A 57,671-nucleotide genomic window follows, 5' to 3' on the forward strand; every position below is an offset into this window, starting at 1 on the left:
TTGGCGCGGGTGCCTGCCAGCGCACCGGGTTGCCTTTGGCGATGGCTCTGAGTGCGGTCTCGATTTCGTCGTGCAACTGGTTTTTCTGAATGACCGCCAGCACACCCAGTTCCTGCAGGCGCGTGAGGATCAACGGATTGGAAATCATCGTCAGTACCAGTACCCGAACCTTGGGAAAGTGCCTTATCAAGTACTCCACCAGTTTCAGGCCGTCACCGTAAGGCGAAGCGGCGGGCATGTTGAAGTCGGTGATCAACAGATCTACAGGCTTGGTCTCCAGCAGCTTGATCAGCTCATCGGAGCCAACGGCTTCGCCCACCACGCGAAAGCGTTGGTCACGCTCGACCAGTTCCCGCACCCCCAGCAGCACGATGGGGTGATCATCGGCAATGACAACGTTGAAGGTTTCCATGAGTGATTTATCCAGAGTGAAGTTATTCGAGGGAGTCGAGCAGATCTTGCAGCCGCGTCAGATTCTGTCGCACCGCCACGGCCAGAGCGGGCGTCACGGCCATGCCGGTCAAACGACATTCCAGCTCGACAAACGCGCTGGCCAGCGCATTGATCTGCACCGCCCCCAGCGCCCCTGCCATGCTGTGCAGTTGCTGCGCCACGCTGTTGGCGTCTGCCGCATCCAGTGCCGCCAGGGTGGTCTGAATATCTTGGCGCAGGGTGGTGACAAACAACTCGCGCATTTTTGCAGATAGCGGCGGCGGGGCATCGATAACGGGGGGCACAGCGATTTTGCAATGTTGCTCAAGTTGCGTACGCAGGGTGGCAAGGTTAAGCGGCTTGACCATCCACGCGTTCATGCCGACGGCGGCGCAGCGCTCGCCTTCTTCGCGCAGGGCGTTGGCGGTGACGCCGATGATCGGCAGTGTCGAGTCCTGCTGGCGTACTGCTTCAGCTAACCGGTAGCCGTTCATGACCGGCATGTTGACATCGGTCAGCAGCAGATCGAAGCGGCCGGGCGCCCACTGCGCCAGGGCCTGTTCGCCATTCGCAGCGACGATCACCGAGCAGCCGAGGGCTTCCAGTTGTTCCTTGATGATCGCCGCGTTGATCACGTTGTCTTCGGCCACCAGCACCTGCAGATTCAGTGGGCGAGTCTTTGCCTGCAACGCGGCGGGGCGCTGCGCATTGGCGCCGTGTTGTGCCAGATAAATCGCCCAGGCAATCGCGCGTACATCGTCGGCATCGACCGCCCAGTCTGCATCGCTTGGCTGCGCCGGATTGGGGCCGCCCGCAATGGCAACGATCCTTGGCCCGCTCCAGTGCGGGGCGTTGTCGAGCGGGGTGAGGTCCACCAGCAGCGCCGAGGATGGCGGCATCTCGGTCGTCACCAAGCGGCAATCCAGACCAAAACGCTTGAGCCAGGCCATCAGGTGCAGCGCCAGTTCGCTGATCGGTGCACGTACATAAACGGCGGGGCTGCTGGCCACGAAAGCGGGGCAGTCGGCCAAACTGCCCGGCCTGTTCTCCAGCGTGAGTTGCAGGGTAAAACTGCTGCCCAGTCCCGGTTCGCTGACCACGCTCAACTGGCCGTGCATCAACTCGCACAGCCATTTGCAAATGGCCAGGCCCAGACCCGCACCGGCCTGACTGTCGGCGTCGTTGACCTGATAGAACGGGTCGAACAATTGCTGTTGCTGCGCTTGGGAAATCCCCACCCCCGAATCGCTGACCTGCCACTGTACTTCGGCGTTATCGGCGGCGTTTTGCAACACGCGTACGCGCAGCACCACGCGACCGTTGTCGGTAAACTTGATCGCGTTGCTCAGCAGGTTGTTGAGGATCTGGCGGATGCGCAACGGGTCACCGCGCAGTCGATCCGGCAACGTCGAATCGATGCACGCATACAGTTGCAGGCCTTTGGCGCGGGCAAAGGCGCTGTAAGTGCGCACTACGTCTTCAGTCAGCTCTAGCGGACAGAAGTCCTGAAGCTCAAGGGTCATTTGCCCGGCTTCGATCTTCGACACGTCCAGCACATCGCTGATCAGCTTGAACAGGCTGGCGGAGGAGCGCTGGATGGTGTCCAGATAATCCTGCTGGCGCGGCGCGAGCGGCGTCAGGCCGAGCAATTCGAGGGTGCCCAGCACGCCATAGAGAGGGGTGCGAATCTCATGGCTCATGGTGGCGAGGAAGCGGCTCTTGGCCTGGTTGGCCGAGTCGGCGGCCTGACGGGCTTCTTCAAGAGCGGCGGCGTCTTCGATATGCCGAGTCACGTCATGCAACGCACACAACCAGGCATCCTGGCCTTGATAGCGCGTCGAGACGAAGGCCAGATGCAGATGACGCCCGTCGATCTCGAGATCGGCATGCCCGGACTCGCTGTGCGCCTTGAGCAGGCTCATCAAACGGCTGCTGTCGTGCCATTGCTGGGCGCGCTGGTTTTCCAGGAGCACTTGGTGATCGCTGCGGCGGATCACACAGAGGCCGGTCGGCGCGGTGTCGATCACCGCACGGCTGAACGCCTCGCTTTCGGCAATGCTCGCGTGCGCACTTTGCGCGGGGATGATCACGCGCGCGGTGTACCAGCGATTGATGACGCGACCGCAACCAAGCAACGCCAGCACCACCGCCACGAGGCACAGCAATGGCCACAGCGCGTAACTGAGAAAACTGCGCAGGCTGATGACGTAGATTGCGGTCCAGTGCTGTGCGCCGGGGCTGCTCAGTTTGAACACCAGGCCGTCACGGTCGAAATTTATCCCCTCATCCAGTACCTGGTCGGATCTCTGTGCGCCGGTCAGGACCACGCCGGCCGGGGTGATCAAGGTGAAGTCATCGTAAATCGACCACTCCATCAATCGCTCGATGTTGTTGACCTGAGACAGTTTCAGCAGCGTCCCGACCACCACCCAGGAATCGGCGCCCTCGATGGTCAGCGTTGGCTGCAGCAGATTGATCCTGACGTAGGCCAGCAACGTCGGTGTTGCCTCGTGGTCCTGAGTGGGCGGGTAGGGTGCCCAATGCACTTGATGATCGGCCGCTGATGAAGGCTGTTCGCGTGTGTGCTGGTTCACCTGGCTCATGACTTGGGCAAACGCGCCGATCTGCATCGGGCCAGCACCGCGCAAGCGCCCGGCGGAGGGCACGGCCACGTCGAAATTGTCGGGGCCATTGAGCAGGATCACTTGCGGCGACTGATAGTGCGATGCCGCCCAGAACGCGCTGTAGTAGGCGGCCAGATAACTTCCCAGCGCGAAAACCTTGGGGTATTGGTCGGCGGCGATTCTGTTCGGATCGATCTTGACACTGAACGGCAGTGAAAACGGCAAGCCGCGACCTTCATAGATATTCGGACCTTCATCGGGCAGCAGCTTTTGCGAATAGGTGGGCAACACCACCAAAGGGAAATATCGACCCTTGGCACTGGCCTGGGAGATATCGCGCAGAAACACTTCCTGCTCGTGGATGTTCTCCATCAATCGGGCGAAGTGAAACTGCAGGGTGTCGCGCTGCTCTTCGAGCATGCGCAGCACCCCCACATAGCTGATGCCCAACAGCAGCAACACCAGTGCGCCGAGCAGCAGCAGCGTTTTGTTCAAACGCAGCGAACTGCTGGCCAGTTTGTCCAGAAATGCATTGGTATGCGGCATTACAGCGCCTGACCAGCGGTGATGGGGCAGTCTTGGGACACAGTGACCTCGGTAGCAAGCGACGTTCAACAATAGCCACGTGCCGCTCACCAGGCGTTCGCTGGCCCGTCGTGGGTCAGCAACTGCTGGAACTGATCTGCAGAGACGGCGTGGGAGATCAGGAAACCCTGAACCTGAGTGCAGTCGATTTTACGCAACAGAGCAAGTTCTTGTGCGGTTTCTACACCTTCGGCCACCACCGTCAGGCCCAATTGCCGACCGAGGCTGACAATACTGGTCAACGCCTGCGCGAGTTCGGCGTTGGCATGGCAACCCTGGACCAGTGCGCGGTCGATTTTCAGTTCGGTGAACGGCGCCGACACCAGGTTCATATACGAGCTGTAGCCCTTGCCAAAATCATCCTGCGACAGACCGAAACCTTTGATCCGCAAGCGGCAGGCGCCGGCGTAGAAATTGCTGATGTCATCGGGCACCGAGCACTCCATCAATTCGAAACAGATCCGCGCGGGCAAGCCTTGATGGGCAAGCACGAAGGCGAGAATGCGATCAGGCAGGTCATGGCTGTTGAGCAGGTGCGTGGGCAGGTTGACCGAGACCGGAATGTCATAACCCTGCTCGCGCCACGTAGCCTGGGCGGCGATCGCCTGTTTCAGCACGCACCAGAGCAACGGCTCTTCGAGACCAAAAGCAATCAACGCCGGCAAAAATACCCCGGGCAACAGCGTGCCATGTTCAGGATGATTCCAGCGTATCAGCGCTTCGGCGGCGACGATCCGGCCATTGTTCAAAGCCTTCTTCGGTTGAAACCACGCTTGCAGCTCACCGTTGTCGAGGGCATTGCAAATACTCTGGCGATCAATGCCGGGATGCGTCGCCGCCGGGACGCTCTGGCGCAGCGCCTGCAATTGATCGATCAGGCAGCGCAGGGCGGCCGCATTCACCGGTTTCGAAATCAGTCCGATGACTTTCACTTGCAGGTTGCTCGCGACCAGACTGGCGCCCATCAACATGCGTCGCGAGGCGGCGCTCATGATCGCCAGTGCCGGGCGCGAACGCTGCGCGGCGAGGCCCTGAATAAACTGCACGCCGTCCATGCCCGGCATCAGCAAATCGGTGAGCACCAGATCGAAGTCGCGGTGTTTCAGGCAGTCCAATGCTTCTTCGCCGTCCCTGGCGCACGCCAGATCGAAGTCGCCCAACTCGCTGAACAGGTTCTGCAAATACAGGTGCTGGAAGGGGTGGTCTTCGACAATCAGAATGCTACAGGGCTTCATGGGCGACTCGTTCGTAGGGAGCCAGGACAGCGAACAAGGCTCGAAGCGTAAAAGGTTTGACCAGGCAGTGATTCATGCCGGCAGCCAGGCACAGCGCGTCCTCACCGCGCAGGGCGTTGGCGGTCGCGCCGATGATCGGAATGCTGCAACCGAGGCGCCGCAGGGCTTTGGCCAACTCGTAACCGTTGAGACGGGGCATGTTGACGTCGGTCAGAACCAGGTCGAACGCAGCGTCGGGCCACAGCGCCAAGGCCTCTTCACCATCGCTGGCCAGCGCCACCGTGCAGCCGAGTTCTTCGAGCTGATCGCGCAGGATCAGTTGATTGATGACGTTGTCTTCGACCACCAGGATGTGCAGGTGCAACGCGCTCATCGCGTGGGGTTCACTGTCTTGCGGGCGGTGAACGATCTGGCCGCTCTGGGCCTGGCGAACGGCCCGTTGAATCGCCAGCAGATCATTCAGATTGACCTGCCAGCCGTCGCCGCTGAACTGCGGCTCGTGGGCGCCGTCACCGCTGGCCAGTACGCGCGGCCCACGCCATGTCAGGTTCGGGCGCTGTCCGAAGGCCGCGGGATACAGTTCCAGCAACACTGCCGTTGTATCAGGCTCGATGTCGTCCGGTGCGCCGATATGCGCGCGGGCGCCCCAACGACGCAACCAGCCACTGACGCTGTCGGCCAGTTCGCGCACGGGCGAAACGACATAGACAATGTCCGCTGCCAAGGGCGGCAAAGCTGCGGATGGTGTGTTGCTGCAGCGTTGCTCCAGCGGCACGCTGAGGGAAAAACTGCTGCCAAGGCCCGGCTCGCTGACCATGCGCAGGGTGCCATTCATCAAGTGGGTCAGACGCTGGCAGATCGGCAACCCCAGGCCGGTGCCGGCAACCACATTGGTGTTGCCGGCGGTCTGGTAGAACGGTTCGAAAATAAACGCCTGATCGTCATGGGCGATGCCTTTGCCGGTGTCCGAAACCTGCCATTGCAGACACACGCGTTCGCCTTCGCGAGCGAGCAGTCTGACCCGCAACACCACGCGCCCGGAATCGGTGAACTTGACCGCGTTGCTCAGCAGGTTGTTGAGGATCTGTCGCACCCGGCTGACATCGCCGATCAAGCGCTCAGGCAGTTGCGGGTCCAGGCAGGCATAGAGTTGCAGGCCTTTGCTTTGCGCGGCAGCGGCGTAACCCTGCACCACCTCGTGCACCAGGTCCGGGACGGAAAATTCGCTCAGCTCCAGCGCCAGTTGCCCGGCCTCGATCTTCGATACATCGAGCACGTCGCAAATCAACTGCAGCAACGTCGCCGATGATCCCTCGATCGCCCGCAGGTAACTTTTTTGCTGAGTGTCCAGATGCGTGCGCGCCAGCAATTCCAGGGTGCCCAATACACCATAGAGCGGGGTGCGGATTTCGTGGCTCATGGTCGCCAGAAACAAGGTCTTCGCTTCGTTGGCGGCATCCGCCGATTGGCGCGCCTGTTCCAGTGCTGCTTCGATTTGCCGTCGTGCGCTGATGTCACTGAACGCACAAAGCAGCACGTCTTCACCTTTGTAGCGGGTTGGCGCACAGCTCAGGTACAGGTGACGACCGTCGGCGGTCTCGAAGTAATCGGTCAGGCATGGCGTGGTTTCGTCAAACGCATCCCGGATCCAGCCCGCGCCCAGTTGCTCGCTGCACTGGCCCAGCCATTGCCGGGCGAGGGTGTTATCCAGCACCACTTGGCCGTCACTGCGGCGCAGCACGCACAGCGCCACCGGCGCGGTCTGAATCACGTCGCGGCTGAACAGTTCGCTTTCCACCAGCGCCTGTATGCGCTGGATCGCCGGGGTAATGACGCGATGCTCCAGACGACGAACCAACAGGCACACCAGGCTGATACTCAACACGCAGAACAGCAGCGCACCGAGCATTTGTGGCCACAACGCACGGAGCACTGACAGCAAATCAATGGAGTAAGTCAGCTGCCAATCCGACGATTTCAGCTGTTTGCGCAACACCAACTGCTCGGGCAGCCAGCCATCGCCGACGAAGCCGAAGAAATCCTGTTGCCTTAGGAGCGGCAGGTTCTGTTCCGGCGGAGGTCTATGGCTGTTGCTGAACAGCGGTTTGCCTTGTGAGTTGAACATGGTGAACTCGCCGGCACTGTGGTCGTTCAAGGCTCTGGACACTTCACGGTCGTCCATTTCCAGACCAAGCCAGCCGGAGTGGACATCACGTTCATCCAAGCGAATGAAGATGTACAACTGCGAGTGCCCGTCTGCGGCATGGGTCAGCCACAGTTCCGACAAAGTCGCCGTGAGCTTGAGCGCTTCCAACTGATCCAGCGTGGCCTGTGGCAAACCGACGACCAGCGGTGTCGCGTTGTATAGCCGCAATACATGACCGCCGTTGCTGACATATAGCAGGTTGAGCTGCTTGGCTTTCAGGTAATCGCGCATGCGCTGGGTCAACCAGATGCTCCACTGTTTGCCCGGCGTTTGCCCCAGCAGCAGACGGATTTCTTCTTCGGACACCGGCACGTTTATTTTCGCCTTGCGTGTGGCCGACAAGCTCAGGCTCTCCAGCAGCGCTTCACGGGTGGTGAAAAAGGTGTGCGCTTCGGCGATGGCGCTGCTCATGTAGCTGCGCCGTTGGGAAATCTCATTATTGAAGGTAAACAGCAGGAAGCTGTAGACGCCGCCAAGGATGCCCACCAGCAGCACCAGGGCAAAAATGCGCAGCAGGCGCCGCGCCGCATCGGGCGAGGACAGCAGCGGGCTGATCTGATGGAGGTAGTTCTTCAATCTCATCGCGGCACTCTATGGAGGGCCGGCAGCGAGGAAAATCAGACGATCCTTAGAGTGCTACAAGTAATTGACGATGAAGGTGACTTCGGTGTTGGCGCTGCCGGCCTTGAGTTCGCCCGTGGGCAGACGGTAGTACGCGGCGGTTAACGGGATCTTGAAATCGGTACCGGTGGTGGTGAAGGCGTTGAACGGGTAGGTGGTGTCGAATACGATCGGTTGCCCGACATCGTTCATCAATTGCAGGCCGATGCCGCTGGCGGTGGAGGTGCTATTGAGTGCAACGATGCCCTTGGTCGCGTCGATGACGGGCGTGGTGGCCTTGAGCGAATAGGTGACTTTCTTGATGCCGGTCTGGCACTGATTCAAGGCGATGTCGAAGCGCACGGTGCGGGGTTTGGCGCCCGCTTCGCTAAACTCCTGGAGTTGATAGTCATCGCCCATGGCGACCGGCACGGCAGGGGTCTGGCAGGAGGCTGCATTCAACACCAGCGCATTGGCCAGATTGAAGTTATTCAGAATCAGCTCGCCGGCTTTCAGGCTGCCGAGGTTGCCGGCCGGTATCGTGATCTGCGCCGCCAACGGGCCTGACTTGACGATTTCCAGGCGGATCGAGCCTGACATCACGCCGTAGCCTTTTGGGGCGACCGAAAAGAGCGAGGGCTCATAGCGATCCAGTATACCCATCCAGATACGGAACGACAGCCCGGTCTTGCCCAGGGGGAAGGTCGTGACGCTACTGGTCGGGGAGCCAAATGCGGGATTGACCGCTATTCCGTAGAACGAGCTCGCATTGCACGACCAACTGTGCGAGCTCGATTGCTGCGCGGTTTCCTGATAAACCACCGTGCCATCCGGTGTGTCGGCGGGGATGGTCAGGCCGCCATTGGCCAGGCTGGCGCCGCAACTGAGCGTTTGCGGGGAAGGGGAACTGTTGAAGCTACACGTCGCCATTGCGTCCGTTGCGCATGCCAGCAACGTCGCTGCGGCAAGAGTGAGCAGGGGGCGCTGCAGAGTTATTCGCTTCATGAAAAGGGCTATACGTGTCGGCCAAAGAGCGCCGTACGTTAAACACGCCATCTGCCAATGGACATCAGGCGATTCTTAGAACACGTTCCCGCGAATGCGCAAACGCGGCGATGTATTAGACTCAGCAAAGCCTGAAAACCGTGCAGGTTGTGCGGCCCCCGGTTCATAAGAGAGGTCATATGGTCCGCTTGAGTATGGTCTTGCTCGGTCACGAATTCGTCCGCAAGCGTTGGTCTGCGCTGGCGCTGACGGGCATCGCCTGGGGCGCGGCCGGTGTGGGCATCTTCATCGATGCGCTGGACGGCGTACTGTATTTCCCGCTGCATTTCTTTGGCTATCTGTTGCTGCTCGAAGCGCTGATCCTGCTGCTGGTGCCGGCACCGCAAGCCGGCACCGCTGCGGCCCTGCGCAGAGCGCGAGGTCTGGCGTTTCTCTTGCTGGGACTGCTGATCGTCGACCGGCAACACGCCGCCGGGCTGATTCTGGCGGTGCTGTCTGGTGGGGCTTTTCTGCTTGATGGCGGCTTTCGGTTGGCGGCGGCGCTGGTGGTGCGCTTTGCCGGTTGGCAAGTGTCGCTGCTGGCGGGGTTATTCGAAATCGGTTTTGGCGTATTTATCCTCGAACCGTACCCGACGCTGTATAAGGGCACGGTGCCGTTCTGCATTGGCATGAGCCTGTTTCTCTCGGGCTGCGCGTTGTTGCGGCAAGCGGTGCGCTTCAAACACCAGCCGCCGCTGACCAGCCCTTTGTCGGTCAGTGTGCCGGCCAGCAGCAACGCGTTGGTGATTCACGTCTGGACCCCCAGCGGCACCGTGGATGACACTTTGGTGCGCAATCGGCTGCTCAACCGCTACATCGCGGCGGTCGACATCAATGGCGTTATCTCCGCCGGTCACGCGGCACTGGAATGCGGCTCGGACATTTACATCAGTCATTACCCGCAGGATGACATTGATCGTTCGGCCGGGGATTTCGTGCGCTTGCTGCGGGCGACGCCGAACAATGATGTTGCCGGCCGATTTCTGCCTGACTATGCCGGCGAGGTGGCGGACTGGTGCCCGTCTTCGGTGCAGGTCAGTTTTGCCCGCTATGACGCCCGGCGCCTGCATGCGTTCTGGACGGAGTATCGGCAGAACAGCACGTACAACCTGACCAGTCGCAATTGTTCCAGCGCCGTCGCCCATAGCCTCGAAGCGGCCCTGGAAGGGGCGATGAACCGCGGCCATTCGAGCATGCTCGATTTCGCCCGAATCATGTTCAGCCCCGAGTTCTGGGTCGCCGCGCAAGTGCGCAAGCGCGCCGAAGTGATGGCCTGGACGCCCGGGCTGGTGCTCGACTATGCGCGGGCGCTGCATGCGGCCATCGAGCCGGCACCGCCGGGCTGGCACAGCATTTATGCGGTGAGCAAGCGGGCGTTTGGGTATGTGGGCACTGCGTTGCGCGGGCGTGAGGTGCATCCTGTGCAACCGCCATCTGTGCATCCTTCTGACGAATCCTGATCAATCCTGCACCGAGTCGCGGCCTTCGCGAGCAGGCTCGCTCCCACATTGGATCTCTGATCGGCACAGAACGTGTGCCTGATGGAGATCCCCTGTGGGAGTGAGCCTGCTCGCGAAGGCGTCCGCCTATGCGACACAAAACCCACTCCACTGGTCAACTAATTGCAAAGCAACCTAACTATTGCGTTGACATTCGCTGCCTAGGCAGTAACATCTCGACATACATTCACTGCCTAGGCAGTTATTAGGTGAGCAAATGAAGCATTTCACCCCGGACGAATTCAAACACTGCCATCTCGGCCTGTTGCTTGGCCGTGCTGCGCTGCTCAAGGACCGGATCATCGACACCCACATGGAACCCCACGGCATCACCGCCGCGCAGTTCAAGGTGTTGATCATCATGGCTCAGTTCGGCGTCGATACCCCGGCCGAACTGTGCCGGCACCTGTCGCTCGACAGCGGTTCGATGACGCGCATGCTCGATCGTCTGGAACAGAAAGGCTTTCTGGCTCGCCACCGCAGCGAAGGCGATCGCCGTCAGGTGCAACTGAAACTGACCGAGCAAGGCCAGCAACTGGCCGACCGCCTGCCGCACATCGGCGCCGACGCAATGAATGAACTGGCCGGTGCCGTCACTTCGGACGAGTTAAAGACCCTGGAATACATCCTCAAGAAAATCCTGCTGGCAGCCGGTGACCCGATCACCATCCAGCGCTTAGGTGAACACAATGAGCGGTAAAACCTTGCGCAGCAGCCTCACTTTGGTGCTGTCGGCGATGATCCTCGCCGGTTGCGCCAACTACAGTGGCCTCGACACGTCGGGCGCGAGCCTCGATGCGAAAAGCCTGAAAGTCGGCCAGTCCCTCAACGGCGTGACCCTGTCGCCGGCCGCGTGGCCGAAGAGCGACTGGTGGGCCAGCCTTGGCGATCCGCAGCTCGACGGTCTGATCCGCGAAGCGTTGCACGACAGCCCGGACATGCAGATCGCCGAAGCGCGCGCCCATCAGGCCAGCGCCGCTGCCTATGCTGCCGACGCCGAACGCTATCCGACCCTCGACGCCAGCGCTGGCATCAGCCGTTCGCGCCTGGCTCGCGATCAGGATCCGCTGGGGCAGGGCGGTGCTTATTCGACGGTGCGCAATGTCAGCGCCGGTTTCAATTACAACTTCGACCTGTGGGGCGGCCAGCGTGATGCCTGGGAAGCCGCACTCGGTCAGGCTCGCGCCGCTGAAGTCGATCGTCAGGCTGCACAGCTGACGCTGGCCGCTGATGTTGCTCGCGCTTACAGCGATCTCGGTCAGGCGCACATCGTTTATGACCTGGCCAACGAAGACCTCAAACGCACCAAGCAGATGCTCGACCTGAGCCAGCGTCGCCTGAGTTCCGGCATCGACAGCCAGTACCAGTTCCAGCAAACGCAAAGTCTGGAAGCCAGTTCCGAGGCCAGCCTGATCGACGCGGAAAAACGCCTGAACAGCGCCAAAATCGCCCTGGCCGTGCTGCTCGGCAAAGGCCCTGATCGCGGCAACGAAATCGCCCGGCCGAAAGTCCTGCAAGCCAGCGTGGTCGCCGTGCCTTCAGTACTGCCGGCAGAACTGCTCGGTCGTCGCCCGGATCTGGTCGCCGCGCGCTGGCGCGTAGAAGCGGCAAGCAAAGACATTGATTCGGCCAAGACCCAGTTCTATCCGAACTTGAACCTCACGGCCTCGGCCGGCGCCGAATCGTTGTTGGGTGACGCGATGTTCGGTTCGGCCAGTCGCTTCTTCAACATTGCCCCGACCATCTCGGTGCCGATCTTCGACGGCGGACGCTTGCGCGCCAACCTCGATGCGCGCGACGCCGATTACGATCTGGCGGTGGCGCAGTACAACAAAAGTCTGGTGAAAGCACTGGGCGATGTCAGCGACACGATCAATCAATTGCGTGACATCGGTCGGCAGATCGGTGCGCAGCAGCACGCCACCGACATTGCCCAGGATTCTTACAACACCGTCGTCCAGCGTTACGGTTCCGGCATCGGCAACTACCTGGACGTGCTCAGCATCGAGCAGCAATTGCTCCAGGCCCAGCGTCAACTGGCCAACCTCAATGCCGAGCAGATCGACCTGTCGATTCAACTGATGCAAGCGCTGGGCGGCGGCTTCCAGGGTGACACCCTGACCGCAGCCAACGCCAGCCCAGCCACGCCGCACAACTAATTCAAGGTAATTGTCATGGCCACTGCCGAAAACACCCAAGCTCAAGGCAACACCCCGGACACCGGCAACCCGCGCAAACGCAAGGTCATGCTGTTGGTGCTGGCCGTTGTGGTTGCACTCGCCTGCGCCGGCGTCTGGGCGTATCACGAGTTCATCGGGCGCTTCAATGAAAGCACCGATGACGCCTACGTCAACGGCAACGTTGTCGAAATCACTCCGCTGGTGACCGGCACCGTGGTCAGCATCGGTGCTGACGATGGTGATCTGGTTCACGAAGGTCAGGTGCTGATCAACTTCGACCCGAACGACGCTGAAGTCGGTCTGCAAAGTGCGCAGGCGAAACTGGCGCGCACCGTGCGTCAGGTGCGCGGTCTGTACAGCAACGTTGACGGCATGAAAGCCCAGGTCAACGCGCAACAGGCCGAAGTGCAGAAGGCCCAGGACAACTACAACCGCCGGAAAAACCTGGCGCAGGGCGGGGCGATTTCCCAGGAAGAACTGTCCCACGCTCGCGACGACCTGACCTCGGCGCAAAATGCCTTGGCCAACGCCAAACAGCAACTGAAAACCACCAGCGCGCTGGTCGATGACACCGTGGTGTCGTCGCACCCGGACGTAATGTCGGCCGCCGCCGATCTGCGTCAGGCTTACCTGACCAATGCCCGCAGCACCTTGATCGCACCGGTCACCGGTTACGTGGCCAAGCGCACCGTGCAACTCGGCCAGCGCGTGCAACCGGGCACAGCGTTGATGGCGGTGATTCCGCTGGATCAACTGTGGATCGACGCCAACTTCAAGGAAACCCAACTGCGTGACATGCGCATCGGTCAGCCGGTCGATATCGAATCCGACATCTACGGCAGCGACGTGAAATACAGCGGCACCGTTGACAGCCTCGGCGCCGGTACCGGTAGCGCGTTCGCTCTGCTGCCAGCGCAGAACGCCACCGGTAACTGGATCAAGATCGTGCAGCGTGTGCCGGTGCGGATTCACATCAACGCCGAAGAACTGGCCAAGCATCCGCTGCGCGTCGGTCTGTCGACCAATGTTGAAGTGAACCTGCACGACCAGAGCGGCCCGGTGCTGGCGCAGCAGCCGCCGCAAAAAGCCTCGTTCAGCACCAGCGTCTACGACCGCCAACTGGCCGAAGCCGACGCGATGATTGCGCAGCTGATCCACGACAACAGCGCTGCGCTCAGCAAAACCGCGCAACGCTGATACCGACGCCGACCCTGTGGGAGCGAGCCTGCTCGCGAAAGCGGTGGGTCATTCAGCATTTAACTGTCTGAAAGGCCGCCTTCGCGAGCAGGCTCGCTCCCACAAGGGCATGGCGCCAACCCGGTTTCATAGGATTCACAATGAGCAATAACGCCTCTTTCACGCCGCCCAGCCTGTTGCTCAGCACCATCGGCCTGTCGCTGGCGACGTTCATGCAAGTGCTCGACACCACCATCGCCAACGTGGCGCTGCCGACGATTTCCGGCAACCTCGGGGTGAGTTCGGAGCAGGGCACCTGGGTGATCACTTCGTTCGCCGTGAGCAACGCAATTGCGCTGCCGCTGACCGGTTGGCTCAGTCGCCGTTTCGGCGAGGTGAAACTGTTTTTGTGGGCCACCATTCTGTTTGTGCTGGCCTCGTTTCTCTGCGGTATCTCCACGTCGATGCCGGAACTGATCGGTTTCCGCGTGCTGCAAGGTCTGGTCGCCGGGCCGCTGTACCCGATGACGCAAACCCTGTTGATCGCGGTTTATCCGCCGGCGAAGCGAGGCATGGCCCTGGCGTTACTGGCGATGGTCACGGTGGTTGCGCCAATTGCAGGGCCGATTCTCGGCGGCTGGATTACTGACAGTTACAGCTGGCCGTGGATCTTCTTCATCAACGTGCCGATCGGCATCTTTGCGGTGATGGTGGTGCGTTCGCAACTGGCCAAACGTCCGGTGGAAACCAGCCGTCAGCCGATGGATTACGTCGGACTGATCACGCTGATCATTGGTGTCGGCGCGTTGCAGGTGATCCTCGACAAGGGCAATGATCTGGATTGGTTCGAGTCTAACTTCATCATTATCGGTGCGGCGATTTCGGTGATCGCGCTGGCGGTGTTCGTTATCTGGGAAATGACCGATCAGCACCCGGTGGTGAATCTGCGGCTGTTCGCCCACCGCAACTTCCGCATCGGCACGTTGGTGTTGGTGCTGGGTTATGCCGGGTTCTTCGGCATCAACCTGATCCTGCCGCAGTGGTTGCAGACGCAGATGGGATACACCGCGACCTGGGCCGGTCTGGCCGTGGCGCCGATCGGCATTCTGCCGGTGCTGCTGTCGCCGTTTGTCGGCAAGTACGCGAACAAGTTCGACCTGCGTCTGTTGGCCGGGCTGGCGTTTCTGGCGATTGGGCTGAGTTGCTTTATGCGGGCTGGGTTCACCAATGAAGTGGACTTCCAGCACATCGCGCTGGTGCAGTTGTTCATGGGTATTGGCGTGGCGCTGTTCTTTATGCCGACCTTGAGCATTTTGATGTCGGACTTGCCGCCGAGCCAGATTGCAGATGGTGCCGGTCTTGCGACTTTTCTGCGGACGTTGGGCGGTAGCTTTGCGGCATCGCTGACCACGTGGATCTGGATTCGTCGGGCGGATCAGCATCATGCGTATATGAGCGAAAGCATCAGCACCTTTGAACCGGCGACGCGCGAGACCTTGAATCATTTGGGCGGGGCAAGCCAATCGGCTTATGCGCAGATGGATCAGATTTTGACGAGCCAGGCGTACATGCTCTCTACCGTGGATTACTTCACGTTGTTGGGCTGGGGCTTTATGGGCTTGATTCTGATTGTGTGGCTGGCCAAACCGCCGTTTGCCGCCAAGGCAGGGCCTGCTGCTTCCGGGCACTGATCCCGCAAGATCGTTCCCACGCTCTGCGTGGGAATGCCTCAACGGACGCTCTGCGTTCGGCTCTGGATGGGACGCGGAGCGTCCCGGGCTGCATTCCCACGCGGAGCGTGGGAACGATCATGCGCTCGGGGCGGGCAGGGCTGGCGGCGGGGCGAAGTCGAATGGCGCGAGGGCGTACCCGCTCTCATCCACCTGCAACGCCCAACCCTGGCGATCCCAATCCCCCAGCACAATCCGCTTCGCCGCTTCATCACCAATCTGCAACTTGTGGATCGCCGGGCGATGGGTGTGGCCGTGAATCAGGGTTTTCACCCCGTATTCCTGCATGATCCGCGGAATTTCCTCAGGCGTGACATCGACAATGTCATTGGCCTTCATCCGCGTCTGCGCCTTGCTCTCGCTGCGCAATTTGCGCGCCAGTTTATGGCGGCTGCTCAGTGGCAGGTTGCGCAGGATAAACAGCGTGATCGGGTTGCGCAGATAACGCCGCAGCTTCATATAGCCGACGTCGCGGGTGCACAGGCTGTCGCCGTGCATCAACAGCACCGGCTCGCCATAGAACTGCACGACACTCGGGTCCTTCAACAACGTACAGCCGGCCTGCTTGCAGAAGGCCTTGCCGAGCATGAAGTCGCGATTGCCGTGCATCAGAAAAATCGCCGTGCCGCTGTCGCTCAATTGGCGCAGGGCCTGGCAGATGGAACGCTGGAAGGGCGTCATGGCGTCGTCGCCAATCCACGCTTCGAAGAAGTCGCCAAGAATGTACAACGCACTCGCCGAGCGGGCGCGTCCGGCGAGCAAATCCAGAAACGCCCGGGTAATGTCCGGGCGCTCCTCTTCCAGATGCAAGTCTGAAATCAGCAATATCACGCTTCGATGATCTCGGCTTTCTCGATGATCACGTCGTCTGCTGGTACGTCCTGGTGGCCGGCCTTGGAAGTGGTCGAAACACCTTTGATCTTGTCGACAACTTCAGTACCGGCGGTCACTTTACCGAATACTGCGTAGCCCCAGCCTTGAGCGTTCTTGCCGCTGTGGTTGAGGAAGGTGTTATCGGCAACGTTGATGAAGAACTGTGCGGAAGCCGAATGCGGCTCCATGGTGCGGGCCATGGCAACGGTGTACTTCTCGTTGGAAAGACCGTTGTCAGCTTCGTTCTGGATGCTTGGACGCTTGTCTTTCTTTTCCTTCATGCCTGGCTCGAAACCGCCGCCCTGGATCATGAAGTTACCGATGACACGGTGGAAAACGGTGTTGGTGTAGTGACCGGCGTTGACGTACTCGATGAAGTTGGCGACGGTGATCGGCGCCTTTTCAGCGTTCAGTTCGATGACGATGTCGCCATGATTGGTGGTCAATTTAACTTGAGTCATGATCGCTACTCTTTAGAGGAATTCGTGGTTTTGGGACATCGAGCCCCCAAACCGGTTCAGCCAGCGTGGGCCAAGGTGCGCAGTTTAGCGTGACAGGCGCGAATTTCGAGGTTGTTTTTCAATTCCCGGCGATAAAAAGCACACCTTTATAGGGCCTGCTCTGTCAGCCCCTTGACAGCATCGGCTATGATAGCGGCTTTGTTTTGTCTGGCCCCCTCTGCGGCCGCGCACACGTAAGTCAAGGATCCTATGAGCAAGCCCACTGTCGACCCTACCTCGAATGCCAAGTCCGGCCCTGCCGTGCCGGTCAATTTCCTGCGGCCGATCATCCAGGCAGACCTGGACTCGGGCAAGCACACGCAGATCGTCACCCGTTTCCCGCCTGAGCCCAACGGCTACCTGCACATCGGCCACGCCAAGTCGATCTGCGTGAACTTCGGCCTGGCCCAGGAGTTCGGCGGCGTCACGCACCTGCGTTTCGACGACACCAACCCGGCCAAGGAAGATCAGGAATACATCGACGCAATCGAAAGCGACGTCAAATGGCTGGGCTTCGAATGGTCCGGCGAAGTGCGCTACGCCTCGCAGTATTTCGACCAGTTGCACGATTGGGCCGTCGAGCTGATCAAGGCCGGCAAAGCCTACGTCGACGACCTGACCCCGGAGCAGGCCAAGGAATACCGTGGCAGCCTGACCGAGCCAGGCAAGAACAGCCCGTTCCGCGACCGCTCCGTCGAAGAGAACCTCGACTGGTTCGCCCGCATGCGCGCCGGTGAGTTCCCGGACGGCGCCCGCGTGCTGCGTGCGAAGATCGACATGGCCTCGCCGAACATGAACCTGCGCGACCCGATCATGTACCGCATCCGCCACGCCCATCACCACCAGACCGGCGACAAGTGGTGCATCTACCCGAACTACGACTTCACCCACGGTCAGTCGGACGCCATCGAAGGCATCACCCACTCGATCTGCACCCTGGAATTCGAAAGCCATCGCCCGCTGTACGAGTGGTTCCTCGACGCCCTGCCAGTGCCGGCGCACCCGCGTCAGTACGAGTTCAGCCGCCTGAACCTCAACTACACCATCACCAGCAAGCGCAAGCTCAAGCAACTGGTCGATGAAAAGCACGTGCATGGCTGGGACGACCCGCGCATGTCCACGCTGTCGGGCTTCCGCCGCCGTGGCTACACGCCGAAATCGATCCGCAACTTCTGCGAAATGGTCGGCACCAACCGTTCCGACGGCGTGGTTGACTTCGGCATGCTCGAATTCAGCATCCGTGACGACCTCGATCACACCGCGCCGCGCGCCATGTGCGTGCTGCGTCCGCTGAAAGTGGTTATCACCAATTACCCGGAAGGCCAGGTCGAGAACCTCGAACTGCCGCGCCACCCGAAAGAAGACATGGGCGTGCGCGCGCTGCCATTCGCCCGGGAAATCTACATCGACCGTGACGATTTCATGGAAGAGCCGCCGAAGGGCTACAAGCGCCTGGAGCCGGCCGGTGAAGTGCGTCGGCGCGGGAGCTACGTGATCCGTGCCGACGAAGCGATCAAGGACGCCGACGGCAACATCGTCGAACTGCGTTGCTCGTACGACCCGGAAACACTCGGCAAGAACCCTGAAGGCCGCAAGGTCAAAGGCGTAATCCACTGGGTACCGGCTGCGGCCAGCGTCGAGTGCGAAGTGCGTCTGTACGATCGCCTGTTCCGTTCGGCCAACCCTGAGAAGGCTGAAGACAGCGCGAGTTTCCTCGACAACATCAACCCTGATTCGCTGCAGGTACTCACCGGTTGTCGTGCGGAGCCATCGCTTGGCAATGCACAGCCGGAAGACCGTTTCCAGTTCGAGCGCGAAGGTTACTTCGTCGCTGATTTGAAGGACTCGAAACCAGGTCAGCCGGTATTCAACCGTACCGTGACCCTGCGTGATTCGTGGGGCCAGTGATTTCGCGTCAAGGAAATATAAAGTGCTGACGATTTACAACACGCTCACCAAGAGCAAAGAAGTCTTCAAGCCGCTCGATGGCAACAATGTGCGCATGTACGTCTGCGGGATGACCGTGTACGACTACTGCCACATTGGCCACGGCCGCAGCATGGTCGCGTTCGACCTGGTGACCCGCTGGTTGCGGTTCAGCGGTTACAACCTGACCTACGTGCGCAACATCACCGATATTGAAGACAAGATCATCAATCGTGCCCGCGAAAACGGCGAGCCGTACGACGCGCTGACCGAGCGCATGATCACCGCGATGCACGAGGACGAGGCGCGCCTCAACATCCTCAAGCCGGACATGGAACCGCGTGCCACCGATCATATTCCGGGCATGCTGAGCATGATCCAGACCTTGATCGACAAGGGTTACGCCTACGCCCCGGGCAACGGTGACGTGTACTACCGCGTCGCCAAATTCATGGGCTACGGCAAGCTGTCGCGCAAGAAGATCGAAGACCTGCGCATCGGCGCGCGCATCGAAGTCGATGAAGCCAAGCAGGATCCGCTGGACTTCGTCCTGTGGAAAGCCACCAAGCCGGGCGAGCCAAGCTGGGAATCGCCGTGGGGCGCCGGGCGTCCGGGCTGGCACATCGAGTGCTCGGTGATGTCCACCTGCTGCCTCGGCGAGACCTTCGACATTCATGGCGGCGGCAGCGACCTCGAGTTCCCGCACCACGAAAACGAAATCGCCCAGAGCGAAGCGGCCACCGGCAAGACCTACGCCAACGCGTGGATGCATTGCGGCATGATTCGCATCAATGGCGAGAAGATGTCCAAGTCCTTGAACAACTTCTTCACCATTCGCGACGTGCTGGAAAAGTACCACCCGGAAGTCGTGCGCTACCTGCTGGTGTCGAGCCACTACCGCAGCGCCATCAACTACTCGGAAGACAACCTCAAGGACGCCAAAGGCGCTCTGGAGCGTTTCTACCACGCGTTGAAAGGCCTGCCGACCGTGGCGCCTGCTGGCGGCGAAGCGTTTGTTGAACGTTTCACTGCGGTGATGAACGACGACTTCGGTACGCCGGAAGCCTGTGCCGTGCTGTTCGAGATGGTGCGTGAGATCAACCGTCTGCGTGAGAGCGATCTTGATGCGGCGGCGGGTCTGGCGGCGCGTCTGAAAGAACTGGCGAGTGTGCTGGGTGTGTTGCAGCTTGAAGCCGATGACTTCCTGCAGGCGGGCGCTGAAGGGCGTGTTGATGCGGCTGAGGTTGATGCGCTGATTGCGGCGCGTCTGGCGGCACGTGCGGGTAAGGATTGGGCTGAGTCCGATCGGATTCGTGATCAGCTGACGGCGATGGGTGTTTTGCTGGAAGACGGCAAGGGTGGGACTACCTGGCGTCTGGCTGACTGATAGCTGTGTTTAGCTTCAAAACAAAACCCGCCTTGTGCGGGTTTTGTTTTGATCGTTCCCACGCTCTGCGTGGGAACGATCAAGATCGCAGCCTTCGGCAGCTCCTACAGTGATTGCATTTCCATGTAGGAGCTGCCGAAGGCTGCGATCTTTTGATCTGTGCTTTTAGCCGAGGTTGCTTTTGCTCTGCGCGTAGGTCTTGATGTCTGACGCAGCCGGATGCTGCGTCGATGACGATTCTGCAACGGAGGAATCATGGCCAATCACTACCGCGAACTGTTCGCGACCCCCGGCGCCACCGGGCTAGTGCTCGCGAGTTCCATCGCCCGATTGCCTCAGGCAATGATCGGCATTGGCATCATCACCATGCTCGTGCAGCAAACGGGTGTTTATTGGCTGGCCGGTACCGTCGCCGGTACCTTCACCCTGTGCAACGCGCTGCTCGGCCCGCACATCTCGAAACTGGTAGACCAGCATGGCCAGAGCCGCGTGCTGCCCATCGTCACGGCGTTCAGCATTGTCATGTTGCTGGCACTGATCATCGCCGTTTATTTGCGCGCGCCAGCCGCACTGCTGTTTGTGCTGGCGGCACTGGCGGGGACGATGCCGAGCATGCCGTCGATGATCCGCGCGCGATGGTCGCAATTGTTCCGGGGCAAGCCGCAGCTGCACACGGCGTTTTCGCTGGACACGGTCCTCACCGAAATGGCCTACATCGTCGGCCCGCCCCTGGCGATTGGCCTGAGCGTGAGCTTTTTCGCCGAAGCCGGGCCCATTGTTGCGGTCGGGTTGCTGGCCGCCGGGGTGACGGCGTTTCTCTTGCAACGCCAGACTGAACCCAAGGTTGTCGTGGGCCACGCTAGCCATAGTGGCTCGACCTTGCTGATCCCCGGCGTTCGTACCATTTTTCTGGCGCTGTTGGCGATGGGGGTCATTGGCGGAGCAATCGATGTTGCCGTTGTGGCCTTCGCCAATGCGCAGGGCTGGCCAGCCTCCGCAACCTTCATCCTCGCAGCCTATGCGTTTGGTTCATTGGTGGCGGGCCTGACGTTTGGTGCGATGAGGGTTTCGCTGGCGATCGAAAAACAGTTTCTGATCGGGATATTGGTCACAGCGTTCACCGGTGTGCTGCCCATTTTTGCAACGGATGTTTATGTGCTGACCGTGGCGCTGTTTATCGCCGGCATCTCGTTTGCGCCGACGATGGTCGTGGTCATGAAAATGGGCACGATCATTATTCCGCCGTCGCGGATGACCGAAGGGCTGACGTGGATGACTACCGGTATCAGCGTGGGTGTTGCACTCGGCGGCATGCTGACGGGGATAGTTATTGATGCCTTTGGCGCGCGCGCGGGATTTGCGGTGGCTATTGGTGCAGGTTTGATGATGGTGGTGGTTGTGCTGGTGGGGTTGCGCACATTGGAGGCGGCTTCGGCTGTGCATGTTGAGCCAGAGTTTTCGCCCTCACCCTAACCCTCTCCCGCAGGAGAGGGGACTGAATGGGGGATGTTCGAGAGATACGCCGACCTGAGCGATTTGCGCCGAATCCATAATTGCCACGATGTTTCAGGTCGATGTCCAACGCCATCTCGGTCCCGCAGGAGAGGGGACCGATTGGGGGATGTTCACGCGAAACGCCGACCTGAACGTGCTGTGCCGAATCCATAATCAACCCGGTCTCTCAGGTCGATGTACAACGCCAGACACCTCGGTCGGCTCCCTCTCCTGGGGGAGAGGGCTGGGGTGAGGGGAAGGGCGGTTCACTCAACCTTCAATCTGACGCAACCGCTTGTAAAGGGTGTTGCGGCTAACACCCAACCGTCGCGCCAGGTGCGAAATATTGCCCCCAGCCGCCTTCAACTCCCGGTTCAACGCTTCAACATCATTCAAATCCAGCCCCAACGGCACCGCGCCCTCAACCGGCTCCATCTCCAGATCAACAAAAAAATCATCAGGCAAATGCTCCAGCCTCACCGGCTGCTCCTCAGCCATCGCCAACGCCACCTGCATCACGCTACTGACCTGACGCAAATTCCCCGGCCACGGATGCCGATCGAACAATTCCAACACTTCCTGACTCAATCCCGCCCACTGCGTCGGCTCACGATGCTGTTCCCACAGTCGTTTAAACAACGCCTCCTTATCACTGCGCTCGCGCAGCGGCGGCAGCTCCAGGGTCAAACCGCCAATGCGGTAGTACAAATCCTCACGAAACCGCCCCAACTGCACTTGTTCTCGCAGAGATCGGTTAGTCGCCGAAATGATCCGCAAATCCACAGGAAACAATTCGCTACTGCCCACCGGTTGCACGCAACGTTCCTGCAACACCCGCAACAATCGCGCCTGCGTCGGCAGCGGCATGTCGCCGATTTCATCAAGGAACAGCGTGCCTTTATCCGCCTTGCGAATCAGGCCGATGCTGCCTTTCTGGTTGGCGCCGGTGAACGCGCCTTTCTCGTAGCCAAATAACTCGGACTCAACCAGTTCGGCGGGGATCGCTGCGCAGTTGACGGCAATAAATGCCTGTTTGCTGCGTGAGCTGGCCTGGTGCAGAGCTTTGACGAAGACTTCTTTGCCGACCCCGGTTTCGCCATGAATCAGCAACGGAATGTCTTTCTCCAGCAGCCGCTCAGCCTGCCGCACGGCTTTTTCCACGCGGCTGTCGCCGAAGTGCAGGGTGTTGAGACTGATGGCGGTGGGCGCGGCGGTTTTCGGTTCAGCAGCAAAAACGCGCGGTTGAACCGACGCCTGTTTCGGCCGCTTCAACAAGCATTGAAAACGGTTGCGACCAGAGGTCTGCAAGGCAAACGGCAAGCCGTCCGGCTGGTTGATCAACTCCAGCAGCGAGACCTTGAACAGACTTTCAACGCTCACTCGCGACAAGCGCACACCGAGCAGATTGTCGGCCCGACGATTGGCCGACAATACCTGTCCACTCTCATCAAAGATCAACAATCCGGCCCACTGACTGTCGAGGTTGTTCAATCCGGTGTTGAAAGTCAGTTGAAAGTGCTGGCCATGGAACAGGTTGAGGATCAGCCGGTTCTCCACGGTCTGGCTCATCATCTTGACCATGCCCAGGGTGTGCGAGGGTGGCAGGTAGCTGTCGCTGGACACGTCGAGCACCGCAATCACCTTGCGCTCGGCGTCGAAAATCGGCGCGGCGGAACCGGTCATGAAGCGGTTGGCTTTCAAAAAATGTTCATCGTGTTCGATATGCACCGCTTGCTCGCAGGCCAGCGCCGTGCCGATCGCGTTGGTGCCACTGGTGCGCTCCACCCAACTCGCCCCGGCCTGAAAACCCCGCGCCAGATTCGGCTCGATAAAGCGTTGCGTGCCCCACGAGGTCAGAACCTGGCCCTGATTGTCGGCGAGCATGATCAGGCAGTTGGAATTACTGAGGATGTTTTCGTAATAGGGCAGGACTTCCTGATGCGTGGTCTGCACCAGCGAGTGATGGCTGTCGAGCAACTGCGCGATGCCGGCGGCAGGCAGTTGATCGAAGGCCGGCGTGCTTTGGTGGTCGAGACCGAACGCGCGGCAACGTTGCCAGGAAGTCTGGACGATCGCGTCGTGGGACAGCGGCGGGGCAGGTGCGGCCATGGCAGTGGGCCTCTGATGCAGCGATTTTTATTGTTGTTATGAACCCGATCTTCGAAACCTGCACAGATCCCTGTAGGAGTGAGCCTGCTCGCGATAGCGGTCTATCAGACGGATTTGCATTGACTGACACACCGCTATCGCGAGCAGGCTCACTCCTACAGGGATCTTCCGTGTTTACGAGATCGGGCAAAAAGCGTTCATAGAGTGTTGTTCACTATTGTTCATTGTCAATCGCCCAACTGTTCAAATGTGTTCAGCAATGAATGCTCAATCCCCACGCTTTCAACGATTTTCACACCAAATCAACCACTTGCCATTTCTGGCACGAAACTCGCTCCCGTGCACAGGTCGCTTGACTCCAATAATAAAAAGGCCGAGCCATGTCACTCACCCTGGAGCACGTCAGCCGTACCGTCGAGGGCCAGACCTGGATCGACGATGCGTGCCTGAAATTCGAAGCCGGTTCGTTCAACGTTTTGCTCGGCCGCACGCTGTCCGGCAAGACCAGCCTCATGCGTTTAATGGCCGGGCTCGATAAGCCTGACAGCGGCCGCATCCTGATGAACGGCGTCGACGTCACCCAGCGCCCGGTGCGTTTGCGCAACGTGTCGATGGTTTATCAGCAGTTCATCAATTACCCGACCATGACCGTGTTCGAGAACATCGCCTCGCCGCTGCGCCAGGCCGGTGTGTCCAAAGAGATCATCCACAGCAAAGTGCAGGAAACCGCGAAGATGCTGCGCATCGAGAAGTTTCTGCAGCGCTATCCGCTGGAGCTGTCCGGCGGCCAACAGCAGCGCACGGCCATGGCCCGTGCGCTGGTCAAGGACGCCGAGCTGATCCTCTTCGATGAGCCGCTGGTCAACCTCGACTACAAACTGCGCGAAGAACTGCGTCAGGAAATGCGCGAGCTGTTCAAGGCGCGCCACACCATTGCGATTTACGCCACCACCGAGCCCAACGAAGCGCTGGCGCTGGGCGGCACTACGACGATTCTTCACGAAGGCCGGGTGATTCAGAGCGGCCCGTCGACCTCGGTGTATCACCAGCCGCAAACCGTACTCGCTGCCGAATTGTTTTCCGAACCACCGATCAATTTGATGCCCGGCCGGATCGCCGGCAACGAAGTGAGTTTTGCCAACTTCGTACACTTCCCGTTGAACGTCGATCTGCGCCCGGTGGGCGAGGGCGAGTTCCGTTTTGGCGTGCGGCCCAGCCACATCTCGCTGGTGCCGAGCAACGATGACGACCTCGAACTGGCGGTCACCGTCGAAGTCGCCGAGATCAGCGGTTCGGAAACCTTCCTGCACGTGCGCAACGAACATTTCCTGCTGGTGCTGCACCTGCCCGGCGTTCACGAATACGACGTCGATGCGCCAATCCGCATCTACATCCCGACCCACAAACTGTTCGTTTTCGATGCGCAGGGCCGTCTGGTGCAAGCACCGGGCCGGCGTGTCGCGAGGGTTGCCTGATGGCCGAAATCCGTTTGCAGCACCTCGCCCACAGCTACAGCAAAACCCCGAGCGGCGCCGAGGATTACGCGATCCGCGAGATGGATCACGTCTGGGAGCAGGGCGGCGCCTACGCGTTGCTCGGGCCGTCGGGTTGCGGCAAGTCGACCTTGCTCAACATCATTTCCGGCCTGCTCAGCCCCTCGCAGGGCCACGTATTGTTCGACGGCAAAGCGGTCAACGACCTGACGCCGGAGAAGCGCAACATCGCCCAGGTTTTCCAGTTTCCGGTGGTCTACGACACCATGACCGTGTTCGACAACCTGGCTTTTCCCCTGCGCAATCAGGGCATGGCCGAGGCGAAAGTGCACAGCAAGGTGCAGGAAATTGCCGAAGTCCTCGACCTGCAAAACCTCCTCAGCAAAAAGGCGCGCAACCTCACCGCCGACGAAAAACAGAAAGTCTCCATGGGCCGTGGTCTGGTGCGTGATGACGTCTCGGCGATCCTCTTCGATGAGCCGCTGACGGTGATCGACCCGCATCTGAAGTGGAAGCTGCGGCGCAAGCTCAAGCAGATCCACGAGCAGTTCAACATCACCATGGTCTACGTCACCCACGATCAACTTGAAGCCTCGACCTTCGCCGACAAGATCGCGGTGATGTACGGCGGCCAGATTGTGCAGTTCGGCACGCCACGGGAATTGTTCGAACGGCCGAGCCACACCTTTGTCGGCTATTTCATCGGCAGCCCGGGAATGAACCTGATCGAAGTGCAGCCGCAACCCGGCGGCGTCGGTTTTGCCTCGACGCACCTGCCGTTGTCCGACGCCATGCAGCGCCATATCGAACACGGTCAGTGGAAAAATCTGAAGGTCGGCATCCGCCCGGAGTTTATTCATGTCTGGGACGAGCCGTTTGATGACGCGATGCAGGCCAGGGTCGTACACGTCGAAGACCTCGGCACCTACAAGATCATGACCCTAGACCTCGACGGCGCACCGCTGAAAGTGCGTCTGGCCGAAGACAAACCGGTGCCGCAGGGCACGGCGTACATCAGTTTTCCGGCACAGTGGCTGATGGTCTATGCCGATGAGTTTCTGCTCGAAGCCGATGAAGAGGTGCAGCCATGAACAAGGTGCAGAACAACAAAGCCTGGTGGCTGGTGTTGCCGGTGTTCCTGCTGGTGGCGTTCAGTGCGGTGATCCCGATGATGACCGTGGTCAACTATTCGGTGCAGGACATCTTCGACCAGTCCAGCCGCTACTTCGTCGGCGCTGACTGGTACAAACAAGTGCTGCTCGATCCGCGTCTGCACGACTCGTTGCTGCGCCAGTTCATCTACTCCGCGTGTGTGTTGCTGATCGAAATTCCGCTGGGCATTGCCGTTGCGCTGACCATGCCGACCAAGGGTCGCTGGTCATCAGTCGTGCTGATCATTCTGGCGATTCCGCTGCTGATCCCGTGGAACGTGGTCGGCACCATCTGGCAGATCTTCGGCCGTGCCGACATCGGTCTGCTCGGTTCCAGCCTCAACGCGATGGGCATCAGCTACAACTACGCCGCCAACACCATGGACGCCTGGGTGACGGTGCTGGTGATGGACGTCTGGCACTGGACTTCATTGGTGGCGCTGCTGTGTTTCTCCGGATTGCGCGCAATTCCCGACGTGTATTACCAGGCCGCGCGGATCGACCGCGCTTCGGCCTGGGCGGTGTTCCGCCATATCCAATTGCCCAAACTGAAGAGCGTGCTGCTGATCGCGGTGATGCTGCGCTTCATGGACAGTTTCATGATCTACACCGAGCCGTTCGTGCTCACCGGCGGCGGGCCGGGTAACGCCACGACCTTCTTGAGTCAGACGTTGACCCAGATGGCCGTAGGGCAATTCGACCTCGGTCCGGCAGCGGCGTTTTCGCTGGTGTACTTCCTGATCATCCTGTTGGTGTCGTGGCTGTTCTACACCGCCATGACGCACTCCGACGCCAACCGCTGAGGCCCGGCCATGAGCAAAAGAAAGCTTATTCCGTTGCTGGTGTACATCCTGTTCCTGCTGGTGCCGATCTACTGGCTGCTGAACATGTCCTTCAAGAGCAACACCGAAATCCTCGGCGGCCTGACGCTTTTCCCACAGGCGTTCACGCTGGCGAACTACAAAGTGATCTTCACCGACCCGAGCTGGTACACCGGTTATCTCAACTCGCTGTATTACGTCAGCCTGAACACGGTGATCTCGCTGAGTGTGGCACTGCCAGCGGCGTATGCGTTTTCGCGCTACCGTTTTCTCGGCGACAAGCATCTGTTTTTCTGGCTGCTGACCAACCGCATGGCGCCACCGGCGGTGTTTTTGCTGCCGTTCTTCCAGTTGTATTCGTCGATTGGCCTGTTCGATACGCACATCGCCGTGGCCTTGGCGCATTGCCTGTTTAACGTGCCTTTGGCGGTGTGGATTCTCGAAGGGTTCATGTCTGGGGTTCCCAAAGAAATCGACGAAACCGCCTACATCGACGGCTACAGTTTCCCCAAGTTCTTCGTGAAGCTTTTCATCCCGCTGATCGGTTCCGGCATCGGTGTCACGGCGTTTTTCTGCTTCATGTTTTCCTGGGTCGAACTGCTGCTCGCACGCACGTTGACCTCGGTCAACGCCAAGCCGATTGCGGCGGTGATGACGCGCACGGTGTCCGCTTCGGGTATCGACTGGGGCGTGCTGGCAGCGGCGGGGGTGTTGACCATTCTGCCGGGCATGCTGGTGATCTGGTTTGTGCGCAACCACGTGGCCAAGGGCTTTGCCCTCGGTCGGGTCTGAGGAGCTGATGATGGAATGGATGAGCTGGACGACACCTACCGCAGCATTCTTCATCGTCATCGGCCTGATTCTGGTCGGCATGACCACGTGGGAACTGCGCTCGCCGAGCATCTTGCGGCGAGGTTTTCTGCCGATTGCCACCACCCGTGGCGATCGCTTGTTTATCGGTCTTCTCGGCAGCGCCTACCTGCATTTGCTGGTGATCGGCGCCACCGACTGGAGCATCTGGGTAGCGTCCGCGTTGTCCCTGGTGTGGCTGTTGGCTGTGATGCGTTGGGGCTAGTCGAGTCGTTCGGCAACGCGGCTCCACAACTTAAACAGGAGGTCTCTATGTTCGACAAAAACAATAAGCTGCGACATAGCATTTCATTGGCAGCCATGCTGGCACTCAGCGGTTTGAGCGCATCCGCCTGGGCCGATGCCTACGAGGACGCGGCGAAAAAATGGATCGGCAGTGAATTCAAACCGTCGACCCTGACGGCCGAGCAGCAACTCGAAGAACTGAAGTGGTTCATCAAGGCGGCCGAGCCGTTTCGCGGCATGGACATCAAGGTCGTCTCCGAGACTCTGACCACCCACGAATACGAGTCGAAAGTGCTGGCCAAGGCCTTTAGCGAAATCACCGGGATCAAGCTCACCCACGACCTGCTGCAAGAAGGCGACGTGGTTGAGAAAATGCAGACGGTGATGCAGTCCGACAAGAACATCTATGACGGCTGGGTCAACGACTCGGATCTGATCGGTACGCACTTTCGCTACGGCAAGACCGAATCGATCACCGACCTGATGGCCAACGAAGGCAAGAACTTCACTTCGCCGACCCTCGACATCAAGGACTTCATCGGCATCTCGTTCACCACCGCGCCGGACGGCAAGATCTATCAACTGCCCGACCAGCAATTCGCCAACCTCTACTGGTTCCGCGCCGACTGGTTCGAGCGTGCCGATCTGAAAGCCAAGTTCAAGGAAAAGTACGGCTACGAATTGGGCGTGCCGGTGAACTGGTCGGCCTATGAAGACATCGCCAAATTCTTCAGCGAAGACGTCAAGGAAATCGACGGCAAACGCGTTTATGGGCACATGGATTACGGCAAGAAAGACCCGTCGCTGGGCTGGCGTTTCACCGATGCCTGGTTCTCCATGGCCGGTGGCGGCGACAAAGGCATTCCCAACGGCTTGCCGGTGGACGAGTGGGGGATTCGTGTCGAGGACTGCCACCCGGTCGGCTCCAGCGTAACCCGTGGCGGCGACACCAACGGCCCGGCAGCGGTGTTTGCCACCACCAAGTATGTCGACTGGCTGAAGAAGTACGCGCCACCGGAAGCGGCGGGCATGACCTTCTCCGAATCCGGTCCGGTGCCGTCCCAGGGCAACATTGCTCAGCAGATCTTCTGGTACACCGCCTTCACCGCCGACATGACCAAACCGGGCCTGCCGGTGGTCAACGCCGACGGCACACCGAAATGGCGGATGGCGCCATCGCCGCGCGGGCCGTATTGGGAGGAGGGCATGAAGCTTGGGTATCAGGACGTGGGTTCGTGGACGTTCATGAAATCCACGCCTGAAAAACAGAAACTGGCGGCGTGGCTGTATGCGCAGTTCGTCACCTCGAAAACCGTGTCGCTGAAGAAAACCATCGTCGGCCTGACGCCGATTCGCGAGTCGGACATCAACTCGCAGGCGATGACCGATCTGGCGCCGAAGCTCGGTGGCCTGGTCGAGTTCTACCGCAGCCCGGCCCGCGTGCAATGGACCCCGACCGGCACCAACGTGCCGGACTATCCGCGTCTGGCACAACTGTGGTGGAGCCACATCGCCGAAGCGGCCAGTGGCGAGAAGACCCCGCAACAGGCGCTGGATGGTTTGGCCAAGGATCAGGACGCGATCATGACGCGTCTGGAACGCTCCAAGGCTCAGGCCGTTTGCGCACCGAAGATGAACCCGGAACGCGATGCCCAGTACTGGTTTGATCAGCCGGGCGCACCGAAACCGAAACTGGCCAACGAGAAGCCGAAGGGCGAGACCGTGAGCTACAACGAGTTGCTGAAATCGTGGGCGGATGCGCGTAAGTAAAAGCTGAAATGTGAAAGGCGAACGGCACCGCAAGGTGCCGTTTTCTTTGCTGCCTGATCTACCGCAATCGCGAGCAGGCTCACTCCTACAGGGGATTGAGGCGTACGCATCATCTGTGAACGACACAAAAACCTGTAGGAGTGAGCCTGCTCGCGATAGCGGTGTGTCAGATAACAAAGATATCGAGTGACCCACCGCCATCGCTGGCAAGCCAGACTCCCACGGGTTTCTGTGAGTGCACAAAACTCTGCGTACACTGCAAATTACTTTGGGAGCTGCGGTTCGACGATTCGACTTGCCAGCGATGGCGGCCTGGCAGCCAACATTGATGGGTGCCGGTACTGGATGTGTCTTGATCAGACCAGAACAGCCAGATCGGTGTAACGGGCAACCAAAGCATCAGCCGTGAGCAACTTCATCGGTTCAGTCATTGCTGTGGCCACGATAATGCGGTCAAACGGATCGCGATGATGGTGCTCAAGATCCTTCACGGCAATGGCGTGCTCTGCAGTCACTGGCAGTTCAATAAAGCCACTGTCGAGACAATATTGGCGGATTTCTTCCAGATCAACATTAAGCTTGCCGAGCCCGACCTTGATCGCCATTTCCCAGAAGGTGGCGGCGCTGATGTAGATTTCGGCGGCGTTCTCAATCAATTTTCTGGCTTTGCCGGACAGTCTGGCGTCATCACTGAGCGTCCAGAGCAAAATGTGCGTGTCGAGCAGAAGCCTCATGCTTGAGTACCCTCAAATGCATCAAGCATGTCATCGGGCAATGGTGAGTCGAAATCGTCGGGCAACACCAGTTTGCCCTTCATTGCGCCAATACGCTGAGCGCTGGGTTTTCCTACGGGAACGAGGCGAGCCATCGCCCGCCCATGCTTGGCAATCGTGATGACTTGGCCAGCAGCGGCATCATCGACGAGTTTGGATAAATTGTTTTTGGCTTCAGCCAGCGGAACGATGATCATCAGCTCACCCCTGTATTCTGGACAAATATAGCCAGAATATTTCAACGCTGCCAAACCATAGACTTCTTCAGCCCATTCGCAAACGATATCCCTGTTCATTTTTAGCCTCTCGTCGGTATTCCATCTGCCAAGGCCTCCACCATAGAGCTATCTACTCAAAACTGGCTGTAGGACAAAACGGAGGTTGCGGCGAGAGCTTTCGGTGTTTGTGTGGGGACGGGAGCAAATCGTTAAAAAATCGTACAAAAATGACGACCGACACGATGTCCGAAAATCGATGTAGGAGCTGCCGCAGGCTGCGATCTTTTGCTCTTGTTTTAAATCAAGATCAAAAGATCGCAGCCTGCGGCAGCTCCTACAGGGATGATTCGGGGGTGGGGAAGCCCAATCGGAACACGGTCAGCGCCCCCGGCAAGCTCTTAACCTCCGCCACACCCTGATGCAGGCTCATGATCGAGCGCACGATGGCCAACCCCAGCCCGGTGCTGCCCTGCGAGCGCGAGCGGCTGCTGTCGACGCGGTAGAAGCGGTCGAACAGATGTGGCAGGTGTTGCGCCTCGATCCCGACGCCGGGGTTGCTGACCAGCAGGGAGGCCTGGGTCGCACCTTGTTCGATCAGCAATGTCACGGTTTTCCCGTTCGGGCAGTGGCGCAGCGCATTGGACAGCAGATTGGAAATAGCTCGCTGAATCATCAGCCGATCGCCCATCACCTGTGCGCTGCCAATGACATTCAAATGGATCTGCTTATCCTGCGCCGACAACGAAAACATCTCGGCGACTTTCGCGACTTCAATCTCCAGCGCCACCGATTCAAACGGCGCCAGCGCAGACGGATGACTCACCTGCGCCAGAAACAGCATGTCCGAAACAATCCGCGCCACGCGCTCCAGCTCCTCGGTGCAGGACACCAGCACATCCTTGTATTCCTCAACCGAGCGCTCGCGGGAAAGCGTCACCTGCGCCTTGCCCATCAGATTGTTGATCGGCGTGCGCAACTCATGCGCCAGATCGTCGGAGAACTGCGACAACTGCTGCACCCCGGCGTCCAGCCGATGCAGCATGAAGTTGATGCCCCGCGCCAGTTCACTCAACTCCTGCGGCATGTTTACCACGGACAATCGATGGTCCAGATCCTGGGTCGAGACCATCGCAGCCACTTTGCGAAATTCACGCAGCGGCGCGAGCCCACGCTGCACCGCACCCCACGCGGTGAGGCCGATAAACACCAGCAACAGCGGCAAGGCAATCAGTGTCGAGCGCAGATAGGCACTGAGCAAGGCCTGATCGTGGGCGTTGTCCATCGACAGCAGCACCGGCACGCTGCTGCCATCCTTGAGGCGAATCAGCTTCGACACGGTGAGGAATTTCGCTCCCTCAGCATCAATGCTGTCGGAGTAGGCCAGTTGATCAGTGGTCGCCCGCACCGCCTTCAATTCAACCCGTGGATCGCTCAAGCCGCTGCCGGACTTGAGCAGCGGCGAACGCAAATTCAAGCGGTCATAAATCGTCAGCGTGAGGTTGTCATGCCCCATCACCTGATCGAGCAGGATGTGCGGTTTACCGCTGATTTCATTGGCGTCTACGTACAGCGACAGGCTGTGCTCAACCTGCGCCATCTTCTTTTCCAGGCTGTCCCGAGACAGCGCATTGAGCTCATGGGTCAAGGCGAAATAGGCGAGGATCGCCAAAAACACCACCAGCAGCGCACCGAGAATACTCACCGTCAGACCCAGGCGCATCGACAGGCTGGCCGGCTTCATTCCCGCGCCTCCAGCACGTAGCCGACACCGCGCAGGGTGTGGATCAGTTTGCTGTCGAACGGGTCGTCGATCTTCGCTCGCAAGCGGCGTATCGACACCTCGACCACATTGGTGTCGCAATCGAAATTCATGTCCCACACCAGCGAGATAATTTGTGTGCGCGTCAGTACTTCGCCGGACTGGCGCATCAGCAGATGCAGCAGGGCGAACTCCTTGGTGGTCAGGTCGATACGCTGCGCACCACGAAACGCGCGGTGGCGGCCGGGATCGAGTTCCAGATCAGCGACTTTCAGCACCTGCGGCACCGGGATGTTTTCGCTGCGGCGCATCAAGGTGCGCACCCGCGCCAGCAGTTCGGGGAACTCGAACGGCTTGACCAGATAATCGTCGGCGCCGAGATCGAGGCCGCGAATCTTGTCGGCCAGACGCCCTCGCGCAGTCAGCATCATCACCCGCGTGGCATGGGTGCGGCGCAGTTGTTCCAGTACGCCCCAACCGTCCAGTTCGGGAAGGTTCACATCGAGAATAATCAGGTCATAGGTCTGTTGTTGCGCCAGGTGCAAACCATCGGCGCCGGTGGCGGCGAGGTCAACGACATAACCACTTTCGGTCAAACCCTGATGCAAGTATTCGGCAGCTTTAAGCTCGTCCTCGACGACAAGGATTCGCATGATCTATCACCACTTATATTTAATGGGTATTTAATTTAGGTGACTGGGAAATTTATTGTTTTTGTAAGGTCTTCCGGACGTTGTTCAATAACGATAAGAAGCCCCTCACCCTAACCCTCTCCCAGAGGGAGAGGGGACTAAACGAGGGATGCTTCAGAACTGCACCGACGTGGAACATCTTTACGGAATCCATAGTCGACTTGATTTAACAGGTCGATGGAAAGTGTCATACACCTCGGTCGGCTCCCTCTCCCTCTGGGAGAGGGCTGGGGTGAGGGGAGTGCGGACGATAAAGGTTGTAGTGGCTACAGGGTCAACCACCCAGCGCTTTAAAACGCTGCTCTGCGACAGTCGGTCGCAGCACAAACCATAAAATCCCCATCAGTTTGATTCCGGCAAGTGCAATTCAGCAGATAACTACCGTGTTTTTGTTTCGATGTATTTCGATAAAACCATTTGCACTTCGCATCCTAGAGCAAAACAACTTCTGCAAACCGTGGATAACGGATTTGTAATGTTTCAGTCACCTTGTCGATAAGTTCAAAACCCTACCGTGGCGGCATCAAAGGTTCTTCACTAAAGGAAGTCTTCCATTGCCCGGTTTAATTGAACGGACGGCGCGATCACGCCTGCAAAAAGCCGTCAGCGGCATGCTCTTGTTGGCCAGTGCGAGCCTGGCCAGTGCCTCGACCCTGACCCTCGATCAAGCCCTGCAAGGCGCCTTCGCCAACAACCCGGATTTAGCCGCTGCGCAATGGGAAATCGGCATCGCCGAAGGTGACCGCCAACAGGCCGGCCTGATCCCCAACCCCGAAGTGTCGTGGGAAGCCGAAGACACTCGCCGCGAGTCGCGCACGACCACGGTAATGCTCAGTCAGCCGATCGAACTGGGCGGCAAACGCGGTGCGCGCATTGATGTCGCCAGCCGCGCGCAGGACGCCGCCGGCATCGAATTGGAGCGCAAGCGCAATGCCTTGCGCGCCGATGTAATTCAGGCGTTCAACAGCGCGCAAACCGCGCAACAACGCTTGCAGCTGTCGCGCCAGTCGCTGCAATTGGCCGAGCACGGTTTGCGTGTGGCGCAGGGGCGAATCGAGGCGGGTAAATCGTCGCCGGTCGAAGGCACGCGAGCACAAGTGCAGCTCTCGGAAGTGCGCCTTGAATTGAGCCGCGCCGAACGCGATCAGGCCACCGCGTACCAACAACTGGCGCAGGTCATGGGCGCGCCGTTGCCAACGTCGACGAAGGTGCAGGCGCCCACGCAAAGCATGCCGGCCGTTCCACCACCGACAAGATTGCTCGAGCGTCTGAACGAGACCGCCGAACTGCGTCTGGCCAAGTTGCAGATCGATCAGCGCGAAGCATCGCTGGGCCTGGAAAAGTCCCAGCGCATTCCCGACCTCACCGTGAGCATCGGCAGTCAATACAGCGAAACCGAGCGCGAGCGGGTCAACGTGGTCGGGCTGTCGATGCCGATTCCGTTGTTCAACCGCAATCAGGGCAACGTGCTGGCGGCGGCGCGTCGAACCGATCAGGCGCGGGACTTGCGCAATGCCACCGAACTGCGTTTGCGCACCGAAATCCAGACCAGTCTAGAGCAATGGCAGACCGCCAACGGCGAAGTCACCGCGTTCAACCAGACCATCCTGCCCGCCGCGCAAAGTGCGGTCGACAGCGCCACGCGCGGTTTTGAAATGGGCAAGTTCGGCTTCCTCGATGTACTCGACGCCCAACGCACACTGATCGCCGCGCGCAGCCAGTACATCCAGGCCGTCAGTGAAGCCACCGACGCCCGCGTTCGCATCGAACGGATCTTCGGCGACCTCAGCGTCCGCCCTTGAATTTCACTTTTCAGACAACTGCGCGCAGGTACGGCGCAGAGGAGTTTCCATGGATAAAAAACTGATGGTGGTCGCGGTGGCGACGTTGGCGCTGGGCATTGGTATCGGCTCGCAGTGGTCAGGTAACGCAAGCATCGACGCGCATGCCGACGACGCTTCCGAGCATGCCGATCACGCTGAAGAAGGTGCAGCGGCTGAACATGCCGAAGAAGGGCATATCGAATTGAGTGCCGAGCAGATCACGGCTGCCGGTATTCAACTCGCCGAAGCAAAGGCGCAGAACATCAACCGCGGCCTGCCGTTCCCCGGCGAAGTGCGCTTCGACGAAGACCGCACTGCCCACGTCGTGCCACGCGTGCCGGGCGTGGTCGAGTCGGTGGCAGTCAACCTCGGGCAAACGGTGAAGAAGGGCCAGTTGCTGGCGGTGATCGCCAGTCAGCAGATCTCCGATCAACGCAGCGAGCAAGCCGCCGCGCAACGTCGTTTGGCCTTGGCGCGTACCACTTATGAACGGGAGAAAAAACTCTGGCAGGACAAGATTTCTGCCGAACAGGATTTCCTCCAGGCGCGCCAGGCACTGCAAGAAGCCGAAATCGCCGTGAGCAATGCGCAGCAAAAGATCAGCGTGCTCAGCGGCAGCGTGGTCGCCACTGGCGGCAACCGCTACGAATTGCGCGCACCGTTCGATGGCGTCGTGGTGGAAAAACACCTGACGCCGGGCGAAGTCGTCGATGAATCCACGGCGGCCTTCACGCTCTCGGATTTGTCGCGGGTGTGGGTGACGTTCGGCGTTTCACCAAAGGATCTGAACAAAGTGCAGGTGGGCAAAGCGGTGACCGTCAGCGCCCCGGAATTGAACGCGGAAGTGGTCGGCAGCGTGGCCTATGTCGGCAGTTTGCTCGGCGAGCAAACCCGCACTGCGACCGTTCGCGTCACTCTGGAAAACCCGCAAGGCTCGTGGCGTCCCGGCCTGTTCGTCACTGCGCTGGTCGCCACCGACAGCCGCGAAGCCAAAGTTGCCGTGCCGGAAACCGCGATCCAGACGGTAGAGGACAAACCCACCGTGTTCGTGCGCACCGATGACGGCTTCGAAACACGAACGGTGGCGTTGGGCAGCCGTGCGGACGGCCACGTGGAAATCACCCAAGGGCTGGAACCGGGCGCGCAAGTCGCCAGCGCCGGCAGCTTCGTCCTCAAGTCGGAACTGGGCAAAGCCTCAGCCGAGCACAGTCATTGATTGCGGAAGACTCCCATGTTCGAACGCCTGATCCAGTTTGCCATCGAGCAGCGCATCATCGTGCTGCTCGCCGTTCTGCTCATGGCCGGCCTCGGCATCGCCAGTTATCAGAAACTGCCGATCGACGCCGTGCCCGACATCACCAACGTCCAGGTACAGATCAACACCGGCGCCGCCGGGTTCTCGCCGCTGGAAACCGAGCAGCGCATCACTTTCCCGATTGAAACCGCGATGGCCGGTCTGCCGTCACTCGAACAGACCCGATCGCTGTCGCGCTCCGGCCTGTCGCAAGTGACAGTGATCTTCAAGGACGGCACCGACCTGTTCTTCGCCCGCCAATTGGTCAACGAGCGCTTGCAGATCGCCAAGGAGCAATTGCCCGAAGGCGCGGAGGCGGTCATGGGGCCGATTTCCACCGGCCTCGGCGAGATCTTCTTATGGACGGTGGAAGCCAGGGAGGGCGCACTGAAGGACGACGGCACAGCCTACACGCCGACCGATCTGCGGGTGATTCAGGACTGGATCATCAAGCCGCAATTGCGCAACGTGCCGGGCGTGGCCGAGATCAACACCATCGGCGGTTTCGCCAAGGAATACCAGATCGCGCCGGACCCGAAACGGCTGGCGGCGTACAAGCTCACGCTGACCGATCTGGTCACCGCGCTGGAACGAAATAACGCCAACGTCGGTGCCGGTTACATCGAGCGCAGTGGTGAGCAATTGCTGATACGCGCTCCGGGGCAAGTGGCGAGCACCGAGGACATCGCCAACATCGTCATGGCCAATGTCGACGGCACACCGATCCGGGTGAAGAACGTCGCTACGGTGGAAATCGGTCGCGAACTGCGCAGCGGCGCGGCCACGGAAAATGGCCGGGAGGTGGTGCTCGGCACCGTATTCATGCTGATCGGCGAGAACAGCCGCACTGTTTCGCAAGCGGTCGCCAACAAGCTGGAACAGATCAATAAATCCTTGCCCCAAGGCGTGATTGCCGTGCCGGTGTACGACCGCACGCACCTGGTCGACAAAGCCATCGCCACGGTGAAAAAGAACCTCATCGAAGGCGCGATTCTGGTCATCGCGATTCTGTTTCTGTTCCTCGGCAACATCCGGGCGGCGCTGATTACCGCCATGGTGATTCCGCTGTCGATGCTGTTCACCTTCACCGGGATGTTCAGCAACAAGGTCAGCGCCAACCTGATGAGCCTCGGCGCGCTGGACTTTGGCATCATCGTCGACGGCGCGGTGGTGATCGTCGAAAACACCCTGCGAAGGCTGGCCCATGCGCAGCAGCATCACGGGCGTTTGTTGACCCGTGCCGAGCGCTTCAAAGAGGTGTTTGCGGCGGCGAAAGAAGCGCGACGCCCGCTGATTTTCGGCCAGTTGATCATCATGGTCGTGTACCTGCCGATCTTCGCCCTGAGCGGTGTCGAAGGGAAAATGTTCCACCCGATGGCGTTCACCGTGGTCATCGCTTTGCTTGGCGCGATGCTGTTGTCGGTGACCTTTGTGCCGGCGGCGATTGCGCTGTTCGTGACCGGCAAGGTCAAGGAAGAAGAGGGCGCGGTGATGCGCGGCGCACGTCGTGTGTATGCGCCGGCGCTGGCGTGGGTGATGTCCCATCGCGCCGTTGCTGTTGGCGCGGCGCTGGGGGTGATTGTGCTCAGCGGCGTACTCACCAGTCGCATGGGCAGCGAGTTTGTGCCGAGCCTCAGCGAGGGTGATTTTGCGCTGCAAGCGCTGCGCGTGCCGGGCACCAGCCTGACGCAATCGGTGGACATGCAGCAACGCCTGGAGACGTTGATTCTGGCGAAAATGCCGGAAGTCGAACGCGTCTTCGCCCGTACCGGCACGGCGGAAATCGCTTCTGACCCGATGCCGCCGAATATCTCTGACAGCTACGTGATGCTCAAGCCGAAAGAGCAGTGGCCGGATCCAGGCAAATCCCGCGAAACCTTGATGGCGGAACTGCAAACTGCTGCGGCGACGTTGCCGGGCAGCAACTATGAACTGTCGCAACCGATTCAGTTGCGCTTCAACGAGCTGATCTCCGGTGTACGCAGCGATGTTGCGGTGAAGGTCTTTGGCGATGACATGGAGGTGCTCAATGCCACGGCGGCGAAGATTGCCGCAGCGATGCAGAAGGTCGATGGCGCCTCTGAGGTGAAGGTCGAGCAAACCACCGGGTTGCCGGTGCTGACCATCAACATTGATCGCGATAAAGCCGCGCGTTATGGGCTGAACGTCGGTGATGTGCAGGACACCATTGCCGTCGCGGTGGGTGGACGGCAGGCGGGGACGTTGTATGAGGGCGATCGGCGTTTCGACATGGTTGTGCGTTTGTCCGATGCCATGCGCAAGGACATCGACGGCTTGGCGGCGTTGTTGATTCCGGTGCCGGCGGTGACTGGCGCGGCGAATCAGATCGGCTTTATTGCGCTGCAAGAAGTCGCCAGCCTCGACCTGGTGCTCGGCCCGAATCAGGTCAGCCGCGAGAACGGCAAGCGTCTGGTGATTGTCAGCGCCAACGTGCGCGGGCGTGATATCGGTTCATTCGTCAGCGAGGCCGGCGCAGTGATCGAACGTGATGTGCAGGTCCCGGCTGGTTACTGGACCAGTTGGGGCGGGCAGTTCGAACAACTGCAGTCAGCGGCCAAGCGTTTGCAGATTGTCGTGCCGGTGGCGTTGCTGCTGGTGTTCGGCCTGCTGTTCATGATGTTCAACAATCTGAAGGACGGCTTGCTAGTGTTTACCGGGATCCCGTTTGCGTTGACCGGGGGCGTCATGGCGTTGTGGGTGCGCGATATTCCGCTGTCGATTTCGGCGGGGGTCGGGTTTATCGCGTTGTCCGGGGTGGCGGTGTTGAACGGCTTGGTGATGATTGCGTTTATTCGCAATTTGCGTGAGGAGGGGCGGTCGCTGTCGGATGCGATTCACGAAGGTGCTCTCACTCGTTTGCGGCCAGTGTTAATGACAGCACTGGTGGCGTCGCTGGGGTTTATTCCGATGGCGCTTGCCACCGGCACCGGCGCCGAAGTGCAGCGGCCGCTCGCTACCGTAGTGATCGGCGGAATCCTCTCCTCGACGATTCTCACACTGCTGATCTTGCCGGCGCTCTACCAACTCGCCCATCGCCGGGATGAGGACACCGTTCCATCTGAATAGGTAATCCCCCCCGTAGGAGTGAGCCTGCTCGCGATAGCGGTCTATCAGTCAGATCTACATTGACTGACCCACCGCTATCGCGAGCAGGCTCACTCCTACAGGTTTTGTGTTCGACTTCAGAAGAGGGCCCGGGAGATAACGGATATGTAATTTCCCCGCCACCGTCACGAAAGGTGCGCCTTGTTACCTTGATCCCGTCAGCTACTTAAACGAGGAATCAAAGATGAAACTTGCCCAACTCAGTGCTTTCGCAGTCGCTCTGGTGATCTCTTCCGTGGCCCTGGCCGAAGGCGGCGGCGACCGTACTTTCGAGCGGATGATGACCAACAACGACCGTTCCATGGAGCTGTTTGTCGCCAAGGAAAAAGCCGCCGGCAACCCGGTTGTCGTCACTGACAAGAAAGACGACAAAACCCGCGATCTGTAAGCCTGCTGCACCTGAACAAGCCCTTCATCGCGCATCGATGCCGGGCTTTTTTTACGCCCGGACGGGAAGGAAATGGATATGAAATTACTCAAGTTGATCGCATTCGCCGCTGTCATGGCGATGTCACTGAATGTGCTGGCTGAAGGCGGTGGTGACCGCACCTTTGAACGCGCGCTCAGCGCCAACAGCAAAGCCATGGAACAGTACGCTGCCAATCAGGGCAAAACGCCGCCGGTGGTGAAGGATTACGAATACGGCATGAAGCTGGACGTGGTCAAAGTGGTGAGCGTGGTGAAGCCGCAGCCTGGGTGCAAAGTGGTGCCCACCGCGATGACCTACGAGGATTCCAAAGGCCAGATCAATACCATCAAGTACAGCGTGATGGGCGTGTGTCGGAACGGCGGCAGCTGAAATCTGTAAAGTCTAAACGCGGTCCCCTGTAGGAGCTGCCGAAGGCTGCGATCTTTTGACTTTGATGTTAAAGATCAAGATCAAAAGATCGCAGCCTTCGGCAGCTCCTACACGTTCTGTGCGCGGGAGACTTCGAGTCTGTCGGGTTTGCTCAGTTGCCCGGGTTCCAATCTGCGTACAGCTGCCACCCTTTCGCTTGGAACCGAAAGGGCCAGCTCCACTTTCAAGCTGAGTAAAACCTTATGAAAAAGCCAACCCCAAATCCCCTAGAAACAGACGCAATCCCCGACGCCAACTCAACATCCCCCTACGCCTCCGTCGACACCCGAAAACTCCACGAAGCCGCCGACCGCGCCCTCGACTTCTAGCTCAAACCGTCGGCCGCCATCATGTCCGCACCGTACATCCCCAACCAGATGTTCCTGGTCAATCCCAAAGCCGACACCGAATCATTACTGGCCAACGCCAGCGAATCCCTGGCCTCGGCCACAGTGATGCTCGGCGACTTCGCCGCGCTGTTGGGCGGCACCCATCGCGAGACCCTGCTGGGTATCGCTCAGGTCGTCATGCTCGGCGAACTGGCGGTGAACGAAGCACTGGATAACGTCGATGTCCACCGCATAACCCTTGTAGGAGTGAGCCTGCTCGCGATAGCGTCGGTACAGCCAACATCTTCATCGACTGGCCCAGCGCCATCGCGAGCAGGCTCACTCCTACAGTTGACCGAGTGAAGTCCAGACATAAAAAAAGCGTCCCGAAGGACGCCAAAAGATTCACCTCTTACCAAAGGAGCAAGGAGCTTCTAAAGGTGAATTTGCATCAACCGCGCAATCAAAGAATCGCCAACGGATACTCGACAATCACCCGCACTTCATCCAGATCCGACTCGAACGCCGTGGCGCGGGTGGTGGCCTGGCGCAAGCGCAGTGACAGGTCTTTCATCGAACCGCTTTGCACCACGTATTTGACTTCGATATCGCGCTCCCAACGCTTCTGATCGGTCAGCGGATTGCCCTCGGCATCGCGGCGCATGTACACCGCGTTGGCGTTGGAATAGTCGGCATCCGTACCGCGCGCGTAACGGGTCATGAACGACAAACCCGGTACGCCGTAAGTGCTCATGTCGAGGTCATAACGCGCCATCCACGAACGCTCTTTCGGCGAGTTGAAGTCGCTGTACTGGATCGAGTTGTCGAGGAATATCGAATCGGACTGGCGCAGGTAATCGAAGTCGTCATTGCCGTTGTTGCGCTGGTGGGAGAGGGCGACCGAGTGGGCGCCGAGCTTCACGCCAATGCGCCCGCTCCAGATGTTGTTGTCGAACTCGCCGAGCAGTTGTTTGCCCTCGTCGACGGCCTTGTAATAGTTCAGGCCACCGAACAGCGACACATCATCGGACAGTGGATAGGTCCAAGCGGTACCGGCGTAATACTGATTCCACGCGTCTTTGAGGCGACTGGAATAGAGGCTGACGCTGAGGTTCTTGTTCAGCGCATAGTCGCCGCCGCCATAAGCAATCCACGGTGAGTTGACCGGTCCGGCGTAGAACGTCGCGAAGTTTTCACGCAGGTCGCTGGACACCGGCTGGCTCATTGCATGCAGTCGCCCCCCCTGTACCGACAGACCTTCGATGCTGGTGTTGGTCGCCGTTACACCGCGAAAGCTTTCCGGCAGCAAGCGTGAGTCACCTGCCGCGACAACCGGGTTGGCCGGGAATACATCGCCGATCCTGAGCACCGTATCAAACGCCCGCACTTTTGCCGCACCACCGACCTTGGTGTATTCATCCCGCGCCTCGCCGTCGCTGTTGACCGGTAGCACATCAAACGAGCTGCGACCACCATTGCGCCCGTCGCCGGTGTCGAGCTTCAAGCCGATCATTGCAAATGCATCAACACCCACCCCGACGGTGCCTTGAGTGAAGCCGGATTCGAACTTGCCGATCAGCGCATGTGCCCAGGCTTCTGAATAGCCATTGCCTGTAGGGCTGGACTGGCCGTTGCGGTGATCTCGATTGAAGTACAAGTTGCGGTTGAGTAGCGTCAGGCTGCTGCCTTCGATAAAGCCTTCCGGCTTGTCCTCCGCCAACACTATGGATGGTGCGCAACCAGCCACTACCGCTAATGCGGCCATCGACATTCTTGAATTGTTAACCATCATTCACTCCTGAGGTTGGGCAGAACGGGAACGTGCTTCGGCGTGGGTTTTATTGTGCGGCGGGCAAGGCAAGGGCCGCCGGGATGGTCGCCGGGTGACATCGTTGCAGGCTGCTGATAACGCCAAGGTGATGAGGGCGTTACAATTTCGTCATGTGCAGGTGTATCGATTCAGATCCGCCAACCCGAAAATGTGGCGAACGCGCAGGGCGACAAACGGTCGATAGTGGCCACTGAATCAACACGGTTTTACCCGGTCGTATGGGCGGCTGCGCGCACCGCGTCCCGAAGGTGAGGGCGTGGGCAGCGCGGCCGATTCCGTCGTCAAGACCTTGGTTTTAGGGATGTGTTGAATGAAGCGCGCAACAACGATGCTGCTGACTGTGACCGCCGCCGTATTGCTCGGTGGCTGTGTCGCGGATTTTGATGATGACCACCGCCATGGCCGGCATTACGACCGCGATCACGGGCGCAATTACGATCATGATCGACGCTGGGACGACCGCGATGACCGCCGCGATGGCCGTCGTTACTATCGTGATCGGGATGATGACTGATTGATTGACCGGCCAGAGGGCGTTCCCGTCAAGGAACGCCCTTTGTCATTGCCTCTCAATTAAAAATGAGCGCTCGCCTGGACGCTGGATCGCGCAGGCCTTGAGGCCTCGATGTCCAGCAAATGGGTGGCGAGAATGTCGCTCAGAAAGCGGAATTGATCGTTGATGCCGACCACTTCATTGCTGAAATGATTGCTCGCAGCAGGCATCAGCAGATCGTCGAAATCTTCGTTGAACACCAGCGCCTGAGTCTTGTGCGATACGGCGTGCTGATCGTAATAGTTGCTGCCGAACACCGGGAAACTCACGGAGAGTGTGACGTGGGTGTGAATCATGTTGTGAACTCCTCGTTGTGTCTCGGATGGGGCAATCGTGCCTTTCGTTGGCTGCGAGCGGAAGGCATTCGTGGCGATGGTGAATATCGACGGCAGTGATGGTCCGGGTATTTGTGGTGAATTTTCTGGCCCCATCGCTGGCAAGCCAGCTCCCACAGGGATATGTGTTGTAAACACAATCTCATTCACAACATGGGGCCCTGTGGGAGCTGGCTTGCCAGCGATGAGGCCGGTACATCCAACATCAGGCTGAATTGACCCACCTATACTCAAATCTGCATCCTCCCAATTTGAAGGAAACCCCTACCGTGAATCCGCGTGCGCTGCTCGTCGCCGCCCTGTTGCTGCTGGCCGGTTGCGCCACCTCGGCGCGGGCACCGGTGTCAGCGCCGCAAGCCGTGTTCGTCTCGCCGCAGACCTGGCAGCAGATCGACCGCGAAATCGTCAGCGCTTCGCAGCAGTCCACCGAGCAGGTCAAGCTGTTCGCCCGTGGCTCGATGGAACATTGGCGTACTCGCGTCTATCAGCAAACTGAAGAAAATTTCATCCCGTGGTTCAGCAGCTACTGGACCCAGGAATGGCTGTCGATGAAGGTCAGTTGGTACACGGTCAGCGCTGGCGGCGAACAGGATGCTTCAGCCAAGCGCCTGGCGGCGTATCTGCTTGAGCAATATCAGGAAAGAGTGCTGGCGCCGGTGGCGGTGGAGATCGACCCGGACGCGATCCTCGGACAGGCCACCGAGTTTTATACGCAACTGATGGCCAAACAGATGCCGCTCATCGCCCAGCGTCACGGCGTGCCGGTCGCGCAACTCAACGGGCATTTGCAGAAGATCCCGGCCATCGCCCTCGGCCCGCCGCCGGCACGGGATGCGTCGCTGCTGCAAGTCATCAGCACCGCGCCGTTGAACACCTTGCCGGCGTATGCCGCGCTGATCGACAAGATCCACACCGAGGGTGGCGCCAAGGGCATTGCCTCGACGGATGCCGGCATGGCCCCGGTGGCCAAGCGTGCCAGCCAGCGGATGGAGGCGGAAATGGCCCCGCGCGGGGCTGCCAGTGCGGTTGCCGCCGCTGCAGGTAAATTGGCTGGCGGGCTGATTTCGGTGGGTGTGGCGGGCATTCGCGCGATTATCCAGGCCAATGATCGGCCCGACAGCGAAGCGTTGATCCGCAGCAGCCTTGGCAGCACCTTCGACAAAGCCTGGCTGAAACTGGTGCAGAACCCGACGACTGGCGTCATGGCCGGCACATTGCACATGGCCGGGCAGGTTGAGCGCAATCTGGGTGAGGGCGATGAGCCGTCGGTCGGGTTGGGTGTGAATCATGTCGAATGGCAACCGCCGCAATCGACCAGTCAGCAGATCGAACCCAACGTACAAGGAGAATGATCATGGCTTACATCGATATTTTTGTGGCGCCGGTGCCGACTGCCATCGTGAGCAGTACAAAAAACACTGCGATATCGCGGCGAAACTGTTCAAGGAATACGGCGCGCAGGACGTGGTGCAGTGCTGGGGCGATGACGTGCCGGACGGCAAAGTCACGTCATTTCCGATGGCGGTCAAACTCGAGGAAGGCGAAACGGTTTCGGCTGGTTGGCTGATCTGGCCGGACAAAGCCACCCGTGATGCCGGCATGGCAAAAATGATGGAAGACCCGCGCATGCAACCGGACGTCAACCCGATGGGGTTTGACGGCCAACGGATGATCTTTGGCGGCTTTAAAAACATCCTCGAACCCTGAGGCCAGCGCAAATCTCTTGTAGGCCTTCGTCTGCTCACGATGGCGCTTGCACATTCAAATCGTCATTGACTAACACACCGCTATCGCTGGCAAGCCAGCTCCCACAGGTTTTTTGTGAAGCCAGCAATGGTGGGCGCACCGCACGACCTTGTGGGAGCTGGCTTGCCAGCGATGGCGTCTGCACATTCAACACCTCATTGGCAGACCTGCCGCCATCGCGAGCAGGCGAAGGCCTACAGGTATTGTGTTCACTCCGATGTGGGGGTGATACGGCAGCTTTTGCGCTCGCGGATCTGCTCGTCCGTCGGGCGTTCGCGGACGAATTCAAAGCGCGGCTCACCCTCGCTGTAGTGCACCAGCCAGCCCCATTCCAGTTCCTTTTCATCCTGCCCGGGTTGCGGCGGTCGGGCCCACCACGGTTCTTTGCTGAGGATCTCGCGCATGGCGGCCTCCGGTTTGATGGCAATCCTTGAACTATAGCTGCCTGTCGCGAGTCGTCAGATCAGGCTGTGTAGAATCCGGCAGGTCACGATGAACAGGGGAGCAGGGCCATGACCGATGAAACAAAGCGACTGTTTTTCGCCCTCGATTGCCCTCCGGTGCAACGCAAGGCGATTGCACAATGGCGAGCAGAGCTGGGCTTGCGAACCGGCAAACCGGTACCGGCCGACAATTTTCATCTGACGCTGCTGTTTCTCGGCGCGGTGCCATTGGCGCAGATCAACGAAGTCTGCGAGGCCGCCGGCCAAGTGCGTACGCCGGGTGAGGCGTTGAAGATTGCGCTGGATCGCTTGCAGGTCTGGCATCGCGCCGGGGTGTTGTCGCTGGCGCCGGAGCAGGCGCCGCAGGCGTTGTTGCGCCTGGTCTATGCGCTGGAGCAGGCGATGTTGCCTTTTGGCTTTGAAGAGACGCCTCGCGAGTTTCGCCCGCATCTGACGCTGGCCCGTGAGTACCGCGCGCCAGAGCCGGAATCCGCTACGCCGCCGGAGTTTCTTCTGCGCGCTGAACGCTTTGCTTTGTTCGAATCACACAAGGGCCGCTATCGGATTCTGCAAGACTGGCCGCTGATCTGAAGGTACAAAAAAAGGCGCCCGAGGGCGCCTGAGAATTCACCTGAACCGAGGGAGCCAGGTGAGGCCGTTCATAGCAGGGTGCAGCGGTGGTAAGGCGCTGCGTGAACGGGAAATTTTTACACTGATCGTTCCCACGCTCTGCGTGGGAACGCCTCTTGTGACGCTCCGCGTCACGCTTTGGGACGCAGAGCGTCCCGGACTGCATTCCCACGCGGAGCGTGGGAACGATCATCGGCTCACTTACCGAGCTTCACCCGGGTCCAGCCACGGGTCATGATCCGCTGGGTGGCAATCGGCTGATCCGGCACCGCATACAACGTCGCCATCACCGCATCTGTCGGGTACGAACCCGGGTCGTTGCGAATGGCTTCATCCACCAGTGGCGTCGCCGCCGCGTTGGCGTTGCTGTAGCCGTTGCTGTTGGTGATCTCGGCGATGATGTCCGGACGCATCAGGAAGTCCATGAACAGGTAGGCGTTCTCGACGTTGGCGGCATCACGCGGGATGGCGACCATGTCGTAGAAGCTGCCGGCGCCTTCCTTGGGAATGCTGTAGTCGATCACCACGTTGTTGCCCGATTCCACCGCGCGGGCCTTGGCCTGCAGCACGTCACCGGAGTAACCGACCGCGACGCAGATGTTGCCGTTGGCCAGATCGGAGATGTACTTGGAGGAATGGAAATACGCCACATTCGGGCGGATCTTCATGAACAGCGCCTCGGCTTCCTTGATGTGCGCGGTGTCCTTGTCGTTCACCGGGTAACCCAGGTAGTGCAGGGCAGCCGGGATCATTTCCGTCGGCGAGTCGAGGAAACTGATGCCGCAGGCTTTCAGTTTTTCAGCGTTTTCCGGTTTGAACAGCAAGTCCCAGGAATTGGTCGGGGCGTCGGCGCCGAGCACTTCCTTGACCTTGGCCGGGTTGAACCCGATGCCGATCGAGCCCCACATGTACGGGAACGCGTGGGCGTTGTCCGGATCACTGGCGGCGGCGTTTTTCAGCAGCACCGGGTTGAGATTCTTCCAGTTCGGCAGCTTCGATTTGTCCAGCGTCTGATAAACGCCAGCCTTGATCTGCTTGGCCAGGAAACTGTTCGACGGCACGACCAGGTCATAGCCGGATTTGCCCGCCAGCAAGCGCGCCTCAAGGGTCTCGTTGCTGTCGAAAACGTCGTAGGTCACGCGGATGCCGGTCTCGTCTTCGAACTTCTTGACGGTGTCCGGCGCGATGTAATCTGACCAGTTGTAAACACGCAGCACCTTGTCGTTGGCCTGGGCGCCCATGACGATTGCGCCCATTAAGGACAGTGTCAGCAGAGTCCTGCCAAACATTTTCATCGGTACAACTCCATTCTTCTTATTCAAAAACACAAAGCCAAAACTCGGTTAACAGCGCCTGCTTATGTAGGAGCTGTCGAGTGAAACGAGGCTGCGATCTTTTGATCTTCAAAAACAACGTCAAAAGATCGCAGCGTGCCGCGGCTCCTACAGGGTTATGCGGTGGCGGCTTGTTGCGGTTGCTGCCACGACTCATTCGCGGTTTGATCCATCGCTTCCTGAATCGCTCGTTTGCGGTTGGCTTCTGCCTTGCGGCCGAAGTACCAGACCAGGAACGTCACCAGCGACACCGCCAGCAGAATCAGGCTGGCCACGGCGTTGATTTCAGGCTTCACGCCCAGACGCACGGCCGAGAACACTTCCATCGGCAAGGTCGTCGAACCCGGCCCGGAAACGAAGCTCGCCAACACCAGGTCATCCAGCGACAGGGCGAACGACATCATCCCGCCCGCCGCCAGCGACGGCGCGATCATCGGAATGGTGATCAGGAAAAACACCTTGAACGGTTTCGCACCGAGGTCCATCGCCGCTTCTTCGATCGACAGATCCAGCTCGCGGAGGCGGGCGGAGACTACCACCGCGACATAAGCGGCACAAAACGTGGTGTGGGCGATCCAGATGGTGACGATGCCACGCTCCTGCGGCCAGCCGATCAACTGCGCCATGGCCACGAACAGCAGCAACAGCGACAGACCGGTAATCACTTCAGGCATCACCAGCGGCGCGGTCACCAGACCACCAAACAGCGTACGACCCTTGAAGCGCGTTACACGGGTCAGGACGAAAGCGGCGAGGGTGCCCAACGCCACTGCAGCAATCGCGGTGTAGCAAGCGATTTCCAGCGAGCGCACCACCGAGCCCATCAGCTGCGTGTTGTCGAGCAAGCCGACGTACCACTTCACCGACCAGCCGCCCCACACGGTCACCAGTTTGGATGCGTTGAACGAGTAGATCACCAGAATCAGCATCGGCAGATAAATGAACATCAAACCGAAGATCAGCATGAACTTGGAAAAATTGAAGCGTTTCATCCCCGCGCCTCCATTTCTTTGGCCTGACTGCGGTTGAACAGCAGAATCGGCACAATCAGGATCAACAGCATCACCACTGCCAGCGCAGATGCCACCGGCCAGTCGCGGTTATTGAAGAACTCTTGCCACAGCACGCGCCCGATCATCAGCGTCTCCGGGCCACCCAACAGTTCCGGAATCACGAACTCACCGACCACCGGAATGAACACCAGCATGCAGCCGGCAATAATTCCGTTCTTCGCCAGCGGCACGGTGATTTTCCAGAAGTTGTTGAAGTTGCTCGAGCCCAGATCCTGCGCGGCTTCCAGCAAGCTACCGTCGTGCTTCACCAGGTTGGCGTACAGCGGCAACACCATGAACGGCAAATACGCGTACACGACGCCGATATACACGGCAGTGTTGGTGTTGAGGATCTCGATCGGGTGATCGGTCAGCCCCGTCCACATCAGAAACGCGTTGAGCAGACCGTTGTTGCTGAGGATGCCCATCCACGCGTAAACGCGGATCAGGATCGCCGTCCAGGTCGGCATCATGATCAACAGCAGCAGGACGTTTTGCGTTTCCTTGCCGGTCTTGGTGATCGCGTAAGCCATCGGGAAACCGATCAGCAGGCACATCATCGTGCTCAGCGCCGCGACCTTCAGCGAACCGAGGTACGCCGACAGGTACAGCTCGTCTTCGCCGAGCATGGTGTAGTTGCCGATGTTGAGCAGCAGCTGGAATTTCTGTTCGGCGTAGGTGTAGATCTCCGAGTACGGTGGGATCGCCAGTGCGGCTTCCGAGAAGCTGATCTTCATCACCAGAAAAAACGGCAGCATGAAGAACAGGAACAGCCAGATGAACGGGATGCCGATCACCAGTTTTCGCCCGCTGGGCACCAGGCGCAGGAATTGCTGATTGAAGGTTTTCATGAGCGCAGTACCACGCCGCTGTCGTCTTCCCACCAGACGTAGACCTTGTCGTCCCAGGTCGGACGCGCGCCACGGCGTTCGGCGTTGGCCATGAACGACTGGACGATTTTGCCGCCGGGCAATTCGACGTAGAACACCGAGTGACCGCCGAGGTAGGCGATGTCATGCACCTTGCCTTCGGACCAGTTGTAGCGGAACTCGGGTTGAGTGGTGCTGACAAGCATTTTTTCCGGACGGATCGCGTAGGTGACCGACTTGTCCTGCACCGAAGTGCTGACGCCGTGACCGACGTAGATCTTCTGCTGCAAGTCCGGGCTGTGGATGATCGCGTGACCTTCAAGGTCTTCCACCACGGTGCCGTCGAAGGCGTTCACGTTGCCGATGAACTCGCAGACCATGCGGCTGACCGGTGCTTCATAAATGTCGATCGGGCTGCCAATCTGCGCGATCCAGCCGAGGTGCATGATCGCGATGCGCTCGGCCATGGTCATGGCCTCTTCCTGGTCGTGAGTGACCATCACGCAGGTCACGCCGACGCGTTCGATGATCTGCACCAGCTCCAGTTGCATCTGCGAACGCAGCTTTTTATCCAGCGCACCCATCGGCTCGTCGAGCAGCAACAGCTTCGGACGCTTGGCCAGCGAGCGGGCGAGGGCGACACGTTGACGCTGACCGCCGGACAACTGGTGCGGGCGGCGTTTGGCGTATTGGGTCATGTGCACCAGGCGCAGCATTTCATCGACACGGGCGTCGATTTCGCTGGCGGGCAAACGGTCTTGCTTGAGGCCGAAGGCGATGTTCTGCGCGACGGTCATGTGTGGGAACAGCGCGTAGGACTGGAACATCATGTTGATCGGCCGCTCGTACGGCGGCATGTCGGTGATGTCCACGCCGTCGAGCAGAATCCGCCCTTCGGTCGGGCGCTCGAAACCGGCGAGCATGCGCAGCAGGGTCGATTTGCCCGAACCGGAGCCACCGAGCAGAGCGAAGATTTCGCCCTGATGGATCTCCAGGGACACATCGTCCACGGCCACGGTTTCGTCGAACTTCTTGGTGACACGATCGACTTTCACCAGCACCTTTTTCGGTTGCTGATGACCTTCAAGTGCCTTCCTGTAAGTGCTGGAGGCGTTTGCCATGTGAAACTCCCAACAGGTTTCGTTCGCCGGGCCAATGTGGCCGGGCTTAAGTGGATTGCAAGCCTGTACGGGATGCCTGTCAGCTATGGCGCAGAACCTGTGGGAGCGAGCCTGCTCGCGAATACGGAGTGTCAGTCGACATCATTGTTAGCTGATACACCGCTTTCGCGAGCAGGCTCGCTCCCACAGGGGAAATGCGTTTACCTGACTGGCATTACCCGTACCGATCCGGCTTGTTCGGCGCCGCCGTCCTGGCTGCCTGGGTCGTACTTGTTGTTATTACGGGTGTTGTTGTTCACGGATGACGGATGCGCGCAGGCACACCCGACGTCCGTGGGGGCAGTAAATCGTTACGTATTCTTGGGTTGGATCAGCGCTGGTTGCGCCGCGCCGCCCGTTGTCGGCAAGCCGCGCCGAATGCCTGGAAAATCTTCAGGTAGTTCGGGTTGTCGAGCACTTGCCATTCCGGGTGCCATTGCACGCCGAGGGCGAAGGTCGGGCTGTGCTCGACCGAGACCGCCTCGATCAAACCGTCCGGCGCCACTGCTTCGGCACGCAGGCCGGGGGCGAGGCGGTCGATGCCCTGGCTGTGAATCGAGTTGACCTGGAACTCGCCCGGCAACTCCAGCGCTTCGAACACGCCGCCGGCCAATACCGTCACGGCATGGGCCGGTGCGTATTGCACGGCCACATCCGGGCTATCGGCTTCACGGTGATCGAGCATGCCCGGCAGCTCATGCACCTTCTGATGCAGGCTGCCGCCGAACGCCACGTTCATTTCCTGGAAGCCACGGCAAATGCCGAGCACCGGAACGCCCGCCGCGATGGCTGCACGCAATAGAGGAAGGGTGGTGGCATCCCGCGCCGGATCGTGATCCGTGCCGGGAGCGCTGGCCGGGCCTTGATAGTGGAAGGGTTCCACGTTCGAGGGCGAGCCGGTCAGCAGCAGACCGTCGAGTTGACCGAGCAGGTCTTCGATTTCAGTCAGGTTGCCAAGGGAAGGAATGACCACTGGCAGCCCTTCAGCGCCAACGCTGACAGCACGTACGTACTTGTCGCCGCTGATGTGATAGGGGTGCAGGCCAATCTGTTTGACGCACGCAGTAACGCCGATCAATGGCTTGAATGCCATTTTTATTCACCTCGAAGTTTGACACTTGAACGAGCTTTTCCGGAGCTTAGCCTCGTTGATTTTAATTAACAACTGCCATGTAAAAAATTCTAAACGCCGCTCATCATATCTTCATGATTCTCGGGGCTCTGGCGCCTGTATTGGCACGCAAGTGTTAAAAAAAGCCCGAAAAATAAACCCTGAGCGGCCATCTGTTCGCTATTGACTTCACTTTGCCGTTCGGGTTGACTGGCTCGGCGAAACAGCAGTGAACATAATAATTAACAGCTAAATAGGTGCATCATGTCGGTCCCTCTGCGTACCGTTCAACTCAACGAAGCAAACGCATTCCTTAAGAAATATCCTGAGGTTTTGTACGTCGACCTTCTGATTGCGGATATGAACGGTGTGGTGCGCGGCAAGCGCATCGAACGCACCAGTCTTCATAAGGTTTACGAGAAAGGCATCAACCTGCCGGCCTCGCTTTTCGCCCTCGACATCAATGGCTCCACGGTGGAAAGCACCGGCCTGGGTCTGGACATCGGCGACGCCGACCGCATCTGCTACCCGATCCCCGGCACGCTGAGCATCGAGCCGTGGCAGAAGCGCCCAACCGCACAACTACTAATGACCATGCACGAAATCGAAGGCCAGCCGTTCTTCGCTGACCCGCGTGAAGTGCTGGCCAACGTCGTACGCAAATTCGATGACCTCGGGCTGACCATCTGCGCAGCATTCGAACTCGAGTTCTATCTGATCGATCAGGACAACGTGAACGGCCGTCCACAATCGCCACGTTCGCCGGTGTCCGGCAAGCGTCCGGTGTCGACTCAGGTCTATCTGATCGACGATCTCGACGAATACGTCGATTGCCTGCAAGACATCCTCGAAGGTGCGAAAGAGCAGGGCATTCCGGCTGACGCGATCGTCAAGGAAAGCGCCCCGGCACAGTTCGAAGTCAACCTGCATCACGTCTCCGACCCGATCAAGGCGTGCGACTACGCCGTCCTGCTCAAGCGTCTGGTGAAGAACATCGCCTACGACCACGAGATGGACACCACCTTCATGGCCAAGCCGTATCCGGGCCAGGCGGGCAACGGTCTGCACGTGCACATTTCGATCCTGGACAAAGAAGGCAACAACATCTTCGCCAGCGAGGATCCCGAGCAGAACGCCGCACTGCGTCACGCGATCGGCGGTGTGCTGGAGACCCTGCCTGCGCAAATGGCGTTCCTCTGCCCGAACGTCAACTCGTACCGCCGCTTCGGCGCGCAGTTCTACGTACCGAACTCGCCGAGCTGGGGCATCGACAACCGCACCGTTGCGGTACGTGTGCCAACCGGTTCGGCCGACGCCGTGCGTATCGAGCATCGCGTGGCTGGCGCTGACGCCAACCCGTACCTGCTGATGGCTTCGGTGCTGGCCGGTATTCACCACGGTCTGACCAACCAGATCGAGCCGGGCGCTCCGGTCGAAGGCAACAGCTACGAGCAGAACGAACAGAGCCTGCCGAACAACCTGCGTGACGCATTGCGCGAGCTGGACGACAGCGAAGTCATGGCCCGCTACATCGACCCGATGTACATCGACGTGTTTGTCGCGTGTAAGGAGAGCGAGCTGGCCGAGTTCGAAAACTCGATCTCTGACCTTGAGTACAACTGGTATCTGCATACGGTTTGATTGGCTGAGGCCCTCAAAAGCTGAAGAGCCCCTCACCCTAACCCTCCCGAAACGTCGGACCGCCCCGAGGGAGAGGGGACTGACCGGGTTGTATCGATATATCCGGCGACCTGAACGATCCAGTCGATTATGGATTCGGCAAAGATTTTTCAGGTCGGCGGAGATTCTGAGCATCCCCGAATCGGTCCCCTCTACCCCTGGGAGAGGGCTAGGGTGAGGGCAGCTATCCCAAGCCAGACATCGCAGCCAGACAACACCCCCAATCCCCCTTGTCGAGCCACAACAATGACAACGACCCGCAACGACTGGGAACAACGCTTCCAGTCCCTGACCATCGAAGCCCGCGCATTCATCAACGGTGAATACCGCCCGGCCATCAGTGGCGACACGTTTGAATGCCTGAGCCCCGTCGACGGCCGTTTCCTCGCCTCCGTGGCCAGCACCGATGAAGCCGACGCCAACCTCGCCGTTGAAGTCGCGCGCCAGTCTTTTGAATCCGGCGTGTGGGCGAAAAAAGCCCCGGCCGAGCGCAAGCGCATTCTGATCCGCTTCGCCGATCTGATCCTGCAGAACCAGGAAGAACTGGCGCTGCTGGAAACTCTCGACATGGGTAAACCGATCAGCGATTCGATGAGCATCGACATCCCGGCGACCGCCAACGCGATCCGCTGGAGCGCCGAAGCCATCGACAAGATCTACGACGAAGTCGCCGCCACACCCCACGATCAACTGGGCCTCGTCACTCGCGAGCCTTCCGGTGTGGTCGCGGCCATCGTGCCGTGGAACTTCCCGTTGATCATGGCCAGCTGGAAGTTCGCCCCGGCGCTGGCAGCGGGCAACTCGTTCATTCTCAAACCTTCGGAAAAATCGCCACTGACCGCAATCCGCATCGCGCAGTTGGCGCTGGATGCCGGCATTCCGAAAGGCGTGTTCAACGTGCTGCCTGGCTTCGGTCACACCGTCGGCAAGGCGTTGGCGTTGCACATGGACGTCGACGTGCTGGCCTTCACCGGCTCCACGGCGATTGCCAAACAACTGATGATTTATGCCGGCCAAAGCAACATGAAACGCGTCTGGCTCGAAGCCGGGGGCAAGAGCCCGAACGTGGTGTTTGCCGACGCACCGGACTTGCGCGCGGCAGCACAAGCAGCGGCCGGCGCCATTGCCTTCAACCAGGGCGAAGTGTGCACGGCGGGTTCGCGCTTGCTGGTCGAGCGTTCGATCCGCGAGCAGTTCATTCCACTGTTGGTGGAAGCGCTGCAAGCGTGGAAACCGGGTCATTCACTGGATCCGGCGACCACCGTCGGTGCTGTGGTCGATCAGCGTCAACTCGACAACGTGCTGCGCTACATCAGCATCGGTCGCGAGCAGGGCGCCGAGCTGATCGCGGGCGGCCAACGCACCCTCGAAGAAACCGGCGGCCTCTATGTGCAACCGGCGCTGTTTGACGGCGTGACCAACGCGATGACCATCGCCCAGGAAGAAATCTTCGGCCCAGTGCTGTCGCTGATCACCTTCGACACCGCTGAAGAAGCGCTGCAGATCGCCAACGACAGCATCTTCGGTCTCGCCGCCGGCGTGTGGACCAGCAACCTCAGCAAGGCGCACACCTTCGCCCGTGGCCTGCGTGCCGGCAGCGTCTGGGTCAACCAGTACGACGGCGGCGACATGACCGCACCGTTCGGTGGCTTCAAACAGTCGGGCAACGGCCGCGATAAATCGCTGCACGCGTTCGACAAGTACACCGAGCTGAAAGCGACCTGGATCAAGCTCTGACTCTATTACAGCGGTGGTCGCCTTCTATTGGCGGCCCTCGGAGAAACGTATGAAACAGCAACACGTAAACAGCTACTACGCCGCCACCCGCAACGAAGTCATCGACTTCCCGGTTCTGGAAGAATCGGTCGAGTGCGATGTCTGCATTATCGGCGCCGGTTACACCGGCCTGTCCTCGGCGCTGTTCCTGACCGAAGCCGGCTACAAAGTGACGGTGCTGGAGGCGGCGAAAGTCGGCTACGGCGCCAGCGGTCGCAACGGCGGTCAACTGGTCAACTCCTACAGCCGCGACGTCGACGTGATCGAAGAGCGCTACGGCGACAAGACCGCGGAAATCCTCGGCAGCATGATCTTCGAAGGCGCCGATATCATCCGTTCGCGCATCAAGGAATACGACATCCAATGCGACTACCGCCCGGGCGGCATCTTCGCAGCGATGAACAAGAAACAACTCAACGGCCTGGCTGAGCAGAAGCGCGGCTGGGAACGTTATGGCAACCGCAATCTGAAGATGCTCGACGCGGCTGACATTCGTCGCGAAGTCGGTTCCGATGCTTACGTCGGCGGTCTGCTGGACATGCAGGGTGGTCACGTTCACCCGTTGAACCTCGCGCTCGGTGAAGCAGCGGCGATCACGCGTCTGGGTGGCAAAATCTACGAGCAATCCGCTGCCGTGGAAATCAAATACGGCGAGCCGAACATTGTGCGTACCGCCAAAGGCCAGGTCCGTGCCAAGTACCTGCTGATCGCCGGCAACGCTTACCTGCCACAAGGCCTCGACAACCGTGTGACCGCGAAAAGCATGCCGTGCGGCTCGCAGATCGTCGTCACCGAACCGTTGACCGAGAAACAGGCGCGCAGCCTGATCACCAACAACTACTGCGTCGAAGACTGCAACTATCTGCTGGATTATTACCGTCTGACTGCCGACAACCGTCTGCTCTACGGCGGCGGCGTGGTCTACGGCGCGCGTGAACCGGACGACATCGAACAACTGATCCGCCCGAAAATCCTCAAGACCTTCCCGCAGCTCAAAGACGTCAAAATCGACTACCGCTGGACCGGCAACTTCCTGCTGACCATGTCCCGCATGCCGCAATTCGGCCGCATCGAAAAGAACGCCTATTACATGCAAGGCTACAGCGGCCACGGCGTCACCTGCTCGCACCTGGCCGGCAAACTGATCTCGGAAATGATCCGTGGCGACGCCGAGCGTTTCGACGCCTTCGCATCGCTGCCGCATATGCCCATGCTCGGTGGCCGCACCTTCTCTGCGCCACTCACCGCCCTCGGCGCCGTCTACTACTCGCTGCGCGACCGCTTCGGCCTCTAGGTTACCTCCCCGGCGGCGGTCCCAAGACCCCGCCGGTTTTTCTTATCGAAACACCGCAGATATCCAGGTGTGGGAGCTGGCTTGCCAGCGATGAGGCCAGCAAAAACAACATCAATCCGACTGAAGCACCAAAGATCAAATTGTAGGAGTGAGCCTGCTCGCGATGAGGCCAGCCCAGCCACCATCCCTCCCACAGAAACACCACAAACCCTGTGGGAGCGAGCTTGCTCGCGAAGGCGGTCATCCAGGCAAATTGATGTTGGATGTGCCACCGAATCGCGAGCAGGCGAAGGCCTACAGGTCCGTATTACCAAGGCAACAAGAACTTTTGCCCCACCGTCCATCGAACCTGCTGAGCAACACCGGCAAACGTGATTTAATAGCCGCCTTTCACGGTTCCGGGACACGGGAGCAACGTGATCCGCGCCCCTCGCGCGGCACCCGCCACCCACCCCCATTACCCGTGGGTCTGCGCGAGAACCGCCGAGCGGCGATCAGGCAAGGCAAAAACAGGCGAGGAAGCGGAGTGTAGGGCCCTACATGAGCATTCCGAGCCTGTTTTTAACGCAGCATGATCGTCGCGCAGGCAGTTTTCGCGCAAAGCCTAAGTACTTCTCACATAAGGCAGTCATGGATACGGGTTCTCGACTCAAACTAGTACGCGAAAGCTACAAACTCTCCCAGCGCGAGCTGGCCCGGCGTAGCGGCGTGACCAATGCCACCATCTCCCTGATCGAACAGAATCGCGTCAGCCCCTCCGTCAGCTCACTGAAAAAGCTGCTCGAAGGCATACCGATGTCCCTGGCCGACTTCTTCACCTTCGACCAACCCCCGCGCGAACACCAATACGTCTTCCGCGCCAACGAACAACCCGACCTCGGCCGCCACGGCCTGCGCCTGCTGCTGATCGGCGCCTCCGTGCCCAGCCGCCAGATGCGCTTGCTGCGCGAGCAATACGCACCGGGTGCGAGTTCCGGGGAAGAGCCGATTGTGCATGCTGAGGGCGAGGAGTGTGGGCTTGTCACCCGTGGCACGGTGGAGTTGACGGTGGATGGGTCGGTGAGTGTGTTGAATG

Annotated in this window: 46 protein-coding genes and 2 pseudogenes (2 of these 48 running past the window's edge); 28 read left to right on the forward strand and 20 right to left on the reverse strand. The window is 59.6% G+C overall.

Annotation, left to right across the window (positions count from 1 at the left end; all coding sequences use genetic code 11):
* The 5 genes from AK821_RS08630 to AK821_RS08650 form a co-directional block, all read right to left on the reverse strand.
* Nucleotides 1–412, reverse strand: partial view of a response regulator gene (locus tag AK821_RS08630; protein WP_064389280.1) — the 5' portion only. Its footprint begins 236 nt before the window's first position; 412 of the gene's 648 nt are visible here — the first part of the coding sequence; its start codon is at nucleotides 410–412; its stop codon lies beyond the left edge, outside the window.
* Nucleotides 413–434: 22 nt separating this feature from the next.
* Complete coding sequence (locus AK821_RS08635) at nucleotides 435–3,602, reverse strand: hybrid sensor histidine kinase/response regulator (protein WP_064389281.1); 3,168 nt, start codon at nucleotides 3,600–3,602, stop codon at nucleotides 435–437.
* An 86-nt stretch (nucleotides 3,603–3,688) separates the two neighbouring features.
* A complete protein-coding gene (locus AK821_RS08640) occupies nucleotides 3,689–4,876 on the reverse strand; it encodes an EAL domain-containing response regulator (RefSeq protein WP_064389282.1) in 1,188 nt (395 codons plus the stop codon).
* Nucleotides 4,863–7,664 (reverse strand): ATP-binding protein, encoded by a 2,802-nt coding sequence (locus tag AK821_RS08645; protein ID WP_064389283.1) that lies wholly within the window; start codon nucleotides 7,662–7,664, stop codon nucleotides 4,863–4,865. The genes AK821_RS08640 and AK821_RS08645 overlap by 14 nt, the downstream gene beginning before the upstream one ends.
* Before the next feature lie 54 nt (nucleotides 7,665–7,718).
* On the reverse strand, nucleotides 7,719–8,687 hold the full coding sequence (locus AK821_RS08650; RefSeq protein ID WP_064389284.1) for a fimbrial protein: 969 nt from the start codon (nucleotides 8,685–8,687) through the stop codon (nucleotides 7,719–7,721).
* 179 nt (nucleotides 8,688–8,866) lie between these two features.
* Between AK821_RS08650 and AK821_RS08655 the strand changes: the two genes are divergently transcribed.
* From AK821_RS08655 to AK821_RS08675, 5 genes are all read left to right on the forward strand, one after another.
* Entirely contained in the window at nucleotides 8,867–10,186 is a 1,320-nt protein-coding gene (locus AK821_RS08655) for a hypothetical protein (protein ID WP_064389285.1), read from the forward strand.
* A gap of 256 nt (nucleotides 10,187–10,442) precedes the next feature.
* A complete protein-coding gene (locus AK821_RS08660; protein ID WP_064389286.1) occupies nucleotides 10,443–10,925 on the forward strand; it encodes a MarR family winged helix-turn-helix transcriptional regulator in 483 nt (160 codons plus the stop codon).
* Nucleotides 10,915–12,384, forward strand: coding sequence for an efflux transporter outer membrane subunit (locus AK821_RS08665; protein WP_064389287.1), 1,470 nt, complete (start codon nucleotides 10,915–10,917; stop codon nucleotides 12,382–12,384). Before AK821_RS08660 ends, AK821_RS08665 begins: the two co-directional genes overlap by 11 nt.
* A 15-nt stretch (nucleotides 12,385–12,399) precedes the next feature.
* On the forward strand, nucleotides 12,400–13,602 hold the full coding sequence (locus tag AK821_RS08670; RefSeq protein WP_064389288.1) for an HlyD family secretion protein: 1,203 nt from the start codon (nucleotides 12,400–12,402) through the stop codon (nucleotides 13,600–13,602).
* 140 nt (nucleotides 13,603–13,742) lie between these two features.
* On the forward strand, nucleotides 13,743–15,272 hold the full coding sequence (locus tag AK821_RS08675) for a DHA2 family efflux MFS transporter permease subunit (RefSeq protein WP_064389289.1): 1,530 nt from the start codon (nucleotides 13,743–13,745) through the stop codon (nucleotides 15,270–15,272).
* Between the two features lie 117 nt (nucleotides 15,273–15,389).
* Here AK821_RS08675 and lpxH read toward each other — a convergent pair whose 3' ends face one another.
* Both lpxH and AK821_RS08685 read right to left on the reverse strand, forming a co-directional pair.
* The gene (lpxH, locus tag AK821_RS08680; RefSeq protein WP_064389290.1) at nucleotides 15,390–16,142 is read right to left on the reverse strand and encodes a UDP-2,3-diacylglucosamine diphosphatase; all 753 of its coding nucleotides are present in this window, start codon (nucleotides 16,140–16,142) and stop codon (nucleotides 15,390–15,392) included.
* The gene (locus AK821_RS08685; RefSeq protein WP_064389291.1) at nucleotides 16,139–16,645 is read right to left on the reverse strand and encodes a peptidylprolyl isomerase; all 507 of its coding nucleotides are present in this window, start codon (nucleotides 16,643–16,645) and stop codon (nucleotides 16,139–16,141) included. The genes lpxH and AK821_RS08685 overlap by 4 nt, the downstream gene beginning before the upstream one ends.
* Before the next feature lie 249 nt (nucleotides 16,646–16,894).
* Here AK821_RS08685 and AK821_RS08690 point away from each other — a divergent pair, with 249 nt between their 5' ends.
* From AK821_RS08690 to AK821_RS08700, 3 genes are all read left to right on the forward strand, one after another.
* On the forward strand, nucleotides 16,895–18,592 hold the full coding sequence (locus AK821_RS08690; protein WP_064389292.1) for a glutamine--tRNA ligase/YqeY domain fusion protein: 1,698 nt from the start codon (nucleotides 16,895–16,897) through the stop codon (nucleotides 18,590–18,592).
* A gap of 22 nt (nucleotides 18,593–18,614) precedes the next feature.
* Entirely contained in the window at nucleotides 18,615–19,997 is a 1,383-nt protein-coding gene (gene cysS, locus AK821_RS08695) for a cysteine--tRNA ligase (protein WP_064389293.1), read from the forward strand.
* Between the two features lie 255 nt (nucleotides 19,998–20,252).
* The gene (locus AK821_RS08700; RefSeq protein WP_064389294.1) at nucleotides 20,253–21,470 is read left to right on the forward strand and encodes an MFS transporter; all 1,218 of its coding nucleotides are present in this window, start codon (nucleotides 20,253–20,255) and stop codon (nucleotides 21,468–21,470) included.
* Between the two features lie 291 nt (nucleotides 21,471–21,761).
* On the opposite strand, the gene AK821_RS08705 is transcribed toward AK821_RS08700, so the two are convergent.
* Nucleotides 21,762–23,600, reverse strand: coding sequence for a sigma-54-dependent Fis family transcriptional regulator (locus AK821_RS08705; protein ID WP_064389295.1), 1,839 nt, complete (start codon nucleotides 23,598–23,600; stop codon nucleotides 21,762–21,764).
* Nucleotides 23,601–23,980: 380 nt separating this feature from the next.
* Here AK821_RS08705 and AK821_RS08710 point away from each other — a divergent pair, with 380 nt between their 5' ends.
* Genes AK821_RS08710 through AK821_RS08735 form a run of 6 tightly spaced genes read left to right on the forward strand, consistent with a single transcriptional unit; the run spans nucleotide 23,981 to nucleotide 29,930 of the window.
* Nucleotides 23,981–25,075: an ABC transporter ATP-binding protein gene (locus AK821_RS08710; RefSeq protein WP_064117772.1), complete on the forward strand. Its 1,095-nt coding sequence runs from the start codon at nucleotides 23,981–23,983 to the stop codon at nucleotides 25,073–25,075.
* Entirely contained in the window at nucleotides 25,075–26,184 is a 1,110-nt protein-coding gene (locus AK821_RS08715; protein ID WP_064389296.1) for an ABC transporter ATP-binding protein, read from the forward strand. The genes AK821_RS08710 and AK821_RS08715 overlap by 1 nt, the downstream gene beginning before the upstream one ends.
* Nucleotides 26,181–27,047 carry a carbohydrate ABC transporter permease gene (locus AK821_RS08720; protein WP_007912484.1) on the forward strand — a complete coding sequence of 289 codons (867 nt, stop codon included), beginning with the start codon at nucleotides 26,181–26,183 and terminating at the stop codon, nucleotides 27,045–27,047. The genes AK821_RS08715 and AK821_RS08720 overlap by 4 nt, the downstream gene beginning before the upstream one ends.
* Before the next feature lie 9 nt (nucleotides 27,048–27,056).
* Nucleotides 27,057–27,857, forward strand: a complete 801-nt coding sequence (locus tag AK821_RS08725) for a carbohydrate ABC transporter permease (RefSeq protein ID WP_064389297.1) — start codon at nucleotides 27,057–27,059, stop codon at nucleotides 27,855–27,857.
* A gap of 10 nt (nucleotides 27,858–27,867) precedes the next feature.
* Nucleotides 27,868–28,140: a DUF2160 domain-containing protein gene (locus AK821_RS08730; protein ID WP_007912485.1), complete on the forward strand. Its 273-nt coding sequence runs from the start codon at nucleotides 27,868–27,870 to the stop codon at nucleotides 28,138–28,140.
* 47 nt (nucleotides 28,141–28,187) lie between these two features.
* On the forward strand, nucleotides 28,188–29,930 hold the full coding sequence (locus AK821_RS08735; RefSeq protein WP_064389298.1) for an ABC transporter substrate-binding protein: 1,743 nt from the start codon (nucleotides 28,188–28,190) through the stop codon (nucleotides 29,928–29,930).
* 356 nt (nucleotides 29,931–30,286) lie between these two features.
* On the opposite strand, the gene AK821_RS08740 is transcribed toward AK821_RS08735, so the two are convergent.
* From AK821_RS08740 to AK821_RS08755, 4 genes are all read right to left on the reverse strand, one after another.
* Nucleotides 30,287–30,664, reverse strand: coding sequence for a type II toxin-antitoxin system VapC family toxin (locus AK821_RS08740; RefSeq protein WP_064389299.1), 378 nt, complete (start codon nucleotides 30,662–30,664; stop codon nucleotides 30,287–30,289).
* Entirely contained in the window at nucleotides 30,661–30,999 is a 339-nt protein-coding gene (locus tag AK821_RS08745) for a type II toxin-antitoxin system Phd/YefM family antitoxin (protein WP_224789363.1), read from the reverse strand. Before AK821_RS08745 ends, AK821_RS08740 begins: the two co-directional genes overlap by 4 nt.
* Nucleotides 31,000–31,255: 256 nt before the next feature.
* Entirely contained in the window at nucleotides 31,256–32,662 is a 1,407-nt protein-coding gene (locus AK821_RS08750; protein ID WP_064389300.1) for a heavy metal sensor histidine kinase, read from the reverse strand.
* A complete protein-coding gene (locus tag AK821_RS08755; protein ID WP_064389301.1) occupies nucleotides 32,659–33,333 on the reverse strand; it encodes a heavy metal response regulator transcription factor in 675 nt (224 codons plus the stop codon). Before AK821_RS08755 ends, AK821_RS08750 begins: the two co-directional genes overlap by 4 nt.
* Nucleotides 33,334–33,926: 593 nt before the next feature.
* Here AK821_RS08755 and AK821_RS08760 point away from each other — a divergent pair.
* The 6 genes and pseudogenes from AK821_RS08760 to AK821_RS08785 all read left to right on the forward strand — a co-directional run.
* On the forward strand, nucleotides 33,927–35,174 hold the full coding sequence (locus AK821_RS08760) for a TolC family protein (protein ID WP_064389302.1): 1,248 nt from the start codon (nucleotides 33,927–33,929) through the stop codon (nucleotides 35,172–35,174).
* A gap of 49 nt (nucleotides 35,175–35,223) precedes the next feature.
* Complete coding sequence (locus AK821_RS08765; RefSeq protein WP_064389303.1) at nucleotides 35,224–36,411, forward strand: efflux RND transporter periplasmic adaptor subunit; 1,188 nt, start codon at nucleotides 35,224–35,226, stop codon at nucleotides 36,409–36,411.
* A 15-nt stretch (nucleotides 36,412–36,426) separates the two neighbouring features.
* Nucleotides 36,427–39,576: a CusA/CzcA family heavy metal efflux RND transporter gene (locus AK821_RS08770; RefSeq protein ID WP_064389304.1), complete on the forward strand. Its 3,150-nt coding sequence runs from the start codon at nucleotides 36,427–36,429 to the stop codon at nucleotides 39,574–39,576.
* Between the two features lie 223 nt (nucleotides 39,577–39,799).
* The gene (locus AK821_RS08775; protein ID WP_064389305.1) at nucleotides 39,800–40,003 is read left to right on the forward strand and encodes a co-regulatory protein PtrA N-terminal domain-containing protein; all 204 of its coding nucleotides are present in this window, start codon (nucleotides 39,800–39,802) and stop codon (nucleotides 40,001–40,003) included.
* A 78-nt stretch (nucleotides 40,004–40,081) separates the two neighbouring features.
* Nucleotides 40,082–40,414 carry a DUF2790 domain-containing protein gene (locus AK821_RS08780; RefSeq protein ID WP_064389306.1) on the forward strand — a complete coding sequence of 111 codons (333 nt, stop codon included), beginning with the start codon at nucleotides 40,082–40,084 and terminating at the stop codon, nucleotides 40,412–40,414.
* A gap of 242 nt (nucleotides 40,415–40,656) precedes the next feature.
* Nucleotides 40,657–41,025 (forward strand): annotated as a pseudogene (locus AK821_RS08785) (DUF6124 family protein); the annotation flags it as partial.
* Nucleotides 41,026–41,245: 220 nt separating this feature from the next.
* On the opposite strand, the gene AK821_RS08790 reads toward AK821_RS08785, so the two are convergent.
* Nucleotides 41,246–42,571 (reverse strand): OprD family porin, encoded by a 1,326-nt coding sequence (locus AK821_RS08790; protein WP_064389307.1) that lies wholly within the window; start codon nucleotides 42,569–42,571, stop codon nucleotides 41,246–41,248.
* A gap of 352 nt (nucleotides 42,572–42,923) precedes the next feature.
* On the opposite strand from AK821_RS08790, the gene AK821_RS08795 reads away from it, so the two are divergent.
* The gene (locus tag AK821_RS08795) at nucleotides 42,924–43,127 is read left to right on the forward strand and encodes a hypothetical protein (RefSeq protein ID WP_007918829.1); all 204 of its coding nucleotides are present in this window, start codon (nucleotides 42,924–42,926) and stop codon (nucleotides 43,125–43,127) included.
* Between the two features lie 59 nt (nucleotides 43,128–43,186).
* Here AK821_RS08795 and AK821_RS08800 read toward each other — a convergent pair whose 3' ends face one another.
* Entirely contained in the window at nucleotides 43,187–43,462 is a 276-nt protein-coding gene (locus AK821_RS08800) for a hypothetical protein (RefSeq protein WP_064389308.1), read from the reverse strand.
* Nucleotides 43,463–43,770: 308 nt separating this feature from the next.
* On the opposite strand from AK821_RS08800, the gene AK821_RS08805 reads away from it, so the two are divergent.
* Nucleotides 43,771–44,853: a hypothetical protein gene (locus AK821_RS08805; protein ID WP_064389309.1), complete on the forward strand. Its 1,083-nt coding sequence runs from the start codon at nucleotides 43,771–43,773 to the stop codon at nucleotides 44,851–44,853.
* Between the two features lie 2 nt (nucleotides 44,854–44,855).
* Nucleotides 44,856–45,208, forward strand: a pseudogene (locus tag AK821_RS08810) (DUF1428 domain-containing protein).
* 248 nt (nucleotides 45,209–45,456) lie between these two features.
* Here the strand turns inward: AK821_RS08810 and AK821_RS08815 are convergent.
* Nucleotides 45,457–45,651 (reverse strand): hypothetical protein, encoded by a 195-nt coding sequence (locus AK821_RS08815; RefSeq protein WP_064389310.1) that lies wholly within the window; start codon nucleotides 45,649–45,651, stop codon nucleotides 45,457–45,459.
* 108 nt (nucleotides 45,652–45,759) lie between these two features.
* Here AK821_RS08815 and thpR point away from each other — a divergent pair, with 108 nt between their 5' ends.
* Nucleotides 45,760–46,281 (forward strand): RNA 2',3'-cyclic phosphodiesterase, encoded by a 522-nt coding sequence (gene thpR, locus AK821_RS08820; protein WP_064389311.1) that lies wholly within the window; start codon nucleotides 45,760–45,762, stop codon nucleotides 46,279–46,281.
* 236 nt (nucleotides 46,282–46,517) lie between these two features.
* Here thpR and AK821_RS08825 read toward each other — a convergent pair whose 3' ends face one another.
* The 5 genes from AK821_RS08825 to AK821_RS08845 all read right to left on the reverse strand — a co-directional run bounded on the left by AK821_RS08825 (nucleotide 46,518) and on the right by AK821_RS08845 (nucleotide 51,828).
* Entirely contained in the window at nucleotides 46,518–47,615 is a 1,098-nt protein-coding gene (locus AK821_RS08825; RefSeq protein WP_064389312.1) for a polyamine ABC transporter substrate-binding protein, read from the reverse strand.
* A 155-nt stretch (nucleotides 47,616–47,770) separates the two neighbouring features.
* Nucleotides 47,771–48,646 carry an ABC transporter permease subunit gene (locus AK821_RS08830; RefSeq protein ID WP_064389313.1) on the reverse strand — a complete coding sequence of 292 codons (876 nt, stop codon included), beginning with the start codon at nucleotides 48,644–48,646 and terminating at the stop codon, nucleotides 47,771–47,773.
* Entirely contained in the window at nucleotides 48,643–49,524 is an 882-nt protein-coding gene (locus tag AK821_RS08835; RefSeq protein WP_177330943.1) for an ABC transporter permease subunit, read from the reverse strand. The genes AK821_RS08830 and AK821_RS08835 overlap by 4 nt, the downstream gene beginning before the upstream one ends.
* A 29-nt stretch (nucleotides 49,525–49,553) precedes the next feature.
* Nucleotides 49,554–50,696, reverse strand: a complete 1,143-nt coding sequence (locus AK821_RS08840) for an ABC transporter ATP-binding protein (protein ID WP_064389315.1) — start codon at nucleotides 50,694–50,696, stop codon at nucleotides 49,554–49,556.
* A gap of 370 nt (nucleotides 50,697–51,066) precedes the next feature.
* Nucleotides 51,067–51,828, reverse strand: coding sequence for a gamma-glutamyl-gamma-aminobutyrate hydrolase family protein (locus tag AK821_RS08845; RefSeq protein ID WP_064389316.1), 762 nt, complete (start codon nucleotides 51,826–51,828; stop codon nucleotides 51,067–51,069).
* Between the two features lie 282 nt (nucleotides 51,829–52,110).
* On the opposite strand from AK821_RS08845, the gene AK821_RS08850 reads away from it, so the two are divergent.
* From AK821_RS08850 to AK821_RS08865, 4 genes are all read left to right on the forward strand, one after another.
* Entirely contained in the window at nucleotides 52,111–53,487 is a 1,377-nt protein-coding gene (locus AK821_RS08850) for a glutamine synthetase family protein (RefSeq protein ID WP_007918694.1), read from the forward strand.
* Between the two features lie 285 nt (nucleotides 53,488–53,772).
* The gene (locus AK821_RS08855; RefSeq protein WP_064389317.1) at nucleotides 53,773–55,263 is read left to right on the forward strand and encodes an aldehyde dehydrogenase; all 1,491 of its coding nucleotides are present in this window, start codon (nucleotides 53,773–53,775) and stop codon (nucleotides 55,261–55,263) included.
* A 49-nt stretch (nucleotides 55,264–55,312) separates the two neighbouring features.
* Nucleotides 55,313–56,596, forward strand: a complete 1,284-nt coding sequence (locus AK821_RS08860) for an NAD(P)/FAD-dependent oxidoreductase (protein WP_064389318.1) — start codon at nucleotides 55,313–55,315, stop codon at nucleotides 56,594–56,596.
* A 630-nt stretch (nucleotides 56,597–57,226) separates the two neighbouring features.
* Nucleotides 57,227–57,671, forward strand: the 5' portion of a protein-coding gene (locus AK821_RS08865; RefSeq protein WP_007950154.1) for a cupin domain-containing protein. The gene runs 104 nt beyond the window's last position; the window shows 445 of its 549 coding nt (coding positions 1–445); its start codon is at nucleotides 57,227–57,229; its stop codon lies beyond the right edge, outside the window.

The sequence above is a fragment of the Pseudomonas sp. RIT-PI-r genome, from assembly GCF_001297015.1.
In the GTDB taxonomy this organism is placed as follows: domain Bacteria; phylum Pseudomonadota; class Gammaproteobacteria; order Pseudomonadales; family Pseudomonadaceae; genus Aquipseudomonas.

Excerpts from the sequence above, each read along its gene's own strand:
- AK821_RS08635 (WP_064389281.1), bottom strand. The coding sequence starts at position 3,602 with ATGCCGCATACCAATGCATTTCTGGACAAACTGGCCAGCAGTTCGCTG.
- AK821_RS08640 (WP_064389282.1), bottom strand. The coding sequence starts at position 4,876 with ATGAAGCCCTGTAGCATTCTGATTGTCGAAGACCACCCCTTCCAGCAC.
- AK821_RS08645 (WP_064389283.1), bottom strand. The coding sequence starts at position 7,664 with ATGAGATTGAAGAACTACCTCCATCAGATCAGCCCGCTGCTGTCCTCG.
- AK821_RS08650 (WP_064389284.1), bottom strand. The coding sequence starts at position 8,687 with ATGAAGCGAATAACTCTGCAGCGCCCCCTGCTCACTCTTGCCGCAGCG.
- AK821_RS08655 (WP_064389285.1), top strand. The coding sequence starts at position 8,867 with ATGGTCCGCTTGAGTATGGTCTTGCTCGGTCACGAATTCGTCCGCAAG.
- AK821_RS08660 (WP_064389286.1), top strand. The coding sequence starts at position 10,443 with ATGAAGCATTTCACCCCGGACGAATTCAAACACTGCCATCTCGGCCTG.
- AK821_RS08665 (WP_064389287.1), top strand. The coding sequence starts at position 10,915 with ATGAGCGGTAAAACCTTGCGCAGCAGCCTCACTTTGGTGCTGTCGGCG.
- AK821_RS08670 (WP_064389288.1), top strand. The coding sequence starts at position 12,400 with ATGGCCACTGCCGAAAACACCCAAGCTCAAGGCAACACCCCGGACACC.
- AK821_RS08675 (WP_064389289.1), top strand. The coding sequence starts at position 13,743 with ATGAGCAATAACGCCTCTTTCACGCCGCCCAGCCTGTTGCTCAGCACC.
- AK821_RS08685 (WP_064389291.1), bottom strand. The coding sequence starts at position 16,645 with ATGACTCAAGTTAAATTGACCACCAATCATGGCGACATCGTCATCGAA.
- AK821_RS08690 (WP_064389292.1), top strand. The coding sequence starts at position 16,895 with ATGAGCAAGCCCACTGTCGACCCTACCTCGAATGCCAAGTCCGGCCCT.
- AK821_RS08700 (WP_064389294.1), top strand. The coding sequence starts at position 20,253 with ATGGCCAATCACTACCGCGAACTGTTCGCGACCCCCGGCGCCACCGGG.
- AK821_RS08705 (WP_064389295.1), bottom strand. The coding sequence starts at position 23,600 with ATGGCCGCACCTGCCCCGCCGCTGTCCCACGACGCGATCGTCCAGACT.
- AK821_RS08710 (WP_064117772.1), top strand. The coding sequence starts at position 23,981 with ATGTCACTCACCCTGGAGCACGTCAGCCGTACCGTCGAGGGCCAGACC.
- AK821_RS08715 (WP_064389296.1), top strand. The coding sequence starts at position 25,075 with ATGGCCGAAATCCGTTTGCAGCACCTCGCCCACAGCTACAGCAAAACC.
- AK821_RS08720 (WP_007912484.1), top strand. The coding sequence starts at position 26,181 with ATGAACAAGGTGCAGAACAACAAAGCCTGGTGGCTGGTGTTGCCGGTG.
- AK821_RS08725 (WP_064389297.1), top strand. The coding sequence starts at position 27,057 with ATGAGCAAAAGAAAGCTTATTCCGTTGCTGGTGTACATCCTGTTCCTG.
- AK821_RS08730 (WP_007912485.1), top strand. The coding sequence starts at position 27,868 with ATGGAATGGATGAGCTGGACGACACCTACCGCAGCATTCTTCATCGTC.
- AK821_RS08735 (WP_064389298.1), top strand. The coding sequence starts at position 28,188 with ATGTTCGACAAAAACAATAAGCTGCGACATAGCATTTCATTGGCAGCC.
- AK821_RS08740 (WP_064389299.1), bottom strand. The coding sequence starts at position 30,664 with ATGAGGCTTCTGCTCGACACGCACATTTTGCTCTGGACGCTCAGTGAT.
- AK821_RS08745 (WP_224789363.1), bottom strand. The coding sequence starts at position 30,999 with ATGAACAGGGATATCGTTTGCGAATGGGCTGAAGAAGTCTATGGTTTG.
- AK821_RS08750 (WP_064389300.1), bottom strand. The coding sequence starts at position 32,662 with ATGAAGCCGGCCAGCCTGTCGATGCGCCTGGGTCTGACGGTGAGTATT.
- AK821_RS08755 (WP_064389301.1), bottom strand. The coding sequence starts at position 33,333 with ATGCGAATCCTTGTCGTCGAGGACGAGCTTAAAGCTGCCGAATACTTG.
- AK821_RS08765 (WP_064389303.1), top strand. The coding sequence starts at position 35,224 with ATGGATAAAAAACTGATGGTGGTCGCGGTGGCGACGTTGGCGCTGGGC.
- AK821_RS08770 (WP_064389304.1), top strand. The coding sequence starts at position 36,427 with ATGTTCGAACGCCTGATCCAGTTTGCCATCGAGCAGCGCATCATCGTG.
- AK821_RS08775 (WP_064389305.1), top strand. The coding sequence starts at position 39,800 with ATGAAACTTGCCCAACTCAGTGCTTTCGCAGTCGCTCTGGTGATCTCT.
- AK821_RS08780 (WP_064389306.1), top strand. The coding sequence starts at position 40,082 with ATGAAATTACTCAAGTTGATCGCATTCGCCGCTGTCATGGCGATGTCA.
- AK821_RS08790 (WP_064389307.1), bottom strand. The coding sequence starts at position 42,571 with ATGGTTAACAATTCAAGAATGTCGATGGCCGCATTAGCGGTAGTGGCT.
- AK821_RS08795 (WP_007918829.1), top strand. The coding sequence starts at position 42,924 with ATGAAGCGCGCAACAACGATGCTGCTGACTGTGACCGCCGCCGTATTG.
- AK821_RS08800 (WP_064389308.1), bottom strand. The coding sequence starts at position 43,462 with ATGATTCACACCCACGTCACACTCTCCGTGAGTTTCCCGGTGTTCGGC.
- AK821_RS08815 (WP_064389310.1), bottom strand. The coding sequence starts at position 45,651 with ATGCGCGAGATCCTCAGCAAAGAACCGTGGTGGGCCCGACCGCCGCAA.
- thpR (WP_064389311.1), top strand. The coding sequence starts at position 45,760 with ATGACCGATGAAACAAAGCGACTGTTTTTCGCCCTCGATTGCCCTCCG.
- AK821_RS08825 (WP_064389312.1), bottom strand. The coding sequence starts at position 47,615 with ATGAAAATGTTTGGCAGGACTCTGCTGACACTGTCCTTAATGGGCGCA.
- AK821_RS08830 (WP_064389313.1), bottom strand. The coding sequence starts at position 48,646 with ATGAAACGCTTCAATTTTTCCAAGTTCATGCTGATCTTCGGTTTGATG.
- AK821_RS08840 (WP_064389315.1), bottom strand. The coding sequence starts at position 50,696 with ATGGCAAACGCCTCCAGCACTTACAGGAAGGCACTTGAAGGTCATCAG.
- AK821_RS08845 (WP_064389316.1), bottom strand. The coding sequence starts at position 51,828 with ATGGCATTCAAGCCATTGATCGGCGTTACTGCGTGCGTCAAACAGATT.
- AK821_RS08850 (WP_007918694.1), top strand. The coding sequence starts at position 52,111 with ATGTCGGTCCCTCTGCGTACCGTTCAACTCAACGAAGCAAACGCATTC.
- AK821_RS08855 (WP_064389317.1), top strand. The coding sequence starts at position 53,773 with ATGACAACGACCCGCAACGACTGGGAACAACGCTTCCAGTCCCTGACC.
- AK821_RS08860 (WP_064389318.1), top strand. The coding sequence starts at position 55,313 with ATGAAACAGCAACACGTAAACAGCTACTACGCCGCCACCCGCAACGAA.